At 62.9% G+C, this 57,377-nt stretch carries 50 protein-coding genes, 1 tRNA gene and 2 pseudogenes (1 of these 53 running past the window's edge); 30 read left to right on the top strand and 23 right to left on the bottom strand.

From position 1 onward, the window contains the following. A protein-coding gene (locus BRAS3843_RS30200) for an ABC transporter substrate-binding protein (RefSeq protein WP_035983304.1) crosses the window boundary here: on the top strand, nucleotides 1-647 show its 3' portion. 535 nt of this gene lie to the left of the window's left edge; 647 of the gene's 1,182 nt are visible here — the last part of the coding sequence; the start codon falls outside the window, past its left edge; the stop codon is at nucleotides 645-647. A 173-nt stretch (nucleotides 648-820) separates the two neighbouring features. Here the strand turns inward: BRAS3843_RS30200 and BRAS3843_RS30195 are convergent, their stop codons facing one another. Next, the gene (locus BRAS3843_RS30195) at nucleotides 821-1,813 is read right to left on the bottom strand and encodes a TAXI family TRAP transporter solute-binding subunit (protein ID WP_008972957.1); all 993 of its coding nucleotides are present in this window, start codon (nucleotides 1,811-1,813) and stop codon (nucleotides 821-823) included. Nucleotides 1,814-1,917: 104 nt separating this feature from the next. Between BRAS3843_RS30195 and BRAS3843_RS30190 the strand changes: the two genes are divergently transcribed. Continuing rightward, a complete protein-coding gene (locus BRAS3843_RS30190) occupies nucleotides 1,918-2,889 on the top strand; it encodes a tripartite tricarboxylate transporter substrate binding protein (RefSeq protein ID WP_008972956.1) in 972 nt (323 codons plus the stop codon). 166 nt (nucleotides 2,890-3,055) lie between these two features. After that, nucleotides 3,056-3,131: transfer RNA gene (locus tag BRAS3843_RS30185), tRNA-Ile, on the top strand. A gap of 411 nt (nucleotides 3,132-3,542) precedes the next feature. Here BRAS3843_RS30185 and BRAS3843_RS30180 read toward each other — a convergent pair. Then, a complete protein-coding gene (locus BRAS3843_RS30180; protein ID WP_008972955.1) occupies nucleotides 3,543-4,226 on the bottom strand; it encodes a TetR/AcrR family transcriptional regulator in 684 nt (227 codons plus the stop codon). A gap of 114 nt (nucleotides 4,227-4,340) precedes the next feature. Between BRAS3843_RS30180 and BRAS3843_RS30175 the strand changes: the two genes are divergently transcribed. The 6 genes and pseudogenes from BRAS3843_RS30175 to BRAS3843_RS30155 all read left to right on the top strand — a co-directional run bounded on the left by BRAS3843_RS30175 (nucleotide 4,341) and on the right by BRAS3843_RS30155 (nucleotide 8,318). Continuing rightward, a complete protein-coding gene (locus BRAS3843_RS30175) occupies nucleotides 4,341-5,234 on the top strand; it encodes an NAD(P)/FAD-dependent oxidoreductase (protein WP_008972954.1) in 894 nt (297 codons plus the stop codon). A gap of 56 nt (nucleotides 5,235-5,290) precedes the next feature. After that, nucleotides 5,291-5,668: an antibiotic biosynthesis monooxygenase family protein gene (locus BRAS3843_RS30170; protein ID WP_008972953.1), complete on the top strand. Its 378-nt coding sequence runs from the start codon at nucleotides 5,291-5,293 to the stop codon at nucleotides 5,666-5,668. Nucleotides 5,669-5,687: 19 nt separating this feature from the next. Further along, nucleotides 5,688-5,944: pseudogene (locus BRAS3843_RS42360) on the top strand (NAD(P)/FAD-dependent oxidoreductase); the annotation flags it as partial. A 24-nt stretch (nucleotides 5,945-5,968) separates the two neighbouring features. Then, nucleotides 5,969-6,442 carry an isoprenylcysteine carboxylmethyltransferase family protein gene (locus BRAS3843_RS30165; protein ID WP_008972952.1) on the top strand — a complete coding sequence of 158 codons (474 nt, stop codon included), beginning with the start codon at nucleotides 5,969-5,971 and terminating at the stop codon, nucleotides 6,440-6,442. A 32-nt stretch (nucleotides 6,443-6,474) separates the two neighbouring features. Next, on the top strand, nucleotides 6,475-7,275 hold the full coding sequence (locus BRAS3843_RS30160; RefSeq protein WP_008972951.1) for an SDR family oxidoreductase: 801 nt from the start codon (nucleotides 6,475-6,477) through the stop codon (nucleotides 7,273-7,275). A 179-nt stretch (nucleotides 7,276-7,454) separates the two neighbouring features. Then, nucleotides 7,455-8,318: a methyltransferase domain-containing protein gene (locus BRAS3843_RS30155; RefSeq protein WP_008972950.1), complete on the top strand. Its 864-nt coding sequence runs from the start codon at nucleotides 7,455-7,457 to the stop codon at nucleotides 8,316-8,318. A gap of 626 nt (nucleotides 8,319-8,944) precedes the next feature. Here the strand turns inward: BRAS3843_RS30155 and BRAS3843_RS30150 are convergent. From BRAS3843_RS30150 to BRAS3843_RS30135, 5 genes and pseudogenes are all read right to left on the bottom strand, one after another. Further along, nucleotides 8,945-9,739 (bottom strand): adenylate/guanylate cyclase domain-containing protein, encoded by a 795-nt coding sequence (locus tag BRAS3843_RS30150; RefSeq protein WP_035983299.1) that lies wholly within the window; start codon nucleotides 9,737-9,739, stop codon nucleotides 8,945-8,947. Nucleotides 9,740-9,905: 166 nt separating this feature from the next. After that, the gene (locus tag BRAS3843_RS30145) at nucleotides 9,906-10,583 is read right to left on the bottom strand and encodes a cupin domain-containing protein (protein ID WP_008972948.1); all 678 of its coding nucleotides are present in this window, start codon (nucleotides 10,581-10,583) and stop codon (nucleotides 9,906-9,908) included. Between the two features lie 60 nt (nucleotides 10,584-10,643). After that, nucleotides 10,644-11,444: an FAD-dependent oxidoreductase gene (locus BRAS3843_RS30140; RefSeq protein ID WP_347379593.1), complete on the bottom strand. Its 801-nt coding sequence runs from the start codon at nucleotides 11,442-11,444 to the stop codon at nucleotides 10,644-10,646. Between the two features lie 144 nt (nucleotides 11,445-11,588). Then, nucleotides 11,589-11,732, bottom strand: a pseudogene (locus BRAS3843_RS42605) (FAD-dependent oxidoreductase); the annotation flags it as partial. An 85-nt stretch (nucleotides 11,733-11,817) separates the two neighbouring features. Then, complete coding sequence (locus tag BRAS3843_RS30135; RefSeq protein WP_008972946.1) at nucleotides 11,818-12,588, bottom strand: SDR family NAD(P)-dependent oxidoreductase; 771 nt, start codon at nucleotides 12,586-12,588, stop codon at nucleotides 11,818-11,820. A 240-nt stretch (nucleotides 12,589-12,828) separates the two neighbouring features. On the opposite strand from BRAS3843_RS30135, the gene gcvA reads away from it, so the two are divergent. Together gcvA and mgtA are read left to right on the top strand one after the other, a co-directional pair. Next, nucleotides 12,829-13,743, top strand: a complete 915-nt coding sequence (gcvA, locus tag BRAS3843_RS30130) for a transcriptional regulator GcvA (RefSeq protein WP_008972945.1) — start codon at nucleotides 12,829-12,831, stop codon at nucleotides 13,741-13,743. A gap of 251 nt (nucleotides 13,744-13,994) precedes the next feature. After that, a complete protein-coding gene (gene mgtA, locus BRAS3843_RS30125) occupies nucleotides 13,995-16,568 on the top strand; it encodes a magnesium-translocating P-type ATPase (RefSeq protein WP_244425508.1) in 2,574 nt (857 codons plus the stop codon). A 53-nt stretch (nucleotides 16,569-16,621) separates the two neighbouring features. Here the strand turns inward: mgtA and BRAS3843_RS30120 are convergent, their stop codons facing one another. Beyond that, nucleotides 16,622-17,461: a DUF1194 domain-containing protein gene (locus BRAS3843_RS30120; RefSeq protein WP_008972943.1), complete on the bottom strand. Its 840-nt coding sequence runs from the start codon at nucleotides 17,459-17,461 to the stop codon at nucleotides 16,622-16,624. Nucleotides 17,462-18,016: 555 nt separating this feature from the next. Between BRAS3843_RS30120 and BRAS3843_RS30115 the strand changes: the two genes are divergently transcribed. Both BRAS3843_RS30115 and BRAS3843_RS30110 read left to right on the top strand, forming a co-directional pair. Further along, the gene (locus BRAS3843_RS30115; RefSeq protein ID WP_008972942.1) at nucleotides 18,017-19,021 is read left to right on the top strand and encodes an MBL fold metallo-hydrolase; all 1,005 of its coding nucleotides are present in this window, start codon (nucleotides 18,017-18,019) and stop codon (nucleotides 19,019-19,021) included. Between the two features lie 84 nt (nucleotides 19,022-19,105). Continuing rightward, complete coding sequence (locus tag BRAS3843_RS30110; RefSeq protein WP_008972941.1) at nucleotides 19,106-20,140, top strand: hypothetical protein; 1,035 nt, start codon at nucleotides 19,106-19,108, stop codon at nucleotides 20,138-20,140. Nucleotides 20,141-20,160: 20 nt separating this feature from the next. Here the strand turns inward: BRAS3843_RS30110 and BRAS3843_RS30105 are convergent, their stop codons facing one another. From BRAS3843_RS30105 to BRAS3843_RS30095, 3 genes are all read right to left on the bottom strand, one after another. Further along, nucleotides 20,161-21,501, bottom strand: coding sequence for a hypothetical protein (locus tag BRAS3843_RS30105; protein ID WP_175361166.1), 1,341 nt, complete (start codon nucleotides 21,499-21,501; stop codon nucleotides 20,161-20,163). Between the two features lie 137 nt (nucleotides 21,502-21,638). Then, nucleotides 21,639-22,913 carry a hypothetical protein gene (locus BRAS3843_RS30100; RefSeq protein ID WP_175361165.1) on the bottom strand — a complete coding sequence of 425 codons (1,275 nt, stop codon included), beginning with the start codon at nucleotides 22,911-22,913 and terminating at the stop codon, nucleotides 21,639-21,641. 31 nt (nucleotides 22,914-22,944) lie between these two features. Beyond that, nucleotides 22,945-24,381, bottom strand: a complete 1,437-nt coding sequence (locus BRAS3843_RS30095) for a hypothetical protein (RefSeq protein WP_244425507.1) — start codon at nucleotides 24,379-24,381, stop codon at nucleotides 22,945-22,947. Here BRAS3843_RS30095 and BRAS3843_RS30090 point away from each other — a divergent pair. Then, on the top strand, nucleotides 24,353-25,537 hold the full coding sequence (locus tag BRAS3843_RS30090; protein ID WP_244425506.1) for a glycosyl hydrolase: 1,185 nt from the start codon (nucleotides 24,353-24,355) through the stop codon (nucleotides 25,535-25,537). The genes BRAS3843_RS30095 and BRAS3843_RS30090 overlap by 29 nt on opposite strands. A 21-nt stretch (nucleotides 25,538-25,558) precedes the next feature. Here the strand turns inward: BRAS3843_RS30090 and BRAS3843_RS30085 are convergent, their stop codons facing one another. Continuing rightward, entirely contained in the window at nucleotides 25,559-26,578 is a 1,020-nt protein-coding gene (locus tag BRAS3843_RS30085; protein WP_008972936.1) for a glycosyltransferase family 2 protein, read from the bottom strand. Nucleotides 26,579-26,687: 109 nt separating this feature from the next. On the opposite strand from BRAS3843_RS30085, the gene BRAS3843_RS30080 reads away from it, so the two are divergent. The 5 genes from BRAS3843_RS30080 to BRAS3843_RS30060 all read left to right on the top strand — a co-directional run bounded on the left by BRAS3843_RS30080 (nucleotide 26,688) and on the right by BRAS3843_RS30060 (nucleotide 32,339). Then, the gene (locus BRAS3843_RS30080) at nucleotides 26,688-27,551 is read left to right on the top strand and encodes an aldo/keto reductase (RefSeq protein WP_008972935.1); all 864 of its coding nucleotides are present in this window, start codon (nucleotides 26,688-26,690) and stop codon (nucleotides 27,549-27,551) included. Next, a complete protein-coding gene (locus BRAS3843_RS30075) occupies nucleotides 27,542-29,197 on the top strand; it encodes a GMC family oxidoreductase (RefSeq protein WP_008972934.1) in 1,656 nt (551 codons plus the stop codon). The genes BRAS3843_RS30080 and BRAS3843_RS30075 overlap by 10 nt, the downstream gene beginning before the upstream one ends. Before the next feature lie 29 nt (nucleotides 29,198-29,226). After that, nucleotides 29,227-30,453: a glycosyltransferase gene (locus BRAS3843_RS30070; protein ID WP_008972933.1), complete on the top strand. Its 1,227-nt coding sequence runs from the start codon at nucleotides 29,227-29,229 to the stop codon at nucleotides 30,451-30,453. A gap of 381 nt (nucleotides 30,454-30,834) precedes the next feature. Further along, on the top strand, nucleotides 30,835-31,518 hold the full coding sequence (locus tag BRAS3843_RS30065; protein WP_244425505.1) for a sugar transferase: 684 nt from the start codon (nucleotides 30,835-30,837) through the stop codon (nucleotides 31,516-31,518). A gap of 476 nt (nucleotides 31,519-31,994) precedes the next feature. Further along, nucleotides 31,995-32,339, top strand: a complete 345-nt coding sequence (locus BRAS3843_RS30060; RefSeq protein WP_008972931.1) for a hypothetical protein — start codon at nucleotides 31,995-31,997, stop codon at nucleotides 32,337-32,339. Between the two features lie 44 nt (nucleotides 32,340-32,383). Here the strand turns inward: BRAS3843_RS30060 and BRAS3843_RS30055 are convergent, their stop codons facing one another. Next, complete coding sequence (locus BRAS3843_RS30055; RefSeq protein ID WP_008972930.1) at nucleotides 32,384-33,178, bottom strand: methyltransferase domain-containing protein; 795 nt, start codon at nucleotides 33,176-33,178, stop codon at nucleotides 32,384-32,386. Between the two features lie 74 nt (nucleotides 33,179-33,252). On the opposite strand from BRAS3843_RS30055, the gene BRAS3843_RS41010 reads away from it, so the two are divergent. Next, a complete protein-coding gene (locus BRAS3843_RS41010; protein ID WP_008972929.1) occupies nucleotides 33,253-33,591 on the top strand; it encodes a hypothetical protein in 339 nt (112 codons plus the stop codon). Nucleotides 33,592-33,660: 69 nt separating this feature from the next. Further along, on the top strand, nucleotides 33,661-35,838 hold the full coding sequence (katG, locus tag BRAS3843_RS30050; protein WP_008972928.1) for a catalase/peroxidase HPI: 2,178 nt from the start codon (nucleotides 33,661-33,663) through the stop codon (nucleotides 35,836-35,838). Nucleotides 35,839-36,080: 242 nt separating this feature from the next. Here the strand turns inward: katG and BRAS3843_RS30045 are convergent, their stop codons facing one another. The 3 genes from BRAS3843_RS30045 to BRAS3843_RS30035 form a co-directional block, all read right to left on the bottom strand. Continuing rightward, entirely contained in the window at nucleotides 36,081-36,896 is an 816-nt protein-coding gene (locus BRAS3843_RS30045; protein WP_008972927.1) for a lytic murein transglycosylase, read from the bottom strand. A gap of 102 nt (nucleotides 36,897-36,998) precedes the next feature. Further along, nucleotides 36,999-40,154, bottom strand: a complete 3,156-nt coding sequence (locus BRAS3843_RS30040) for a multidrug efflux RND transporter permease subunit (protein WP_008972926.1) — start codon at nucleotides 40,152-40,154, stop codon at nucleotides 36,999-37,001. Nucleotides 40,155-40,180: 26 nt separating this feature from the next. After that, complete coding sequence (locus BRAS3843_RS30035; RefSeq protein WP_035983295.1) at nucleotides 40,181-41,275, bottom strand: efflux RND transporter periplasmic adaptor subunit; 1,095 nt, start codon at nucleotides 41,273-41,275, stop codon at nucleotides 40,181-40,183. Between the two features lie 416 nt (nucleotides 41,276-41,691). On the opposite strand from BRAS3843_RS30035, the gene BRAS3843_RS30025 reads away from it, so the two are divergent. Then, entirely contained in the window at nucleotides 41,692-42,120 is a 429-nt protein-coding gene (locus BRAS3843_RS30025; protein WP_008972924.1) for a GFA family protein, read from the top strand. 19 nt (nucleotides 42,121-42,139) lie between these two features. On the opposite strand, the gene hutU is transcribed toward BRAS3843_RS30025, so the two are convergent. From hutU to hutI, 3 genes are read right to left on the bottom strand one after another with little or no spacing between them, the layout of a single operon-like run. After that, entirely contained in the window at nucleotides 42,140-43,810 is a 1,671-nt protein-coding gene (hutU, locus tag BRAS3843_RS30020; RefSeq protein ID WP_008972923.1) for a urocanate hydratase, read from the bottom strand. A 17-nt stretch (nucleotides 43,811-43,827) separates the two neighbouring features. Next, on the bottom strand, nucleotides 43,828-45,375 hold the full coding sequence (gene hutH / locus BRAS3843_RS30015) for a histidine ammonia-lyase (protein ID WP_008972922.1): 1,548 nt from the start codon (nucleotides 45,373-45,375) through the stop codon (nucleotides 43,828-43,830). Then, a complete protein-coding gene (gene hutI, locus BRAS3843_RS30010) occupies nucleotides 45,372-46,586 on the bottom strand; it encodes an imidazolonepropionase (protein ID WP_008972921.1) in 1,215 nt (404 codons plus the stop codon). Before hutI ends, hutH begins: the two co-directional genes overlap by 4 nt. An 87-nt stretch (nucleotides 46,587-46,673) precedes the next feature. Here hutI and BRAS3843_RS30005 point away from each other — a divergent pair, with 87 nt between their 5' ends. From BRAS3843_RS30005 to BRAS3843_RS29985, 5 genes are all read left to right on the top strand, one after another. Beyond that, entirely contained in the window at nucleotides 46,674-48,032 is a 1,359-nt protein-coding gene (locus BRAS3843_RS30005) for a formimidoylglutamate deiminase (protein WP_008972920.1), read from the top strand. Then, nucleotides 48,029-48,772: a histidine utilization repressor gene (hutC, locus tag BRAS3843_RS30000; RefSeq protein ID WP_008972919.1), complete on the top strand. Its 744-nt coding sequence runs from the start codon at nucleotides 48,029-48,031 to the stop codon at nucleotides 48,770-48,772. The genes BRAS3843_RS30005 and hutC overlap by 4 nt, the downstream gene beginning before the upstream one ends. A gap of 116 nt (nucleotides 48,773-48,888) precedes the next feature. After that, on the top strand, nucleotides 48,889-49,845 hold the full coding sequence (locus BRAS3843_RS29995) for an ABC transporter substrate-binding protein (RefSeq protein WP_008972918.1): 957 nt from the start codon (nucleotides 48,889-48,891) through the stop codon (nucleotides 49,843-49,845). A 145-nt stretch (nucleotides 49,846-49,990) separates the two neighbouring features. Then, nucleotides 49,991-50,764: an ABC transporter permease gene (locus BRAS3843_RS29990; RefSeq protein ID WP_085967049.1), complete on the top strand. Its 774-nt coding sequence runs from the start codon at nucleotides 49,991-49,993 to the stop codon at nucleotides 50,762-50,764. Then, on the top strand, nucleotides 50,761-51,546 hold the full coding sequence (locus BRAS3843_RS29985; RefSeq protein WP_008972916.1) for an ABC transporter ATP-binding protein: 786 nt from the start codon (nucleotides 50,761-50,763) through the stop codon (nucleotides 51,544-51,546). The genes BRAS3843_RS29990 and BRAS3843_RS29985 overlap by 4 nt, the downstream gene beginning before the upstream one ends. A 37-nt stretch (nucleotides 51,547-51,583) precedes the next feature. On the opposite strand, the gene BRAS3843_RS29980 is transcribed toward BRAS3843_RS29985, so the two are convergent. Both BRAS3843_RS29980 and BRAS3843_RS29975 read right to left on the bottom strand, forming a co-directional pair. Then, nucleotides 51,584-51,829 carry a hypothetical protein gene (locus BRAS3843_RS29980; protein WP_008972915.1) on the bottom strand — a complete coding sequence of 82 codons (246 nt, stop codon included), beginning with the start codon at nucleotides 51,827-51,829 and terminating at the stop codon, nucleotides 51,584-51,586. Between the two features lie 64 nt (nucleotides 51,830-51,893). After that, nucleotides 51,894-52,655 (bottom strand): DUF899 domain-containing protein, encoded by a 762-nt coding sequence (locus BRAS3843_RS29975; RefSeq protein ID WP_035983285.1) that lies wholly within the window; start codon nucleotides 52,653-52,655, stop codon nucleotides 51,894-51,896. An 84-nt stretch (nucleotides 52,656-52,739) separates the two neighbouring features. Between BRAS3843_RS29975 and BRAS3843_RS29970 the strand changes: the two genes are divergently transcribed. Together BRAS3843_RS29970 and BRAS3843_RS29965 are read left to right on the top strand one after the other, a co-directional pair. After that, a complete protein-coding gene (locus BRAS3843_RS29970; protein ID WP_008972913.1) occupies nucleotides 52,740-53,960 on the top strand; it encodes a hypothetical protein in 1,221 nt (406 codons plus the stop codon). A gap of 33 nt (nucleotides 53,961-53,993) precedes the next feature. Further along, entirely contained in the window at nucleotides 53,994-54,632 is a 639-nt protein-coding gene (locus tag BRAS3843_RS29965; RefSeq protein ID WP_008972912.1) for a PQQ-binding-like beta-propeller repeat protein, read from the top strand. A 197-nt stretch (nucleotides 54,633-54,829) separates the two neighbouring features. Here BRAS3843_RS29965 and BRAS3843_RS29960 read toward each other — a convergent pair whose 3' ends face one another. Then, nucleotides 54,830-55,921, bottom strand: coding sequence for a hypothetical protein (locus BRAS3843_RS29960; protein ID WP_085967048.1), 1,092 nt, complete (start codon nucleotides 55,919-55,921; stop codon nucleotides 54,830-54,832). A gap of 233 nt (nucleotides 55,922-56,154) precedes the next feature. Here BRAS3843_RS29960 and BRAS3843_RS29955 point away from each other — a divergent pair, with 233 nt between their 5' ends. Continuing rightward, nucleotides 56,155-56,970, top strand: a complete 816-nt coding sequence (locus BRAS3843_RS29955; RefSeq protein WP_008972910.1) for a sugar phosphate isomerase/epimerase family protein — start codon at nucleotides 56,155-56,157, stop codon at nucleotides 56,968-56,970. Nucleotides 56,971-57,012: 42 nt separating this feature from the next. Here the strand turns inward: BRAS3843_RS29955 and BRAS3843_RS29950 are convergent. Beyond that, nucleotides 57,013-57,377: DUF3459 domain-containing protein (locus BRAS3843_RS29950; protein WP_035983281.1), on the bottom strand; the 365-nt coding region annotated here is incomplete at its 5' end.

Genomic DNA, 57,377 nt, shown 5'->3' with positions numbered 1-57,377 from the left:
TCGTGACCTCCAATGGCGGCAAGGTGGTGGGCTCGGTGCGGCCGCCCTTCGCCACGCCAGATCTATCGTCCTTCATCCTGCAGGCGCAGGCCTCCAAGGCCAGGATCATCGGCATCGCCGCTGGGCCCCCGAACAACATCAACGAGATCAAGACCGCGGCCGAATTCGGCGTGATGAAGGGCGGCCAGCAGATGGCGGCGCTGCTGGCGCTGATCACCGACATCCATTCGCTCGGCCTGCCCGCGGCGCAGGGCCTGCTGCTGACCACCTCGTTCTACTGGGACATGGACGACAAGACCCGCGAATGGTCGAAGCGCTATTTCGCCAAGATGAACCGGATGCCGACGATGTGGCAGGCCGGCGTCTATTCCGCCGTCACGCATTATCTGAACGCGATCAAGGCCACAGGCAGCGACGACCCGCTCGCGGTGGCGGCGAAGATGCGCGAGACGCCGGTCGAGGATTTCTTCGCCCGCCGTGGCAAGCTCCGTGCCGACAATCTGATGGTGCACGATCTGGTGCTGGTGCAGGTCAAGTCGCCGGAGGAGAGCAAATATCCGTGGGACTATTACAAGATCCTGGCGACGATCTCCGGCGAGGACGCATTCGGCCCGCCCGATCCGGCGTGTCCGCTGGTGAAGAAGTGACGCTGGCGCAGCGGTGAAGGTACCGTCCCCGCCTAAGCGCGCAATTGCGCGCGAGACGCGGGGACTGATAACGACCGGCGGCGACGATGGAGAGAAGGCAGCGCGATCAGCGTCACGCGCCAGAACCGGCATCACGCGGTCTGGGTCCCGGCGTTCGCCGGGACGACGGCGTGCTATTTGGCGGCGCCAATCTCCTTGAAGTACTTCAGCACACCCGGGTGAATGAGATCGACACTCGGCGCGGCCGCAACCGTATTCGCGGCCGTGGTCTCGCAGGCCTGTGCCAGCGTCTGGCATAGCGTCGTTTCCGCACCGTGCAGCGTGCGGGCGAGACGATAGGCGACGTCATCCGGCAGGGTCTCGCGCACCAGGACGAAGCTCCAGGAGCCGAGCGACGCGATCGGTTCGCGCTGCCCCGGATAGCTGTTCGCCGGCACCGTCAGCGGCTTCAAGAAGCTGTGCTTGGCGCGCACCATTGCGATCTCGTCCGCCGAAGGCGCGATGAAGCGCGCGCCGCCGGCACTGTTCGCCATCGCGACAAAGCCCGGCCAGCCGATGCCCGCGCCCCACAGCGCCGCCGCGCGACCATCCTGCACCATGGCCGGCCCATCGCCGGCGCGGTCGAGATAGATCGCCTTGAAATCCGTATCCTGCTTCAGGCCGAGGCCGTCGAGGATGTAGCGCGACATGATCGGCAGGCCGGAGCCCTTGGCTCCGAACACGACGGTCTGCCCGACCAGATCGCGAATGGTCTTGTAGGGGCCGTCGGCGCGCACCACGAACAAGCCCGGACTGGAAAAAATCGCGGTCAGGATCTTCAGCCGCGTCGGCGGCCGGTCGATGCCCATGAAGGCCTGATAGGCCGGCTCGCCCGCGACCAGCCCGAGGTCGAGCTCGCCCTGCTCGAGCAGCGGGATGTTCTCATTGCTGCCCTTGGTGTTACGCGGAACGATCTCCAGCGACGGATCGCCCGCATTCATGGCTTTAGCAAAGGCATCGCCGTAAAGCGGGAAGCCGCCGCCCGGTGTGGCGGTTCCCAGGCTGATCGTGGCCTTGCTGGTTGTGGCGCTGGTGATGGCGGTCTCTCCCTGTTGCGCTGCAGCGCTGCCGCCGAGCAGCGCAAGGATCATGTAGAGGGTTATGCAAACGACACCGACACGCCTCATGATCCACCATCCGCTTTCCGCGACAGCGAGCTTGTAGGCAACGGCGCCGCTTTATGGAAGCATGAGCCCGATCACAACGACAAGAGTTTCGAGGAGGAAGACCGATGAGGAGATCGCGTGCGATTCTGTTCGGCCTCGTTGTCCTGATCGGCATCACCTTGCGGCCGCTGCCGGCCGCCGCCGGCTATCCGGATCATCCGGTGCGCTGGCTGATCGGCTTCGCGCCGGGCGGTCCGGTCGACGTGGTCGCGCGCATCATGGCGCAGTGGCTGTCCGACCATTTCGGCCAGCAATTCGTGGTGGAGAACCGCACCGGTTCGGGCGGCAACATCGCCGCGGCGGCCGCGATCAATTCGCCGCCCGACGGCTATACGCTGCTGTTCGTCGCGCCCAACAATGCGATCAGCACCTCGCTCTACAAGAAGCTGTCCTACGATTTCCTCCGCGACACCGTTCCGGTCGCCAGCATCATGCAGCTCACCAACATGCTGGTGGTCAGCAATGCGGTGCCGGCAAGAACGGTGCAGGAGTTCATCGACTATTGCCGCGCCAATCCCGGCAAGATCTCCTATGCCTCCTCCGGCAACGGCACCTCGGTGCACATGTCGGCCGAGCTGTTCAAGGCAATGACCAAATGCGACATGCTGCACGTGCCCTATCGCGGCTCGGCGCTCGCCTTTCCCGATATCATCTCCGACAAGGTGCAGCTGATCTTCGACAACCTGCCGAGCGCGCTGGAGCAGGCCCGCGGCGGCAGCGTGCGCGCGCTCGGCGTCACCTCGCCCCAGCGCTGGCCGACGGTGCCGGACGTGCCCGCGATTGCCGAGACCATTCCGGGCTACGAATCGGTCGGGTTCTACGGCATTTCGGCACCCAGGGGCACGCCGGCCGAGATCGTTAGCATCCTCAACAAGGCCGTCGAGGAGGCGCTGAAGGACCCTAAACTGGTGGCGCGGCTGGCCGAGACCGGCGGCATCCCGCGCGCCATGGCGCCGGAGGAGTTCGGCAAGCTGGTGGCTGACGAGACCGAGAAATGGCGCAAGGTGGTCGAATTCGCCGGCGTGTCGGTGGATTGACGTGCCGGGCCGTTGCGGCCGTGGTTCGGCCCGGCGGCGGCATTGCGGGATCGCCGCCCACACTGTAAACGAGGCCGGCACCGTCGCCCGGTTTCCCCCGCCGGCAGCTGCCGATCGGCCCGTGCTGGTCCGCGGAGAGGCTTGATGCGGGGCGCCCAGCGTCGCGGGGCCTGTAGCTCAATGGTTAGAGCCGGCCGCTCATAACGGTCTGGTTGCAGGTTCGAGTCCTGCCGGGCCCACCAAATCAGTGGCTTACTTGTGCGGACACTTTGAAAACGACTCGATTTCCGCTTTAAGAACGACTCGATTTCGTTTTGAGAACGACTCGATCTCGGATCTCCCTGAAACGCCTGTCAAATTTCTCCTCGATTTTTTCGCCGAATTTGCGACCCGAAAAAAGTGAGGGGGTCTTTTCTCGTCGAGGGCTGTCCGCTGCATCTCCAAGGAAGATGGGTGCCGCCGATTGACCGGACGCCCCTTTTCTTCCCAACTGACAAGAGCAGGTGGGCGCGCGGGAATGATCGTGCGGACTGGTATCGCAACCGATAGTTCAACAAGCGTATTTTTCCGCGATCTTGTCACCAATCGAAGGCTCTTCAGCCTCCATGATTTCAACCGGTCCGGTTATTTTGACAACATCGGTCTCGCACGATTCAAATTTTGTCTTTTGACCTTGGGGCAGGCAAATATCCGCCCGCGTGGTCGTTGCCACCGTGCGCGGCGATGAACATGGCGACGGCCGACCGGCAATAGGATTCGATTTCGTTGTCGTCCTCTGCTCTCGCCTGATCGAAGCGTGCGATCATCAGGAGATCGGATCCTTTGAAAAGCGCGGCAAACAAGCGGGCGGACCGGAGAGGATCGGGCACGTTCAGAACCGCCTTCGCGTGCAACTGACGCAACAGGGCCTCGATTTCGGCGATGACATGGGCCGCGCCGGCTTCGTAATGGAGCTTGCTCAACGACTCCTGGTTCGTCTTGTCGGCCATGACCATGGCTTCGATACCGCGGACGTCTGATCTCAACAGCGTGCGAAGCAGTAATGATCCCACCGCCGTGAGCTGATCTTCGACCGAACTATCGACGCCTTCAAGAAGAGCCTGTGGTGCAAACAACTGATGGCAGCCGGCCGCCATGGCCGCGCTGAACAGCGCCTCCTTGTTCTCGAAGTGCCTGTAGATGCTGAGCTTGGATATCTTCGCCCGCTGCGCGACCTTGTCCAACGTCGTCGCTTGAAAACCCAACTCCACAAAGAGTTCGCGCGCGGCGTCGACGATCGTTTGGCCAAGCGCCTCGTTGACGGGCCGGCCCCGCCGACCCTGGCTGTTTTCGGTCACGACAATTCCAGTACTTGACAGTATTCCAATTCTTGCATTACGATACCATACAGTATCGGAATGTGCAAGCCAATGGGCAGGTTTCAGCCTGCCCTCCAAACGGAGCCCATCACCATGGATGACGTCATCATCATCGGCGGCAGCTTTGCCGGTCTCGCCGGCGCCCTGCAGCTCGGCCGTGCGCGCCGCAAGGTCACCGTTCTCGATACCGGCCTGCCACGCAATCGCTTCGCCGGCCACTCGCATGGCCTGCTCGGCCACGATCACAAGCCGCCGCTGGATATCCTGGCCGAGGCGCGGCAGCAGCTGGCGCGTTATCCCGCGATCAAGCTGGTTAGTGCCCGGGCCGAAAGCGTCTCCGGCGCGATCGACGATTTCTCCGTCCTCACGTCCGATGGCGAAAGCCTTCGGGCGCGTCGTCTGATCCTGAGCTATGGCGTCGCCGACCAGATGCCTGATGTTCCGGGCTACGCCGAAAGCTGGGGCACGTCCATCGTGCCCTGCCCCTATTGCGACGGCTTCGAAGTCGCCGGCCAGCATTGGGGCCTCGTCTGGTCCAGCCCGCAGTCGCACAATCAGGTCAGGCTGTTCCACGACTGGACCGACAAGCTGACGCTCTTCGCCGATGGCCACGACATTCCGCCCGATATCCGGGCCGATCTGGCGGACCGCAACGTACCTCTCGTCGATGGCCGGATCGTCGAGATCGCCCATCACAAGGGCCATATCGCCACCGTCAATCTTGATACCGGCCGCAATGTCGCGGTCGACATCCTGTTCGCCAATCCGCGCACCAAGCCGTCCGCAAGCCTGCATCAATCACTCGGCCTCGCTACCGTGGATACGCCCGTCGGCATCGTCCTCAAGGTCGACGAGCGCCGCCAAACCAGCATTCCCGGCATCTACGCCGCCGGCGACCTCGCCACGCCCTTCTTGCCCTCGGTCACCCAAGCATCATCGCAGGGCGCGATGGCGGGCATCTTCGCCCAGCAGTCGATGGTGATTTGAGAGCAAGCAGCATCGATCACGCCAGTTTCAATTTCACAATAGGCGGGAGCGCCACCATGGCCGACCAAAACCCATTCACGCCCTTAGACGATAAATTCCCGCTTCAGCGCCAACTCGGCATCGCGGCATCGCCAGTTGTCCTCATCAACCTCTTCACGGTCGATCTCGCCGACGAAGCAGGCTTCCTGGACGCCTTTACGGCGGCTGCCGGTATATTGACGAAGCAACCGGGCTTCATTTCTACCCAACTGCACCGAGCGATCGGAGATAGCCCCACCTACCTGAACTATGTGGTGTGGGAATCTACCGAGACGGTCCGTGCTGCCCTCACCGGTCCCGAGTTCGTCGCGAAGCTTTCGGCCTATCCGTCATCCGTCGTAGCCCGCCCGCACCTGTTCCAGAAGGTCGCCGTCCCCGGCTTTTGCACGGCCTGACTCCGGAAATGACGACTTTTGGGCCGACATGCTGACGTTCTTCGCCGATGCTCAGGACATTCCGCCCGATATCGGGGCCGATCTGGCGCGCCACTGGGCCTCGCCACGTCGATACGCCCCTCGGCATCGCCCCCAAGCTCGAACGGGCGCCGCGAAACCAGGATGCCCGGCATTTGCGCCGCGGGCGACCTCGCCAACCCCCTCATGCCCTCGGTCACCACGGCCTCATGTCAGGGCGCGACGGCGGGTATCTCCGCCCAGCAGTCGATGCTGGTTTGGGAGCACAGATTGGAGATGAGCATGGCCGTCGAACCGGACAGCGCGGGTGTGCGCTTCCCTCCGCCCTTCGTCTATCTGGGAGCGCTGCTGTTGGGGCTGGCGACGGAGCGGTTCGTCACCCCGCGCTCTTTCGGTATCGACTGGCGGTTGCTGGTCGCGACGGGCGCGCTGCTGTCCGTTGCCGGCGCGGCGATGATGCTTGCGGCGGCGGGTCTGTTCCGGCGGCTGGGCACCAACGTTTCACCGTCGCAGCCAACGACCCTCATCGCAACGACCGGTCCTTATCGGTGGACCCGCAATCCCATGTATCTCGGCATGGCGCTCATCTATGCCGGCCTTGCGATCGGCTTCGACGGGCCGATCGCCTTCGCCTTGCTCCCGTTGGTGCTGATCGCGATCCAGACGCAGGTGATCGCCCGCGAGGAGCGCTATCTCGAAGCCAAGTTCGGCGACGACTACCGCAACTACAAGGCCGAGGTTCGCCGCTGGCTCTGACTATTCCGCCGCTGCCGCTGAGGATTAGAACGATGTCGAAAGAACCAAGGAACAGCTTCGCCGGAAAATGGGCTCTGATCACCGGGGCGTCGAGTGGCCTCGGCCTTGAATTCGCAGATCTGCTGGCTGCGCAGAAAGTCAATCTCGTATTGGCGGCCCGACGGCAGGAGTCGATGGAAAAGCTTGCCGCCGATCTCCGCCGCAAATACGGGGTGGATGTGCTGGTCGAGGCGATCGATCTTGCCGCTCCCGGCGCGGCCAGCCACTTGAAAGGCAGTCTCGACGCGAGGTCGGTGACCGTCGACATCTTGCTGAACAATGCTGGATACGGCTTGCACGGCGACTTATTGGAAACGCCGATCGAGCGCACCGCGAACATGATCCATCTCAACATCACGACGCTCACAGAGCTGACCTATCTCTTCGGCTGCGATATGGCCAAGCGGCGATCTGGACATATCCTTCTCGTCGCCAGCCTCATGGCCTTCCAAGCCGTTCCCAGCTACGCGGCCTATGCGGCGACCAAGGCCTATGTACTCGCCCTTGGCGAGGCTCTGCACGACGAACTCCGCCCGCATGGTGTGGTTGTTACCACTCTCTGCCCGGGGCACACCGAGACGGGCTTCGACGCGGCAGCCGGCGCAACCACATCGGCCTTGCTGCGCCTCCTCACCATGCAGCCTCGTCCGGTCGCCGTGAGCGGCATTCGGGCGTTGTTGCAAGGAAAGGCGATGGTGATCGCGGGCCTGTCGAACAAGATGGCAGCCTTTTCAAATCGTCTGACGCCGCGATCAATGCAAAGGGCCACGTTGAAAAGAATAGTGGACGCTTAACTCCTTCCTGCGAAGGCCGACGATGCAGACGGGGCTTCGATTCCGGATCTGGTCGTTCCTCCCAAGGATCAGCGGAGAATGGATCGCTTCATCCCGTTCGCCCTGGCCGCTCGCTGGAGACGATGCGCGCTTTGGCATCGGACAGCTTAGTTAAGAACGAATGAGAACAAGGATGTGTCATGGCACAGCACAATGCCGATCGGGTCGCCGGCTGGAATGACCAAAGCGGGGAGCGCTGGGTTGCCCACCAGGCCAGGCTCGACGCCAGGCTGGCGGTGTTCGGCCAGGCCGCGATCGAAGCCGCAGCGCCCGCGGCGGGCGAGCGCGTGCTGGACATCGGTTGTGGCGCGGGCGCGTCGAGTCTGGCTCTGGCCGCCCGCGTCGGCGCGGGGGGCCAGGTGCTGGGCGTCGACATATCCGAACCGCTGATCGCCCGAGCGCGCGTGCTTGCGCCACAGGATACGCCGGTCCTGTTCCGCTTGGCCGACGCCAGCAGCGCCGAGCTGCCCGAACAGGCGTTCGACATCCTGTTCTCGCGTTTCGGGGTGATGTTCTTCGCCGATCCGACGGGGGCGTTCGCCCATATGCGCCGCGCGCTCAAGCCGGGCGGGCGGGTCGCTTTCGTCTGCTGGCGTGGCGCGGCCGAGAACGATTGGATGCGCCTGCCGATGGGCGCGATCAACGGTATCGTCCCGCCGACGGCGCTGCCCGATCCCGAAGCGCCCGGTCCATTCTCGTTCGGCGACCCGGGGCGGGTGGCTCGCATCCTGACGGCGGCCGGCTTCACCGATATCGCTATCGCGCCCTTCGATGCCTGCGTCCCGTTTGGCGAGGGCGCGACGCGGGACGCGGCGATCGATGACGCGGTGAAGATGTCGTTGGAGGTCGGGCCGCTGTCGCGCGCGCTTGCTGATCAGCCCGACGACATCCGCGCCCGCGCCTCGGCCGCGGTTCGTGCCGCCTTCGCGGGCCGCGCCGGCGAGCGGTCGGTGATGATCGACGGCGCGACGTGGATCGTCACGGCGCGCAATCCGGCAAGCTGATAGCGATTAGCAGGGGAGACGCCCCGCTCGGTGGAGGGGGGCGTCTTTGGCCGGTCAGCGGGACCAGATGAGGGCGTATTCGCCGGCGGTCTCGGAGAGTAGAGAGTTAGTTAGTTGGCCAATCGGTCAGGGTACGCAGACCTGGCGAGCCGGAGCGAATTCGATCGAGCGATCGCCGGCAACATCGTGCGAATACGGCTTTCAACTTCGTCCTGAGCCAGGGCTATCAGCGACTGAGCCGAAGCTGCCGGACCGGGCGCCCGCCGACATAAAAAACGGGGCAAATTCCGCAGCGCCTCGAACGACTTGCAGGATCGAGTCGTTTTCAAAACGAAAGCACCGCCGATCGAGTCGTTCTTAAGGTCAAGATCGAGTCGTTTTCAAGATGCAGGAATCAGCAAACTCAAGCACTTAGCCGAGTCGTTTTCAAAGTGTCCCCACATTACCCGGTACAGCCCGGTTGTTCCGCTGAGTTGTCCCACTGGAAACGCCCCGTGCGATCGCTCGGCGCTGCTTCGGTCGAGGGACTGCATTCTCACCTATGGTCTTCGCTCTCGATCATGAATGCGGTGGGGGCTCTCGCACGAACTGGCCGAGCAAACCAGTTGCCCACTCTGCAGAACACCTCAAGGTTCGACCCGATACAGGCGCCATCGCTTCGGCACGCCTTTGAGTTGATGAACGCCGCGATCCTTGAAGCGGATTCCAGACTGCGACATCAGATCCTTCACTGCGCTCGAGACGAGCACTTCGCCGGCACGCGCTTTCGCGGCGACGCGCGCGCCGATGTGAAACGCGAGACCCACGACCTCGGCTCCGCTCACTTTGTATTCGCCCGCATGAAGCCCCACCCTGATCTCCAGGCCCAGCGTGCGCACCGCCTCCTGGATCGCGGTCGCGCAACGGACCGCGGCAACCGGCGCCTTGAACGTCGCGAGCATTCCGTCTCCCGTCGTCACGACCTCCTTTCCGCGTAAGGTCTTCAGCTCTCTGCGGACCGCGGCGTAATAGTGACTCATCACCAGCGTCCAGCGGGAATCGCCGAGTCGCGCGGCTTTTTCTGTGGAGCGAACGATATCGACAAAGAGAATCGTCGCGAGCGCTTGTTCGAGTTCGGCGCCACGGCCGGCGGATTTGCGGCGGATCGCAATAGGTCCTGCCAGCGGCTCATAGCGATGGTTGCGTCGCCGCGCGATCGCGGCTTTTGCATAGTCTTTGGCACGCTCCGCCGTGCCGCACTTGATTGCTTTCACCCTCGGTGCAAGCGTCCAGTAGACCTTTCGCCCATCGCCGGCGCCATGGACCTCCACGGCGCCCCACTTCAGGAAAACCGTCGAGCCAACCCGTCGAACACACCATGCCTTTGACGTGTATCCGGAAACGTTCGACTGATGGACTCCGATGCGAAGAAACTTGGACATGAACGTGCGGCCGATCGAAAGACCGTTTGGGCATACCGACGGTCAAGCGTAGTCGGACATTTCCGTGTTGGCAACAGCCCTGCTTTGAGCGGCTGCCAAGCGTAGAGCCCGCGCTGAGCTATCGCCCCAGACTGAGATGCCTCCGCTCCCGATCACCCGACAGACTTCAAGGCAGTCGGCAGACGTCGGGATGAAGCAAGGGCGCGTCCTTCAACCAGAATTTGGCGCCGTCCGAGCCGGCGACGGCGCGCAGCGCGTTGCCAGCCGGCAAGCGGATCCAGCTTTGCGATGTCAGCATCTGATCGCCAATCGACAAGCTCCCCGCGAGAACGAGCGCTTCAAGCCCGCGTACATTGTTGATCATGATCGTCTCGTCGGGTGCCCAGCTCTCGAAACGTACGTTTTCGAATCCGTCGTCGAACAATTCAATCGCGCTCGCCGTGCCCGGTCTCGGCTTCATCAGACGATCCTCCGCGGGCCGCCACACGATCTGCTCACGATCGCCGTCCCGGAATTGCCAAAGCCGGACGAAGATCGTGCAGCCGTCCTTCGACGCGGGAACGTGCGAGGTCCCCGGAGGATTGCGGAAGTAGCTGCCGGCCGGGTAATCGCCGTGCTCATCCTGGAACACGCCGTCGAGAACGACGATCTCCTCGCCGCCGCCGTGCGTATGGCGGGGAAACGCGCTGTGCGGTGCGTATCGCACGATGGAGGTGGCGCGCGCCACCTCGTCACCGATGCGGAACAGCATCCGCCGATCGACGCCCGCCGCCGGGCTTGCTTTCCACGGGAGCTCCGCGGCGTGAACGATCACAGGAACCGTCAGATCATCATTGATACGCATGGCACCCCTCCTTTCGTGGTCAACGTGATTCTCAACTTGGTATGGCCGGATCTCATCTCGTCAGAGGTTTCCTTCGAATGAGGCTCGACCGCCGACGCGCGTCGTTCGCAGACGTGCGACTAGCGAAGCGGCGGCGCCTTCCGCTGCATGGACGGCACCGGCGAGATATCCCGGATCGCGAGCGCTCGTCTCGCTACCGGCTAGAACGATGCGGTCGCGCCATCCTTCACCGACCCATGGGCCACGATCCGCGACGGGATGAACGGCCGCGATTCGGTCCCGGTCCGTAGCCGTGAGGAGATCGGCCGCCCAATCCTTGAAGAGAGTAGCGCGAACGTCGGCGGTCTTCGAGTCGAACAGGAGAGCCAATTGCTGGATGCAGGACGCGATGATCGCGGCCTCTCCCAGCGAAGCGCGGTCTTCCGCGGATAGGCCGAGAAAGCCGAACAATGCGGCTTTGCCGGAGGCAGTCGTGGCATCGTGCACTTCGGCGAGCGGTCCCACCATGCTTTGCGCCGTGCCCGACAGACCCTTCTCAAGCCAGAATGGCCGGTCGTATAGCGCGAAGAACTTCGCATGCGGTGCCATCCACGTCGGCGTATCGCGCCAGCGTCGCGCTGACGTTTCATCAATTCGAGGGGTAAACGAGACGGTCGCTTCGAGCAGACGCGGCGGGAGCGCGAAGACGACTTGCGATGACCGGCAACTCTGTTCAGCGCCGCCAGCGTCGATGAAGGATAGCTCGACATCATCGCCGTCCAGCATCGCGCCAGTCACTCGAGCGTTGAGCTCGATATTCCCGCCCGGAAGGCCAGCGGCGAGCGCCGATACGATCGAGGCCGTGCCGCCGACGAGCCGCATGGAAGGGGACGCTCGGCCTACTCCCCCGAACCGCCGGGGAGCTTCAAGAGGCAGTCGATGGAAGACGATGTCACCGCCACTCTGCTGAGCGAAGCTGGCCAGTCCAAGGCCGTCGACGAGCCGACTGAAAGACGGCTGCACGTCGGGCCAGAACCAGGACGGACCGAGATCGAACCCATCGCACGAGGCTTGGCCCGACTCGTCGACCGACAGGATACGTCCGCCGAGCCTTCCTCGCGCTTCCAACAGTCGAAAATCGATCCCCGCACGGTGGATCAGATGGGCCACGGTCAGACCGGCAAGGCCCCCTCCGACGATCAGAACAGCAGCATACGATGACGACACACTGAATTCTCCCTAACTGCTGGTCCAATTATTGGCGGCCGGCGGTGACGCCACCGTCAACGGGAAGTATGGTGCCGGTGATCCAGGACGCCTGGTCAGAAGCAAGAAACAGAATGGCCTCGGCCACGTCCCGCGGTTGGCCATTGCGGCCGAGCGGATGGAAGGCGTCGAAGCTCGGAAGCACTTGCTTCACCTGCTCGTCGGACATGAAAGTATTGTAGACCGGAGTTTCCACGACGGCAGGCGCGACGGCATTGATGCGGATCTTATAGCGAGCCAGTTCGATCGCGAGATTGCGCACCATCGCATGAACGCCGGCATTGGCGGCGGAGTAAGCCGCCGAAGGCGTAGCGCCGATTGCCTGGATCGCCCACATCGAGCCCGTCTGGACGATGGCGCCACCCCTGTCCTTCATGGCTCTTGCTGCGGCCTGGGCCGCGAAGAACTTCCCCTTCAGGATCGTGTCGAGACACCAGTCGTAGTCCGCCTCGGTGAGTTCGAGGAAAGGCTTCGGGTTGAAAACCCCGGCGTTATTGACCAGGACGTCCAGCTTTCCGAAGCGGGAAACCGCAGCCCCCACCAACGCCGCGCCAGTTTCGGGATTGGCGATATCGCCGGCCGATATGATGACGTTCTCACCACTCGGATCGATCTCACGAGCGGCCGCCAGCAATTTCGCGGCATCGCGCCCGTTGATCGCGACCTTCGCGCCTTCGGCGAGGAAGCGCGCGGCGGCTTCCTTGCCGATACCTGAGCCACCGCCGGTGACGGCGACCACTTTTCCTTCGAAACGCATCATATTCCCGCATCTCCTCCGCGCATCTCTCGGCTTGCCGACCCCGGCCAGCGTCGGATGACGCCTCATCTAGAAGAAAAACTATTTGGTGCACTGGCCGCCGCCGAAGCAGGACACAATCCACATCTCGGCACCTCTGCCCTTTAAATAAGCTTCAAGCGGCTGCCGTTGACTGTTATTGACAGACGCGCAGCGCGTCGCAAATCTGAAGTTCTTTCCGCCCGCTAAAGAAAATCTTTTTGGATGAGATCACCGATCTATTTGAACGCGCTCCGTGCTTTCGAGGCCAGTGCCAGGCACGAGAGCTTTTCCGCCGCGGCATCGGAACTCAACGTGACGCCCGCGGCCGTTGGACAACTCGTGCGCAGTCTCGAGGAGTGGCTCGGGACATTGCTATTTCACCGAAGTCCCAGCGGGCGGGCCAGGCTGGTCATGACCGAGATCGCTCAGCGCGCGCTGCCGGACATACGCGCCGGGTTCGACCGCTTGAGTCTGGGCCTTGAACGCCTCAAGGAGGGCTCGGCAAACGGCGTGCTGACGGTTACGGTCAGCCCCGCCTTTGCGGCCAAGTGGCTGCTGCCGCGCATCGATCGCTTCCAGGCGTTATGGCCCGATACTGACGTGCGGCTCGATACCAGCCTCAAGCTGCTGGATTTCGTCGCGCAAGGGATCGATATCGGGGTGCGGTATGGCGCCGGGATTTGGCCCGGCTTGACTGCCGAAAAACTCATGGACGAGGAGATATTTCCGGTCTGCTCGCCGACGCTGTTGCGCCGGAACCGACGGCTACGGACGCCAGCCGATCTGGCCACTCAGACGCTCATTCATGATTTATCAGTGGATGCCCGAGCCGGTTTCGCGACATGGAGTACCTGGCTGGAGAAAGCCGATGCGCCGGATGTCGCAACGAAACGGGGATTGCGGATCAATAATTCGGCCGCGGTGCTGCAGGCAGCGATCGACGGACACGGCGTCGCGTTGGCTCGCAGTATCATGGCGCGTGACGACCTGGCGGCGGGCCGCTTGGTGCGGCTCTTTCCCAAGGTCGAGTTGGCCTCGGCGCTTGCATACTACGTGGTCTATCGTCCGGAGTGTGCCGCGTTGGCGAGACTGGTTGCCTTCCGCGACTGGCTCGTCGCGGAGGCGTCGACGGCATAGAGGCAGGCCGCTTTTGACCGGCGATCCGACCTCTATTCCTGCTCTCGCTCATTCGAGAGCGCGCGGACGAGCTGTAATATTTCCGTCATGCCGTGGCGACGCACTGGAGCGTCCAGCCTTTTGATCTCCCGCAAGATGGTGCGGCGCAATGATGATTGTATGGCTCTTGTCAATCTCTCAGCGGATACAACACCATGCACTTGCTGTCGAAGCCGATGAAGAAGATTGACCACCATGGCGCCGATGCAGCGGTGAACGGCGGCTGGCTTGCCGCAATGAGCCGCCTCGAGCCCGGCGAAGCCTGCACGGAGATGGGCTCGACACCGGAAGGGATGCTCGCTGCCGAAGCAGCAGCGCGGCTGAAGAAGGTTGGACCTAACCTCGTTGCGCGGGAACGCAAGCCAACCATCCCCGAGGAGATCTGGAATCGCGCGCGCAATCCATTGAACGCGTTGCTCCTGACGCTGGCCGTGGTCTCTTATTTCCTGGGCGACGTACGCGCTGCAATCGTGATTGCTGCGATGGTCGTGCTGGCGATTACAACAGCCTTCATCCAGGAGCACCGTTCCAACGAGGCTGCAGCCCGGCTGCGGGCCATGGTTCACACCACCGCCAGCGTCAGACGCAGACCCAGCCAATCGGATGATCCGTTCACCGAGATTCCTATCGATCATCTCGTGCCGGGGGATGTGGTGCGGCTCTCCGCCGGAGACATGATTCCGGCTGATCTGCGCCTGCTCGATGCCAGGGATCTGTTCGTCAATCAGGCCGTCCTGACGGGTGAATCCATGCCCGCCGAGAAGCACGGCAAATGCTGCACGTCAGAGCACGAGGACCCCCTCGACCTGCCGAATGTCTGCTTCATGGGAGCCAATGTTGTTTCGGGCTACGGCACCGGGGTGATCTTGCGAACCGGCCGAAGCACCTTCTTCGGCCAGCTTGCCCACGAGATTGCAGGCCGCCGCGTTCCGACCGCCTTCGACCAGGGCGTCAACAGGTTCACCTGGCTGATGATCCGCTTCATCCTGGTGATGGTCCCTGCCGTTTTCCTGATCAACGGCCTGACCAAGCACGATTGGCTGGAGGCGCTGCTTTTCGCGGTCGCGGTGGCCGTCGGCCTCACGCCCGAAATGCTGCCAATGATCGTGACGGTGAATCTCGCCAAGGGCGCGATCGCAATGTCGCGCAAGAAGGTGATCGTCAAGCGGCTGAATGCCATTCAGAATTTCGGGGCGATGGATGTGTTGTGCACCGACAAGACGGGCACCCTCACGCAGGATCGAATTATTCTCAAACGGCACATCGATATCGAGGGAAATGACTCGAATGAAGTGCTCCAATACGCGTTCTTGAACAGCCATTTCCAATCCGGATTGAAGAACCTCCTCGACAAGGCCGTGCTTGCGCACGCCGAACTCGATCAACGATTGCGGGCTGACGGAGGTTATTCGAAAGTCGACGAAATCCCCTTTGACTTCACTCGTCGGCGCCTTTCCGTGGTGGTCAGGCGCGATGGCACGAAGCATCTGCTGATCTGCAAGGGCGCGGTCGAGGAGATTTTCGCCGTCTGCTCGAACTACTCGCTGAATGGTGAGGTGGGCCGGCTCGACGAAACCCACTTTGAGACAGCCAAACAGCAGACCAGCGTCTTGAATTCCGACGGATTTCGTGTCGTTGCGGTGGCCTACAAGGAGATGGCCCCCTCGAAGACGGTGTATTCGGTCGAGGATGAGGCAGACCTGACGCTTCTCGGATACATCGCCTTTCTGGACCCCCCAAAGGAAAGCGCGAGGGAGGCCATCGCGGCGCTCGCGCGAAAAGGCGTTCAGATCAAGGTCCTCACCGGCGACAACGAGGTCATTACACGCAAGATCTGCCATGAGGTTCAACTGGAGCCAGGCGAAATTGTGCTGGGCAACCGTATCGGCCAGATGAGCGACGCTGAACTGGCCGAGGTCGCCGACTGCACGACGGTTTTCGCCAAACTGAACCCGGAGCAGAAGGAAAGAGTGGTGCAGGCCCTTCACGCCAAGGGACACGTCGTCGGATTCCTCGGCGACGGCATCAACGATAGTCCAGCCCTGAAAGTCGCTGATGTCGGCATCTCGGTGGACACCGCCGTCGATATTGCAAAAGAATCGGCGGACATCATCCTGCTCGAAAAGAGTCTCCTCGTGCTTCAGGAGGGCGTAACGGAAGGTCGCAAGATCTTCGCGAACATCACCAAGTACATCAAGATGGGCGCAAGCTCGAATTTCGGCAACATGTTCAGCGTGCTCGGGGCAAGCATCTTCCTGCCGTTCCTGCCGATGGCGCCGATCCAGGTCCTGACCAACAATCTGCTTTATGACTTCTCGCAGACGACGATTCCGACCGACAATGTCGACGATGAGTATGTGGCTCTTCCGCGAAAGTGGGACATCGGCAACATCTTCAAGTTCATGATCTTCATCGGACCGATCAGCTCGATCTTTGACTACGCGACCTACGGCATGATGCTCTTTATCTTCGATGCCTGGAATAATCCGCATCTGTTTCAAACCGGCTGGTTTGTCGAATCGCTTCTGACTCAGACGCTGATCATTCACATCATCAGAACCGCAAGGATTCCGTTCGTCGAGAGCCACGCAAGTCCTGCGCTCATTGCGACGACAGTGATCATCTGCACGATCGGCATGACGTTGCCCTTTACCTGGGCGGGCGCCGCCCTGGGCTTCGTGCCACTGCCGTGGGCCTATTGGCCGCTGGTGGGAGCCCTGCTGCTAACGTACGCAGTACTTACGCACTTTGTGAAAGTCTGGTTCACGCGAAGATGGGGCCTTTGACGGGTGTGCGTCGTGCGATCCAAGTTAGTCCAGCCGGCCGAGCGCTGGGCCCCCTAGCGTCCCCAACGATCCTGCCAGATCTTCTCGCCGATCGCGCAGCTGATGCGCGGCGCCTTTTCGGCGATCGGAACCATCCGGTGTCCGGGCGTCCTGTCCGCGACCTCCCGGATCAACTTGGCGCGGATCGCCTCCTTGAAATTATCGCGATCCTTGATCGGCACCACAAAAGAGCCCGGTCCGCCGACGACGCAATCCTCATAATACCAATCGAGATTGTCGATATCCATGGTCGAGTAGGATGGCTCCTTCACCATGACCGGCAAGCCATTGATGACGATGCCCTTCGCCAGCGCCTCATCGCGAACGGACGTGACCGGCGGACCGTTGTTGTTCGGGCCGTCGCCTGAAATGTCGATGACGCGGCGCAGTCCTCGGTACGGGTCCTGCTCGAACAGCGGCATCGCGAACAGGATGGCGCCCGAGATCGAGGTACGCGACCCGCGCCGGACCGGCGTCTGCAGGATTTCGTTTGCGATGGCGTCAGCCGTCTCCGGCCCCTCGATCACGCGCCAGGGAATGATGATCTTCTGGTCGCTGGACGCGGACCATTCGAAATAGGTCAGAGAAATCCTGGCGTTCGGCCCCGTCCGCAGGGCCTGCAAGAATTCCGTGGAGGTGATGGCCTGAGCATATCCCTCGCGCTGAACGGCGAGTTCGTCCAGATCCATTGAATAGGAGACGTCGACAGCAATGACAAGCTCAACATCCACCGGGGTCGCGGTTTGCTTGTCTGCTACTTCGGATCTTTGGCCCGGCGCCGCAACGCTCGTGATATCGGCGCCAGCAAGCATGCCAGCGACCAGCACCGTTCCGATCGAGATACACCGTCGCATAGTGGACCTCCGCATCTTGAAACGATGGTGACACGCGAGCTGCGCCGCTGCAAAGCGGAAGTTATGCTGCTCACGTTGAAGTTAATGGCAGTGCAGCCACAATCGTGGCGGTATTTCCAAACGCCCCGCACGCCCGCCGATAAAGCGCCCGAAGCGCCGTTCACCTGGGGTTGCGGTCCATCCATCACGAAAGGTGATGCCTGCCTCTGGTCAATGCACGAAGCAAGACGTAGCCATCTTCGTGTCCAATCTGGCTCCATCCAACCTGGCTCAACCCATGACGCAAAGGGCCAGCTGCTCGCGAAGCCAGATATGACCGGGCTCCTTGTTAAATCGCCGATGCCAGCTCGCGCTCAAGACGAAGCGTTCCATACTCTCGTCGATGAAACCGCGAAATCCGCCGCCATCGCCACGACGATGTGTTCGAGAGCGTCATATTCCTCAAATGTCTATACCTCGTATACGCGATATTGATTTCAAATTGATCCCGAGGTTCTGCATGAGGCGTGTGTGTCGCCATCACGCGGCAAGCGGATTTGAGGAGGACCCGGCGTCATGTTGGAGACTGTGTATCGGCATCACGCATGGCGGATCTCATGGCGGGCGGCGGCGTTGGCCTGCGGGCTTCTGATATGCGGAGGCCGCGGTCCTCTCCCGGTCAATTCGGCCTCAGCTGCGGCCCCCTTTGCGAAGGTTGCGGCGCCGGGCTTCTTTCGCGCGATGTTGGGTCGCTTCGAAATCACCGCTCTTTATGACGGAGCGCAAGCTGTCGACCTGGTCAAGCTCCTCGATGAGCCCCCGACCAATACCGAAGTCGCCCTCAAGAGTGAGTTTCTGGAAAATCCCGTTCCGACATCCGTCAACGCGTTTCTCATCAACACCGGATCAAGGCTAGTTCTGGTGGACACCGGTGGAGCGGGATTCTTCGGCGGGCGGCTCGGCAAGCTCCAATCGAACCTTCGCGCCGCGGGTTACGAACCGGACCAGATCGACGACGTCCTGCTGACTCACATGCACCGGGACCATATCGGAGGCCTGGTATTGAACGGTGCGCGCGCATTTCCGAATGCGATGATACACGCCGACAGACGTGAGTCGGACTATTGGCTGTCAAAGGACAATCTCGACAAGGCTCCGGACGGAGCGAAGGCCAGATTCCAAGGTGTGGTGGCCAGCCTCACGCCCTACATCGACGCCGGACGGTACCAACCGTTCGAAACCGACTCCGAAATCATCCCTGGAATCCGCTCGATCAGAAGCTACGGGCACACGGCGGGGCATACGGCCTACGCCGTCGAAAGTGAAGGGCAGCTTCTGTGGCTGACCGGCGATGAGATCGTAGCCGCTGCGGTACAGCTGGCAAATCCCGAGGTAGCGACCGCCTTCGATACGGACGGCGCTGCCGCCGCGGCGACTCGCGAACACATGCTTGAGAACGCCGCAAAGCAAAGGGCATTGATCGGAGCCGCGCATCTGCCCTTTCCCGGGCTCGGGCACATCGGTACGAGGGGTGCCGAATGGCAATGGGTGCCGCTGGACTATTCAGCCGCCGCTCCATGACCCGGCGCCGACATTGGCTGTCTATCGCGGCAGGAACGAAGATCGCTGCACCGCGTTCATCCGCATCTCGGAGGACCGCCCCAGATGAAACTTGTGTGGCATGCCGACAACCTTCTGGAAGTTGACTGGCTGCGTGATGTCTTAGGGGATCTGGTCGAGGAGGAATGCACGGACCTCGCGCTGACCTGCTTCGATGACGACTGCATTCATGTCGTCAGCAGCAATTGGCAGCCACTACCTGCATACGAAGACTATTTCCAAGAGTGCCGAGCGAGGTGCCGTCGCCTGGTGCTACTTCATACCAGTGACGAATGGTTTTCGGGAGGCTACGCGCTCTACCGCCATTTCGACGCGGTGATCCGGAACTTCGCAACCGGACTGGCACGGCACGAGGGGATATGGACGATCCCGGAGGGGTATGCCAACGGCACGAGAACATCCGGCGCGGTGCGTCCCATCACGGAGCGACCTTACGTCTGGTCCTTTACCGGGGAGATCAAGGCCTCTCGAACCGACATGGCTGCCGCCTTCGCAGGGTTGGAGCCGAGCTTCCTGACCGGCACCGCGTCCATTTACGGAAGCGGTGGCAGAAAACTGAGCAAGCCCGAGTTCGATGACGTTCTCGACAATACAATGTTTTCGCCTTGTCCGATGGGGAACGCCATTCTCGAGACGTGGCGGCTCTATGAGAGCCTCGAGCTCGGATGCATCCCGATCATCGAGACCAGAGCCTCGATCGACTATTTTACCCGGCTGTTCGGACCGCACCCGATCCCGTCATTCAAAAGCTGGGAGGCTGCTCGCAACTACGCGCAACATGCGCTTGTAGACAAATCTTCCCTGCTCCGAAAGCAGTCGGAGATTTCGAGCTGGTGGACGGCAAAAAAGCAGGACGTTCGAAAGCAGGTGCGTCGCGCGGCGACCGGCCCATCGCATCGGGCCGCCCTGCAAAGATTTGGCGCTCTCACCCGCAACCGCTACCCTCCGGTGCATGAACCTCTGCGTCTCCTGGAGCTCCTGCGCCATCAAAGCGGCGGCAGCTTGATGCGGCGGATCAAGCGTCCGGGCGGTCCGCTCAGACGCATCGCGCGCGAGAGCTTGCGCAACCTTCGGGCCTGACAACCTTCCTGCCCGAGATGTCAGATTTCGCCGGTCCCGACCTGTAACTTTTCCGGAGATTTTTCGCGCGCGCTCTTGTTCCGCAGCGAAGAACTCAACGAATATAGACACTCCGCGTAGAGCACCGAGCCCGCTCCATAGACAATCACATAGGCGACGATGAAGGTGTCGATCGTCCAGTGAAGCAGCACCATCAGCGTGCTGATCAGAACCATGCCGGCGAGCGTGAGACATGATCGGCGGGCGAGCTCCCCGAACCGCCCCACGCCGATCAGCACGATCTGGCAAGTTGTCTGTACCAGCATGAAGGCGAACATCGCGCAGATCGCGATGCGCATGACCGGCGAGACGATCGCGTTGTGGTTCAGAATGAGGCCGAAGAGCCGTTCGCCGAACAGCGCGATCGCGACGATGCCCGCCGTCATCGGCATCAGTCCAATCATTACCCCTTTGGCTGTTGCGCGGGCCAATCCGGCGGCATCCTCATTGTGGACCGCGCGGGTCTGCTGCGGCAGGACGGTCTCGGCACCAATCAGATAGCTCATGACGGCGAAGCGGGTCACCTTGTAGAACATATCGAATGCGACAATCGCCGTGGCATCGCCTGCCGCGGCGAGCAGATAGTATGGGAAAACGCTGATGATGAAATCGGTCAGCGACAGCAGGACAGTCGCCCCTACCCCGCGGATTTCATTCCGAAGCAAGCGCACTCCGTTGAGAAACGCGCCGGGCCTCGGCGTGAAGCCATAGAGCCTTGCCAGCCAGAGCAGCCCGGCAATCGACAACACCCATATCGCCAGGCTGATCGCGCTATAGGACACAAACGAAAGACCGAGGAGCATTGCCAAGGTCACGGCCAGGAGCGCAATGCGCCTGCCCAGATCGACGGCTTCCGTCCACACGAAGCCATCCCTGGCATTGACGGCCACCCGAAGGGCCATGCGCGGCAAGGCGCAGACTGCGCCGGCAAAGATCAGGAGATAGGCGAGGCCGTGAGGGGCGACCTTGAGGAGACCCGCGGCGAGCGTGGCCGCCAAGATCATGACCGAAACAACGCCGATCGCGATGTACAGCGTCACGATGGTCGCAACCAGGTCCTGGTCGTCCTGGCTCGCGTCGTCTCTGTCGGCTTCCGAGAGATAGTGAGAGCGAAGTTTGAAGAATGTCAGTCCTGTGATCCCGAGGTCGCTCTGCACGACAAGCGCCGCCGCCGCAAGCAGGCTCGCGATCACGGCATAGGAATTGAGGCCGATCGTCCGGACCAGCACATACGCCAGGACGAAATTGGATATCGCGGTGAGCGCCGAATTGACTCCCTTGAGCGTGAAAAGTGCGAGTGAGCTGTGAGAGATCCGATTCAACCGGGAGCGGATCGTGCTGCTCAGATATGTCTCGGGGCCGGCAAATGGCCGGCTCAGTCCGGATTGAGACACCGTTCGCTCACCTTCGCCCGATGGGAGACGTTCGTAGTCGTTCGCGGTCCGTGTCGGCCGGCCGGTCATCTCGTCCCCAGCGCCGGCATGAACATGTGGCCGGTCTCCTCGGGTGCTCCTTCGCGCGCCCGATCTGTTGCGGGGGCCGTCTTGCCAAGCCAAACCACCAGAGCTGCGAGCTGCATCAGAATCGACGGATTCAGCAGGTAGCCACCGAGGAACAGGTAGGTATAGCCAAGCGCAAAACGCAGGCCTCGCGGTCCCCTGCAGAAGGCAACATAAAAGAACCTGAAGTAAGCCAGCGCGCCCAGCAGGCCATATTCATAGATGACCTTCCCCCAGGTCGGATCGAAGGCGTAGAACGACAGCAGCCTGAATTGCTCCTGCACCGTGCCCGGACCCCGTCCAAGGAAAAACGTCAGGTCGTTGGCGAACACCACCTCCTGCAGCACCCTGAACATCGACAGGAAGCGCGCCCAGCCGCTCGACTGCACATCCGAAAATTCACTGATTCGCCGTGTGAATGCATCGAGGGACAAGGCGTCACCAAACATGATCAACACAAGGCCGAGCAGCGCCGCGAACACAAACAGCCGAGAGTGCCCGTGACGCAGGAAATAGAACGGAAGGAACAGCGCCAGCATCGTCAATCCTGTGCCTGAATAGCTGCACAGGAGGCCGGCGGTGAGAATAACCAGCCGGAGCGCCGTTGACCCGAGCACCAACTCGGCGACCAGTGCAACAGCGAGAAATTGACAGAAGAACGATGGCTCCAGGAAGAACACCCCGTTGCTCTTGTACACGGGCGACGACCAGTAGAGCGGAATCAGCGAATTATATCCGGCCACGGTCACGTTTTCCGGCAGGTGCTTGTCGAGAAAAAACGCGACGTCAGGTCCGACGACGAACTGTCCCACGAATTGCAGAACGCCGATCAGCGCGCAGACGCAGCCGACCGTTGAGAGAAAGCTCATCATGCGGCGCTGAAAATTCTCGGACGAGGCGTTCCGGAAGACCAGCGGAAACTGCGCAACTACGAAGAACCCCAGCGACAGCGCGGAAACATGCGGGCTGGGTGACAGCGCGGTGCTCAACGCTCCCAGCGAAACGAAAAGCGCGTACCAGACCAACGCAATCGTATTGATCTCGAGCACGCCCGCGAGAAAGGCGGCGATCGTCACAGCAGGAAAAACGAAGAGGTTCAGCGGATATAACCCGCCGGTCCCAGGCAGCGCGATCTTTTGCAGAAAGACCGCGGACACAAGTGTAAGCGCGCAGACCGCAAAGCCCGACCGTACGGCCAGACGCGCGGCCGCTCCTGCTGGCGCGACCTCCAGCATCAAGTTGCCTGCCTCGCAGCCTCGATGTGCCTCATGCGACAGGACCCTGGCGGCGGAAGCGATAATCGGCCATCTCATAGTCGGCCATCTCATGGGCGGGCGTCCACTCGTCCGGCTCGGACGCAAATCGATCGCTGAGGCGCTCGTCGACCTCTGGCTGCTGCCAGCACCTATACGCGCGTCGACGCCGCGCGCTGATCGCTTCGAACATCACGCAAACAGCCGCCCCACCCACCAGCCCGATCACGGCGCCCAAGGCGATGAAAAGCGGCTTGGGCGGAAACACCGGCTCGGTGGGCGCCGTGGCGGATTGCGCGACCTTCACGTTCGAGAGCTTTTCGCTGGCATCCCAATCGGCGTTCATCTGGGCATCTGCAGCGCGGCCGACATTTGCTTCCATCACCTTGGAGATCTGGTCGAGCTGATCCTTGAGGCGACTGAACTCCGCCGTGATCGACGACAGTTCGCTGAGCTTGTGCTCGACGTCAGCAACTGCGTCGGTCTGCGCCTTTTCCAGCGATCGCAGACCCACGATCTCCGAATTGAGGTTCACAAGCGATTGTGCGGTCTCCTGGAACACGCGCACCAACAGCAACGGCGATTCGTTTGCCGGCACCTTGTTGGTGTCGGTCAACGCATCGCTATTCCCTGCGGGAACGTTCTGTTTAGGGCCCGTGATCTCGCCAGGAAGCGAGATCCGGCGACGGAGCTGTGTCAACGTGTTCTGGAAGGTCGCGGCCTGCGCCTCCTTCTCCGCAATCGAGCCGCGCGTCTTTGCCAGCGCGACGAGCGCATTGTCGCGCCGCGTGAGCGCAAGCTCAGTCTCCTGGCTCACCGAGTAGGTCGAATGCTTCTGCGCAAAGTCGCTCAGTTCGGCGGAGGCCCGCCTGTACTCGTCGCGGTAGCGCGCAGCCTGCTGGCGAAAGAAGGCGGGCGCTTCGGCATTGCCGCTGAGATCGGCCTGGCGCTGGAGAAAGTCACGTACGACGAGGCCCAGGAACTGTTCGGCAATCTTCGGGTCTTCATGCCGGAACGTCAGAGACAATATCTGCGAGTCTTTCTCGAGCGTCACCGCGAGGCGCTTCTTGACCTTCAACAGCGCGCGATCAGCATCGGAACGCTCGTCGTCAGGATTCCTGGATCGAACCGAATCCAGCATGGGTCTGACCGGATCAAGAACTCTCGAAATCGTTGCCGACAGTTCAGGAGGCAAGATATCCAGAGCATGCCACGAGGTCGTCTGCTTCCGGTCAGGAAACAGGCGTTGCGCGCCAAATTCGCCGATCGCCTGCCGAAGCACGTCCTCGCTGTTAATGATGTAGATCTGCGAATTCAGCTGGTAGCGGAGCGTGTCGGGAAACTGAGCCTGTTGTCGCTGTGCCCGGTCAAGGGTGGTCATCAACAAGGCTTCTGACTGGAACATCGGCGTCACCGCGAACGTGAAGCCGATTGCGCCGGCGACGATCAAGGCGAAGACCGTCAGGAAGGTGAGCCGCCTGGCCCAAACAATCTTGCTGAGTACACTGAACGACATGCACGTCTCGCGGTTAGTAGGCCTTGGGCAGGTGCGAAAGAGGCATGTGGCAAGTGCGAAATGCCGCCTTGGTTCCAAAATTTTGTTGGCCGAGGCGATCAGATCGGCTGCGCCGGCGTGCCGAAAAACACGCTCACAGGAATGGGATTTTCTCATGTTTCTGCGCACCTCGATTGCCGCTTTATTGTTCGTCTGGTTCGGCGCCCCATGCTCTGCGGGCAGTCCGGCGCTCGGCGCCTACGTCGGGAACAGCACGTCCAACATGCAGCAATTCGAGAGTTGGCTCGGTCGACCGGTCGATCAGATCCCGGCGCACACGGGACGCGCGGACTGGAACGACTGGATCAACAGCATCAACTGGTCAGTGCAGCTCTGGACGCCGCTCAACAAGCCGATCTGCTGGACCATCCCGCTGTTCGCCGACGGCGGGTCTTTGTCGGAGGCCGCGGCCGGCGCGTATCAAGCCTCCTACGTTCAAGCGGCACAAATGCTGGCGGTCACTCGACCGTCAGATAATGTGATCTACGTGCGAACAGGAGAGGAATTCAACGGGAACTGGATGCCGTGGTCGGCGGCGGGACACGAGCAGGATTTCATCAAAGCGTACCGAAACTTCGTCGCGGCTTTTCGCTCAGTGTCTGACCGCTTTCGCTTTGAATGGAACGTCAATGTCCGCGAAACGCGCATGAACCCGGCCGATGCCTATCCCGGCGATGATGACGTCGACGTCATCGGAATGGACTTCTACTACAACATCCAATGGAACCCGACGGATCCCATCAAGGCGTGGGATGAAATGGTCAACAACCAATATGGCCTGCAATGGCTCGAGGATTTCGCCTCGGCCCACAAGAAGCCATCGGCCTATCCGGAATGGGGCGTGAACTCTGACGGAGCCGGCCCCTACATTGCAAAAGCTGCGCAATGGTTCTCGGATCACAATGTGCTCTATCAAAACATCTGGAATTCGAACGACGCTTTCCCGGGCAAGCTCAGCGACGGGCAATATCCCAATGCGGCGGCGGCCTATATCGCCGCATTCGGCGTAACGACGTCGGGTGCCAACATGCGCGCGAGTCCTAAGAGGTGACCGACGTTTGACGCTTGAACATTAGCGCAGAACTTCGTCAGACACAGGGATCCGGGGTCTTTTGGAGACTGAGACGCGCAATGCGCGGTAAACGAAGCCAGCTGCCCAACTTTGATGCATGATCATTGCGGCAGGACCGGCTGCGCATCCGGCCGGATCGCGCTGTGATACGGCCAAATATAGTCCCCCGGTCAGGCACGCCCCCGCGTAAGCCACACTGGGCAAGAAGAACAGCCATCCAAAGGCCACACCAGAAGCCAGGCTGAGCATGTTCATTCCAAGCGCCCCCAAGGGCAACAATTGCCTGGCTTTCGGTCGATGGCGATGCTTGAGCATTGTCCTTGCGCGGCCGGAGCCATGGTTGAAATATTGGCGAGCGAGCGCGCCGAGAGAGCTGCGCGGAAAATAGCTGATGGCGAGTTCCGCGCACAGCCAGATCTGCGCACCTGACTTCCTCAGCCGGACATCAAGCTCAGCATCTTCATTGTGAGTGAAACTCTCATCGTAACCACCGATAGCCAGGAACGTCCTGCGCGCGAAAGCGGCATGGTGACCATGGTCCACATAGCACGAGCGATTTCCGACCCGGTGCGAGGCCCCGCCATTTCCCAAACGACTGTTCTGCGCGGCGGCGATCCCACGCTGCAGAAAGTTGTTTCCGCGCGTGCGCATGGGCACCACGACAGATGCCGCGTCCCGCGCTTTCAGCTCTCGCACCAGCCCGGCAACAAAGCCGGGCGGATATTCGGCATGAGAATCGGCGCGAATGATGAATTCGGAGTCCGGCCTTGCCAATATTGCGCCACGATTGACCGCCGCCGATTGATAGCGCGCCGGGTTCATCTCCAGCCGAATTCTCGGATTAAGCCTTGCCAATTCTTCGACGATCAACGCTGTGTGATCGGTGCTGCCGCCATCGAGCACGATCAGCTCATAGTCCAGGCCTTCATCCTCCGGAATCAGTGAACTGATCGCCTGCCGAATGTAGTTCTCCTCGTTCAACGTTGGAACGATTATCGTGACGGACGGTTCAGGTGGCATGAGATGATCCCGAAGCGGAACTCAGGTCGACGCACGCGAGCACGCTAGTGTTTGTGATGGGGTCGGTGTCGCGGGGCACAATGCCAGTCAGAACTCCAGGTTCCAATCGATGAACGGCCCGGCTGCGCTTGATGTCGTTCAGCAACGGCTTGGACTGGGCTGTGCGCGTCTCGGCTCCGTTCTTGGCCGCGATCGAGCCGGCGCATTCACGCTGGTTCAGGCGGCATTTGATCGCGGCATTCGCCTCTTCGATACCGCGAACATCTATGGCCAAGGCGAAAGCGAACGCATTCTGGGCGCGGCGCTCGGCAGCCGACGCAAGCGAGTCACCCTCGTGACCAAGGCCGGACAATATTTCCCCGCATGGATGCGCGTCGCCAAGCCGTTGAAGAGCGCCGTCACGCCCCTGATCCGTCGAAGCGGCGCCGGTCGTCACCTGATTTCAAAGGCGCGTGAAGCGCCTTTGCCGCAGAATTTCTCGGATCACGGTCTCCGTGCATCCATCGACGCCAGTCTCCGGCGACTGAACACCGACTACGCGGACATTCTTCTCCTGCACAGTCCGCCCGCGGACGTGATCGCAAGAGGTGACGCGCTCGGCTTGCTGGACAAGATGCGTGAAGCCGGCAAGGCCATCAAGATCGGCATATCCTGTGAAGACATCCAGACAGGTTTGCTTGCGTTGAACGATCCGCGCGTCGAGGCCGTCGAGCTCCCATTGTGGCCGCCCACGGAGGCGATGGATCGCTTCCTTGATCGCGCGCGACGTCAGGCCGTGTTTGTCATCGGCCGAGGACTTATAAATGCTGCACAGCCGGCCAGCAGCAACGATCGATGGCCAGCCGCGCGGACCGCGCTCACGGCCTCGCTGGCGCGAAGTGAGATCAGCCGCGTGCTCATCGGCACGACCCGCCTTGCGCATCTCGACCAGGTGCTGGATGCCGTTCGGAGAGCGGAAACGTCGTGTTCATAGACGGACGTCAGATTCCTTCGGGATCGGACCTCGACACAGAGGTCTGCATCATCGGCGGCGGCCCGGCGGGCATCGCAATCGCGCGGGAATTGCTGGGAGCGTCACGTTCGGTCATTCTGATCGAAAGCGGAGGATGGCGGCCCAACAGGCTGACCCAAAGCCTCAATGCAGCCGAACTTGCTCCCGACAGCCGGCATCCGCCGCCGGAGATGTATCGGGAGCGGCGCTTCGGCGGTTCTTCCACGATCTGGGGAGGCCGCTGTGTCCCGCTGACACGCAGCGATTTCGAACCGCGATCGCACGTCGCCAACAGCGGCTGGCCGATTTCTTACGGCGACGTGGTTCCGTACTATTTGAGGGCACTGACGTACTGCGAAGCCGGCGAGTTTGCATTTGACCCAATCTGCCTGGATGCGCCGGAGGCGCTCATCGACGGATTGGACAATGAAGCGATCATGGTCGGACTGGAGCGCTTCAGTCCACCGACCGACTTCGGCCGGCGTTTCAAATCGGATTTGATCGGATCGCCCACACACCGGATCTTGCTGGAATCGACCTGCGTCCGCTTATCGAGCGATGCCTCCGGTCGCGCGGTGGACGCCGTCGAATGCGCGACCATCGCGGGCAACCATTTCCGGATTCGCGCAAAATACGTGGTGGTGGCAGCCGGCGGATTGGAATCCGTGCGTCTGTTGGCGGCATCCAACCTTGCCAATTCGAGTGGAACGCTCGGCCGGTATTACATGTCGCACCTCGAAGGCACCTTGGGATTGCTGCAGGTCGCCCCCGGACGCCAGGTCGCCTGGAATTTCGCCCGAACACGCGATGGCATTTATGCCAAGCATCATCTTCGACTGTCCGACGAGATCCAGCAGCGCCATCGGCTGCGGAACATGATCTTCCGCCTCCACCATGCGAATCCGATGGATCCCCAGCATGGTGATCCGGTGTTATCGTTGATGTACATCGCCAAGCGATTCATCCTTCCCGAGTATCGCCGCAAGATTTCCACGGTCGAACTGGAGTCGTTGGATCGATTGCCAAAAGGCCGCGCGCTGACCGCCCGTCACGTCGCCAACGTCGCCAAGAACCCGTGGCCGTTGATCAAATTCCTGAGCTCCTGGGTCTACAAGCGTCACGCCTGCTATCGCCGCATCCCCTATGTGGCGCTGTACTCGAAGGCCGGCTCCTACCCGCTCGACTACAATGCCGAGCAGACGCCCTCATACGAAAGTCGGCTTTCTCTCACCCATGAGAAGGACCGCTTTGGCGTTCCCAGGCTTTACATCGATTGGCGAGTCTGTCCCGAGGACATCGCCTCGATCGCGGCAAGCTACCGGCAAATGCACAGCATCCTGGCGGATACGGGCGTCGCTGCGGTCGTCTATGACGAAAACCTCCTGGACGAAAGCGTGAAACAGACCATCCCAGTCGGTGGGCATCACATCGGCACCGCTCGGATGAGCGATGATCCGAAACACGGGGTCGTGAACCCGCAGTGCCGGACGCATGATCTCGAAAATCTCTACTTGGCTGGAAGCGCGGTATTCCCGACCAGCGGCTCTGCCAACCCCACGCTGACGATCGTCGCACTGGCGATCCGCATCGCCGATCACCTCAAAACCGTCTTGCGGAGTTCCACGTGACAATTTCGATCCTTTGGCTTGGGCGAACGATGCCGATTCCACTTAATGCGGGTGATCGGATCTATTCCGCTCAGCTCGCCGGAGCGGCCGCGCGCCAGGGGGCGAATGTCGTTTTCCTGGGTCTGCAGAATCCCGACGATCAAACCGGCAGCCTCGCTCATCTCGAGCCTCGGGTGCGCTGGAGCGTGGTGCCTGGCGCTCCCAACGCGAAGCTGCTCGCGTTAGCAAGCAACCTTCCGATGGTAGGAGCGCGATTTGCGACCAAGCATTACCGGGCCGCGATCACGCAGGAACTTGAGACGACCGACCATGACGTCGTGGTCTTGGATCAATATGGAATGAGCTGGGCGGTTGCTGAAATCAGACAAATCGCCCGGAATCGTCCGGTCCTGGTTCATGTGTCGCATGACTTCGAGACCAGCGTCACCGATCAAATCGCCAACAACTTTTCCGGCGACATGATTCGCAAATTCCTGCTCAAGCAGAATGCGCGGAAGACCCGCCACGCGGAACAGTGTCTCGCACGTTCCTGCGATTTGCTGGTGACCCTGACGGACGAGGACCGCGCTGCATTCAATGACATCAATCCCACGCTTGGCTGTGTCGTTCTGCCGCCGGGCTATGCCGGGACCAGGCAGCGCGCCCGCGCCCTGGACAAGACGGTGCCGCGACGTGCCATCATTGTCGGTTCCTTCAGCTGGATCGCCAAACAGATGAACCTCGAGCGAATGCTGGAAGCGGCGAGCGGCACCTTCACGCAGCATCGCATCGAGCTTCATGTCGTCGGCATCATACCGGAGCCGCTTCTGTCGCGTTTGCGGCTGCGGTTCCCCTGGGTCGTATTTCGCGGCTTCGTCGATGATCTCGGCGAAGAATTTCGAAATGCGCGGATTGCCTTGGTTCCAGAGGAGATCGGCGGCGGGTTCAAGCTCAAGATCTTGGATTACATCTTCTCGCGCGTGCCGGTCGCGGCTGTGGAAGCAGCGCTCGGTGGAATTCCCAAGCAGCTGAAAAGCTGCTTCATCGTCGAGAACAGCGTCAGCAAGCTGCTAGCAAGCGTTGCAGCCATGATGGACGACGTCGACGCTCTCGACAGGAGGCAGAGCCTTGCCTTCGAGGTGGCGGATGGTCTGTTCAACTGGGACGCCAACGGGCGTCGCCTGCTGGACAAGTTGGAGTGCGCTCTCAGCGAGAGGCCGATCAAAAGGTCATCTCAGATCTTGGCTGTGCCAAATCCGGCACATCGTTCTGCCTGAGCGGATTCCGGTCGCGCATGTTCCGATGCCGACATTCGCTTCGTCTGCCAACGACGGTCTGAAGTTCCTGACATGAACTTGTCGCGAGTGAGCTCGAGTGAGCCAAGGACTCTCGAGCGCCAGAACCTGATTGGTCGGTCGCGACGCTTACGATCAAAGTTCACGTGCTACTCACAATTCATCTACTTCTCACAATTCATCTACTTCACATGCACAACAACGGATCACGCTGATGCCTAATTGGGCGAGCGAATGGCTTTTTTCTGGTGACTTCCAGGACGCGAGGAACCGTCGCACAAATTTGGGAAAAATTGGAACGATGATTAGCAATACGATTTTGTTCGCATTGCAGCATTCACCTGTGCGTCGGAGTGCCCACTCATGAATGGAATGGCAAAAGCGAATAGGGTCGATGAAGACACACTATTTGTTTTGGTGCAGACCACACGTCCAATAGGGCTCGCTTCCAAGCGAGTCACAGATATCATTTTGGCGTTGTGCGGCATCGTTGTGCTCGCGCCTTTTCTCGTGATCTGTTGCCTGGCAACAGCCCTGTTCTCTCCCGGCCCCGTGCTGTTCCGACACAAGCGCGTCGGGTTCAATGGAAAGCAGTTCGATTGCCTGAAATTTCGCACCATGGCGACGAACGCATCCGAACGCTTGCGCCGGCATCTTGAATCGGATCCCGCCGCCGCGGCGGAATGGATCGCGACGAGAAAGTTGCGCAACGATCCTCGTGTGACCGCCGTGGGCGCCTTGTTACGGAAATCCAGCCTGGATGAGTTGCCGCAACTCTTCAACGTTCTCAAGGGCGATATGAGCATTGTGGGACCGCGACCGGTGACGGAGGAAGAGCTGGGCCGATACTCCGACGCCCTCAACGCATACTATGCGTGTCGTCCCGGGATCACCGGGCTTTGGCAGGTCAGCGGACGCAGCAGCACGACCTTCCAACGGCGCGTCGTCCTCGACAGCTATTATGCGCACAACTGGTCGATGATCCTCGACGCCAAGATCATCATGGCAACGATTCCGGCGGTCTGTTTCTCGAACACGGCCTATTGACGTGTAGCTGGCACCAAACGCACGTCCTCGCTTCATCTGCGCCGCTGACCGGCTGAGCCACAATCGATCGGTCCGGCGAAACGAGGCGTAAGCCGCCTGCAAAGCTCAGCCGCCAAGCACTCGCCCTCAATCGGCCGATCGCGAAGCGATCGACGATGACGCGAAATCGACCGCATCCGGCACTCGCATAGTTCTGCCGCGTGAGGCTCGTGTCCGGATGTATCCGGACCTGGGAGCTGTCCGTGGATACGGACGCACGGCCCTTTTCGGGTCAAGACCGGCGATCGAAACCGCCACTTTGCCTAGAGGGCCGTTTGCACGGCACTTCTGCAAGTTCCGAATCTCACGTAAGCTTGTCGCGCTTTCGCTGTCGCCGATGCCTGGAGCAGAGCCGAATTGGTCCCCGATCATTTCTCGACAATCGACCAAATGGAGATGCGCGCCGCCTCGTGGGCTCGATCTCGAGGGGCACTCATATGATATATTTTGCCGTTGGACTGGCATTGCTGGGAACTGCCATCGGGCTGGTGTTCCGATGGAAAGTGCTTTTGCCAATCATCATCCTCGTGCCTTTCGCGGCGGTCGTCTTCTCGGTCGCTCGAGGAGCAAGTCTTGAAACTACGGTGATAATTGTCCTCGCCGCGGAAGCCATTCTCCAGGGCGGCTATTTCTTGGGTTTGCTGATCCGCTTTCTTGCCACCGCCGGCAAACGATTGGTGCGTCCTTCAAGCTTGATCGAGAGGGGTCATGTTCCCGAGACCCGCGATAATGACCGCCACCCCGCTCCGCCCACGCAACCGGGATCATCGACGCTCAGCTAGAGGTGGTCGAACCAGTTTCGAAAAAGACGCTTGTCGCGCGACAGTCATTTCCAGGCGTAGAGCTTGAATTCCTGTAAATCGCCTTCTCCCGGCTTTCTCAACACCCAGAGATTATAAGCTGCGAGATCTCTCAGGCCTATGGCATGCAACGTGCTGTCGTACAGGTATGAGATCATGTAGAAAGGCAGAAAGAATTCAAGATAGGAGCTGCTGTTGTAGCCTGGCAGATGGTAGACGGCCTTAAAGCCGGAGGCGTGCACCATTTTACGGAAGGCGGAATAGTTCGTCCTGTCATAGTGCGCAACAAAGCCAAGGTGCTCGGCGGTCTCGCCCATCGCCGTCGCCAGCAGTCTTTTCGAGGCCGATTTGGGCAGCAGCCTGTTGGCCACGGCGAACGGCGCATACCTTCCCGGAAACTGGGCGATCAAATATCCACCGGGCCGCAACACGTCGAACGCATTGTTGAGAAACCGTTGATTGTCGCTGAAGTGCTCAATGCCAGAGCTGATCATGACAAGATCGACACTGCCTGCAGGAATCGGGATCTGCGCGACTGCATCGCATTCGATCTTCTCATCGAGCAGCGGGTTGTCCGCCATTTCGGCGCCATCGATGTCAAGCCCAATGAGCTTGATGCTGTACCAGGTCTTGTAATGCTTCGGAAAATGCCACTGTTGTCCCGCCCCGACATCGAGCACGATTTTGGTATCTGGATGGGATAACAGGATGGCTCCTATCTTATGATAGGCGGCAAAGACATTCGCCTCATGAAAATGGTCGGGGGTGATCGCCCGTGAAACCTTTCGGTTGAGCGCCAAGAACGACCGCAACGGTTCCATTGAAATTCTCCCCGGCAAATGGTCCGGCTTAAGGAGTTGCGCGCCAACGGATTGCTGGCGGAGCCCCGACGGTCATGCAATCCGATCGCGTTTGCGCAGCCGAGCGAATGGCGGACGCATCTACGAACGAAGGGGATGACTCGGTGCTGATGAAGGCATCATCAATCGACCAGAAACGCCCCGCATCTCAATCATTTCAGGATCATTTTGTGCCTCTGCAGCATCGCTTTTGGCGCGGTCCGGCCCGAACCCAGGTTCCGAACCCAGACGCTCAGGCGGTGGCGAGAATTGGGGGACGACGTCAGGACAAAGCCAACAGCCAGAAGGCTCAAGGGAACAAGCGTCCTAAAACCATCACAGAATCATCATCAGAAATTCTTATCCTTCCGATCATCAATCTCGATTTCCCCTGATGGCGCAAGCTCCTTAGAGTGCGCCCACCCAAGCCAGGGAAACCATCTACAGCACGGCAGGAGGCAACGATGGACGACGTCAGCAAGTGCCCGTTTTCGGGCGGCTCGAAGGGATTCACCAACAAGGAATGGTGGCCGAACCAGCTCGACCTCTCGGTCCTGCATCAGCATTCGAACCTCTCCAACCCGCTGGGCGAGGCGTTCGACTATGCCAAGGAGTTCAAGAGCCTCGACCTCGATGCCGTGATCAAGGACCTCAAGGCCCTGATGACGGATTCGCAAGCGTGGTGGCCGGCCGACTTCGGTCATTACGGGCCGCTGTTCATCCGCATGGCGTGGCACGCAGCCGGCACCTATCGCATCGGCGATGGCCGCGGCGGCGGCGGACGCGGGCAGCAGCGCTTTGCCCCGCTCAACAGTTGGCCTGACAACGCCAACCTTGACAAGGCGCGCCGGCTGCTCTGGCCGATCAAGCAGAAATACGGCCAGAAGATCTCCTGGGCCGACCTCTTCATCCTCACCGGCAACGTCGCGCTGGAGTCGATGGGCTTCAAGACGTTCGGCTTCGGCGGCGGTCGTCCCGACACCTGGGAGCCCGACGAGGACATCTATTGGGGGCCGGAAGGCAAATGGCTCGCGGACGAGCGCTACAGCGGCGACCGTGAGCTCGCCGGCAATCTCGGCGCGGTCCAGATGGGCCTGATCTACGTCAACCCGGAGGGGCCGAACGGCAACCCCGATCCGCTCGCGGCCGCGCGCGACATCCGCGAGACGTTCGCCCGCATGGCCATGAACGACGAGGAGACGGTGGCTCTGATCGCGGGCGGCCATACCTTCGGCAAGACCCACGGCGCCGGCGATGCCACGCTGGTCGGTGCTGAGCCGGAAGGTGCAGACATGGCCGAACAGGGCCTCGGCTGGGCCAGCAAATATGCTTCGGGCAAGGCCGGTGACACCATCACGTCAGGTCTCGAAGTGATCTGGACCACGACGCCCACGAAGTGGAGCAACAACTTCTTCTGGAACCTGTTCGGCTATGAATGGGAGCTGACCAAGAGCCCGGCCGGCGCGCACCAGTGGAAGCCCAAGCACGGCGCTGGCGCTGGCACCGTGCCGGACGCGCACGATCCGTCGAAGCGTCACACGCCGTCGATGCTGACCACCGATCTCGCGCTGCGCTTCGATCCGGCCTACGAGAAGATCTCGCGCCGCTTCTACGAGAACCCGGATCAGTTCGCCGATGCCTTCGCCCGCGCCTGGTTCAAGCTGACCCATCGCGACATGGGCCCGAAGGTGCGCTACCTCGGCTCGCTGGTGCCGAAGGAAGACCTGATCTGGCAGGATCCGCTGCCGGCCGTCGATCACGCGCTGATCGACGAGAACGATGCCGCGGCGCTCAAGGCCAAGATCCTGGCCTCGGGTCTTTCGATCTCGCAGCTGGTCTCGGCGGCCTGGGCGTCGGCGTCGACCTTCCGCGGCTCCGACAAGCGTGGCGGCGCCAATGGCGCGCGCGTTCGCCTCGCGCCGCAAAAGGACTGGGCCGTCAACCAGCCGGCGGAGCTTGCAAAGGTGCTGAAGAGCCTTGAAGGCATCGCCGCGGACTTCAACGCGACGGCAGCCGGCGGCAAGAAGGTCTCGATCGCGGACCTGATCGTGCTCGGCGGCAATGCCGCGGTGGAAGCGGCGGCCAAGAAGGCCGGTGTGGACGTGAAGGTGCCGTTCGCACCGGGTCGCGCCGATGCCTCCGAGGCGCAGACTGACGTCGAGTCGTTTGCGGTGCTGGAGCCGAAGGCAGACGGCTTCCGCAACTATCTGGCCGGCACGCAGTGGCTGTCGGGCGAAGAGCTGCTGGTCGACAAGGCCCAGCTCCTCACGCTCACGGCGCCGGAGATGACGGCCCTGGTCGGCGGCATGCGCATGCTCGGCACCAATGCCGATGGCTCCAAGCACGGCGTGTTCACCAAGCAGACGGAGACGCTCAGTAACGACTTCTTCGTCAATCTGCTCGACATGAGCACCGCCTGGCAGCCGGTCGATCAGGGCGAGCACACCTCAGGCCGCGATCGCGCCACCGGCGCAGTCAAGTGGACTGCGACCCGCGCCGACCTGATCTTCGGCTCCCACTCGCAACTGCGCGCGCTCGCCGAGGTCTATGCGAGCTCGGATGCCAAGGCGAAGTTCGTGAAGGACTTCGTCGCGGCCTGGACCAAGGTGATGAACCTCGACCGCTTCGACCTGAAGGCGTGAGCGCAGCAGCTACTAGCTGATCAATCGTACTAACAAGAGCGGCGCTTCGGAAACGAGGCGCCGCTTTTTTCAATGGCCATTGCGAGCGAAGCGACTTTGTCCGCCATAGCCCGAAGGGCAACGGCGGAAGTAATCCAGAGCCAAGAAGGAAGACTGGATTGCTTCGGAGCTATCGCTCCTCACAATGACGTTGCTGATGACCACTCGTGGCTTAACGCGACCGTAACCTAACGCCGCCCCTGTTACCGCTCCGCGGCGGAGCCGCCGCCGTCGATCTGCCGGCCCATCAGCGCGATCGCCTTCTGATAGACGCCCGCGGCGTTCCAGGCTTCGATCGCGGCAAAGTTCGGCTCGCCCGGCTGATAGCCGGCGCCGGAGCGCCAGCCATTGGCATGCAGGAAGTTCGCCGTGGACATCAACGCATTGGCGGCGTTGTCGAGATTGCCAGTGCCGTAGTTCAAGATCGTCTTCGGCATGAACTGGGTCTGCCCAACCTCGCCATGCATCGAGCCGCGCTGCGACGGCGACAGCTGGCCGCGATCGATCAGCTTGAGCGCGGCATAGAGCTGATCGGTGAAGAATTCCGGACGCCGGCAGTCATAGGCCAACGTCGCGATCGAGGACAGCATGTGCTGATTGCCGCGCTGGCTGCCGAACGCCGTCTCCATGCCCCAGATCGCGATCAAGGGGCCAGGCGGCACGCCATAGCGCTGCTCGATCGAGGCGAACAAGGCCGCATGCGATTGCTTCATCGCGCGGCCGCGCGCGACGATGCCGGCGGCACCGCGCTTGGCCAGGAACTGATCGAGCGACAGGCCGAAGCTGCGCTGGCTGCGATCGGCGGCGATGGTGGCGGATGCGTAGTTGGTCTGCATCAGCGCGCCGATCGCGCTCGCCCCGATGCCCTTGGCGCGGGCCTCCTCGCCGAACTGTTGCTTCCAGGTTTCGAAGCCGCCCGGCCCATTGCCGCACTGCGCGGCATCGGCCCGCACCACCGTGCCTGCCACAAGCACCAAAGCCAGCACGGCCGCCTTCGCAACATTTCCGCCCTTGGTCATCCGGCTATCTCCCTCGGCCAACCTGCGGTCTTCCCGCGGAAGGAAGCTCTTAGCACCGGGCGGCGCGCGATCCTACCCTCCAGAGCCGCACCACGGCCGAGTTCAAACCGCTACCGGCTTCTTGCGTTCCCGGCCCTCGGCGAGATTGCGCACCACCACGTAGAAGATCGGCGTGAACATGAGACCGAACAGCGTGACGCCGAGCATGCCGAAGAACACGGCGACGCCGACCGCCTGGCGCATCTCCGAGCCGGAGCCCGTCGAGATCACCAGCGGCAGCACGCCGAGAATGAACGCGAAGGAGGTCATCAGGATTGGCCGCAGTCGCAGCCGGCAGGCCTCGATCACGGCATCGAGCCGCTCGCGGCCTTCGTTCTCGATGTCGCGGGCGAACTCGACGATCAGGATGGCATTCTTGGCGGCAAGCCCGACCAGCACCACGAAGCCGATCTGGGTCAGGATATTGATATCCTGGCCCATGATGCGGACGCCGATCGTTGCGGCCAACAGGCACATCGGCACGATCAGGATCACGGCAAACGGCAGGGTCCAGCTGCCATATTGCGCGGCGAGCACCAGATAGACGAACAGCACGCAGATCGGAAACACGTAGAGACCGGCGCTGGCGCCGTTCACCTGCTGAAACGACAGGTCGGTCCACTCGTAGCCGAAGCCGCTCGGCAGCGTCTCATCGGCCAACCGCTTCATGATGTTGATCGCCGTCGCCGAGCTCACGCCGGGCAAGGTATCACCCTGCACCTCCGACGACGGATAGAGATTGTAGCGGGCGACGCGGTCGGGGCCTGCGACATCCTTGAAATCGACCACGCTGCCGAGCATGACCATGTCGCCGGCCGCGTTGCGCGTGCGCAGCCGTGCCAGATCCGCGGTCTCCTTGCGGAACGGCAGGTCGGCTTGCGCGGTGACGTGATAGGTGCGGCCGAACAGGTTGAAGTCGTTGACATAGGTCGAGCCGAAATAGGTCTCGATGGTATCGGTGATGTTCGCGATCGGCACGCCGAGCTTCTCGGCCTTGACCCGATCGATGTCGACAAAAACCTGCGGGGTGTTGGCGCTGTAGGGCGAGAACACCGCGGTCAATCCCGGCGCCTTCCGCGCCGCCCCCACCAGCTCGTCCGTCGCTGCGGCAAGCAGCTCGCTACCGCGTCCCTGCCGGTCCTGGATACGCATGGTGAAGCCGCCGCCGGTGCCGATGCCCGGCACCGCGGGCGGCGGGATCACGATGATGAACGCGCCTTCGATTCCCGCAAGGCGCTTGCGCAGCTCGGCCGTGATCGCCGTGGCGGTCAGCCCCTTCTTGGCACGAACCTCTGGCTCGTCGAACACGGGAAACAGTGCCGCAGAGTTGCTCGCCTGCGTGCGTGTGGCGCCCGACAGACCCGCCAGCGCCGGAACCCGCACGACGCCCGGGGTGGCCAAAGCAATGTTCTCGATCTTGCGCACAATCTCGGTGGTGCGCGCCAGCGAGGCCGCACCGGGCAATTGCACGGACACGATGACGTAGCCGCGATCCTGCGCCGGAATGAAGCCTTGCGGCGTCGTCGCCAGCAGCCATCCGGCGCTGCCGATCAGCAGCGCATAGACCAGCAGCATCACCACCGAATGCCGGATGACGAAGCCAGCGACGCGCGCATAGCCGTGCGACAGACGATCGAAGATCCGGTTGAACAGACCGGTGAAGGCGTCCCAACCGCGCGCGATCAGATTCCAGCGCGCCGGCGGGCGTCGCTCGCCATGCGGCTGCAGGATCTGCGACGCGAGCGCCGGCGACAGCGTCAGCGAGCAGAAGCAGGAGATCGCGGTCGCGACCGCGATGGTGACGGCGAATTGCTGGAAGAACTGCCCCGAAATGCCGCCGAGGAACGCAGTCGGCACGAACACGGCGCAGAGCACGAGCGCGATCGAGACCAGCGCGCCGCCGACCTCCTCCATCGTCTTGAGCGCCGCATCCCGCCTGCTCAGGCCATGCTCGAGATGGCGTTCGACATTTTCGACCACCACGATCGCATCGTCCACCACGATGCCGACCGCCAGCACCAGGCCGAACAGAGTGAGATTGTTGATCGAGAAGCCGAGGGCGGCCATCACGGCGAAAGTGCCGACCAGCGACACCGGGATCGCAACGATCGGAATGATCGCCGGCCGCCAGCCCTGCAGGAACACCAGAACCACGATGACGACCAGCGCCATCGCCTCGTAGATGGTCTTCACCAGTTCGCTGACGGACTGGGCGATGAATTCGGTCGGGTTGTACCCGATATTGTAGTCGAGGCCCTTCGGGAAATTGGCCTTCAGGCCCACCATCGTATCTGAGATGCGCTTGGCGGTGGCGAGCGCATTCGAGCCCGGACGCTGAAACACCAGCAGCGCCACCGCAGACTTCCTGAGCAGGAAGCCATTGGTGGAGAAGTCCAGCGCCCCGAGCTCGATCCTGGCCACATCGCGCAGCCGCACGGTGCGTCCGTCGGCGCCGGCCTTGACGACGATATCCTCGAACTGCTGTGGCTCCTTGAGCCGGCCGGTGAACGTCAGGTTCGGCTGGAAGGCGCGGTCGGCGATCGGCGGTGAGGCGATCTGCCCACCCGTGATCTGCAGGTTCTGGGCGCGGACCGCCGCGACCACCTCCCCTGCCGTCATGCCGAGATTGGCGATCTTGTCGGGATCGAGCCACAGCCGCATCGAATAGTCGCGCGCGCCGAAGATCGTGATGTCGCCGACGCCGTCGAGGCGGAGCAACTGATCGCGCACCTGCAGCAGCGCGTAGTTCGAAATATAGGTCTGGTCGAAGGTGTCGTCCGGCGACAGCATGAACACGACCATCATCAGGTCGGGGCTGTTCTTGCGCGTGACGACGCCGTTGCGCTGCACCTCCTCCGGCAGCCGCGGCTGCGCGATGGCGACGCGGTTCTGCACCAGCACCTGGGCCTTGTCGAGATCGGTGCCAAGCTTGAAGGTGACGGTGATGTTCAATTGGCCGTTCGAGGTCGCCTGGCTGTAGAGATACAGCATGTCGTCGACGCCGTTGATCTCCTGCTCGATCGGCGCAGCCACCGTGTCGGAGACGGTCTGCGCGGAGGCGCCGGGATATTGCGTGGTGACCACCACGGTCGGCGGCACAACTTGCGGATATTCCGAGACCGGCAAGGTCGGATAGGCGATCGCACCTACGATCAGGAGCACGATCGACAGCACCATCGCCAGGATGGGCTGGTTGATGGAGAGCCGCCCGAGATTCATGAGTTTGCGCCTATGACTTGTCGCCGTTACGTGCCGCTCGCAGCCGGATGCGGCGCCACCTTGGCACCCACCCGCGCGCGCTGGATGCCATCGATGATGACGCGATCCTCCGCCTTCAGCCCTTCGCGGATCACGCGCAGGCCATCATCCAGCGGCCCGAGCACGACCGCGCGAGCCTCGACGGTGTCATCGGCCTTGACCACAAAGACGATCTTGCGCGACTGGTCGGTAGCGACAGCGGTGTCCGGAATCAGCAGCGCCTCATAAGGCAGGGAGCCGATCAGGCGAACGCGGCCGAACTGCCCGGGCAGAATCGAGAGGTCCTTGTTCTGGATCACGGCGCGGCTGCGCAGCGTGCCGGTCGAGACGTCCAGCCGGTTGTCGAGAAAGTTGACGGTGCCGTCATGTGACGGCTTGGTCTCGCCGGTCAGCGTGACCTGCACCGGGTTCGGCGTGTCGCGCGAGCTCGGCCGCTTGCCCTCGAACCACAGCCGCGAGTTCTTCTGGTAGGTCGCCTCGTCCATGTCGAAATAGATGTAGATCGGGTCGAGCGTGACGATCGAGGTCAGCAGCGTCGAGGTGCCGGTGTCGCTGCCCTGCACGAGATTGCCGGCACTGACCAGGTGCCGGCTGATCCGGCCGGTGATCGGCGCCAGCACGTGGGTGAATTCGACGTTCAGCTTGGCTGCCTTCATCACGCCTTCGACCTGGGTCTCGGCGGCCTGCGCCGATTGCAGCGCCTGACGGCGCTGGTCAACGACGGAGTCGGAGACCGCCTGGGTTTGGTTGAGGGTCGTTGCACGGTCGAATTCGCGCCGCGCCAGCTCGGTCTTGGCCCTGGCGTCCGCGAGTTGCCCCTCCGCCTGCTCGGCCACCGCCTCGAACGGCCTGGAATCGATCACATAGAGCAGATCGCCGGCGTGGACGATCGCACCGTCCTGGAACTCGATCGAGGTGACGTAACCGCCGACGCGGGCGCGCACCTGCACCTCCTCCATCGCGTCGAAGCGGCCCGTGAACTCGTCCCAGTCGGTGACGGTGCGCTTGACCGGCTGGGCCACGGTGACCGGCGGGGCAGCAGCTGCCTGCGGCTGCGGCTTCTGTTCCCCGCAGCCCACCAAAGCGGCTGCAAGGCTGAGCGTTAAGATGTTGAGCGTCCTCTTAAATCCAGCAGAACTGTCGGTTCGCTGTGGCGTGGCAGACAACGAGCAGCTGGTACACATCGACACACATTCCCCCGGAATCTTACGGGAAGCATAACACGCCATCACGCATTCGGCGCTCGAAATCGACCGCACCCTGCCCGATCGGGCGGGTTGGAGGATGCGCATCATCTCTCCGGCCGGGTTCCATCCGCCGCGGCGGCCCCGATGTCATCAGGTCATCATCATTCCAGGCTCGGCAGGTCGAGACAGTTTCACGCGCGTTCGCGCGGTTCGCCCCGCCGAGCAGCTGTTCCTGCGCCTTGATCAGCTCGATCCTCGTCCGCCGCACCGTGCTAGGATCGGTGCAGCGCGGACCTTCGTAGGGCATCATGATGACTGACGCGGCACGGCCTCCATCACGCCGCCTGACGGGTCGGTGCCTCTGCGGCACCGTTTGCTATCAGGTCGCGGACGCCTTCGAATATGCCATGAACTGTCATTGCAGCGACTGTCGGCGGGCGACTGGATCAGCGTTCAAGCCCTTTGCCGGCATCCGGCGCGAACATCTCGCGATCGCGGCAGGGGCCGACGCCACCTTGATCTACGGCGATGCTTCCGCCGCGCATGACGTGCACTGCCGGCGCTGCGGATCCCTGCTCTTCTCCGTCGTCCGCGACGGTGCCTATGCCCATGTCACCATGGGCACGCTGGTCGATGCCCCGAGCATCCGTCCGTCGATGCACATGTTCGTCGTTTCAAAGGCGCCGTGGCACGACATCACAGACGACCTGCCCCAGCACGCACGCTTTCCGGGCGAATGACCACCCGCAGGCCATTGCATCACGCGCCCAGACTCGGCAGATCGAGCTCCTTCTCGCGCGCACATGCGATCGCCTCGTCGTAGCCTGCGTCGGCATGACGCATGACGCCGCTGGCCGGATCGTTCCAGAGCACGCGCTCCAGCCGTTGCTTGGCATCTGGCGTGCCATCGGCCACGATCACCATGCCGGCATGCTGGGAATAGCCGATGCCCACGCCGCCGCCATGATGCAGCGACACCCAGGTCGCGCCGCTTGCGCAATTCAGGAGCGCGTTGAGCAGCGGCCAGTCGGATACCGCATCCGAGCCGTCGCGCATCGCCTCGGTCTCGCGGTTCGGGCTCGCGACCGAGCCACTATCGAGATGATCGCGGCCGATCACGATCGGCGCCTTCAGTTCGCCTCGTGCCACCATCTCGTTGAAGGCGACACCCAGACGATGGCGATCGCCGAGCCCGACCCAGCAGATCCGCGCCGGCACGCCCTGGAACTTGATGCGTGACTTCGCCATGTCGAGCCAATTGTGCAGGTGCTTGTTCTCGGGCAACAGCTCCTTCACCTTGGCGTCGGTCTTGAAGATGTCCTCGGGATCGCCCGAGAGTGCGGCCCAGCGGAACGGGCCGATGCCGCGGCAGAACAGCGGCCTGATATAGGCCGGGACAAAGCCGGGAAAATCGAAAGCGTTGGCAAGGCCCATGTCCTTGGCCATCTGGCGGATGTTGTTGCCATAGTCGAGCGTCGGCACGCCGCGGCTGTGAAAGTCCAGCATCGCCTGGACGTGCCCGACCATCGACGTCTTTGCCGCCAGTTCGACCGCCTTGGGATCGCTGGCGCGTTTGGCCTCCCACTGCGCGAGAGTCCAGCCTTTCGGCAGATACCCGTTGATCGGATCATGTGCGCTGGTCTGGTCGGTCACGACGTCCGGCCGCACGCCGCGACGGACGAGTTCGGGGAAGATCTCCGCGGCGTTGCCGAGCAGGCCGACCGAGACCGGCTTCTTGGTCTTTGCAGCCTCGGCCATCAGCGCCAGAGCCTCGTCGAGCGTGGCCGCCTGACGGTCGAGATAGCCGGTGCGCAGCCGCATCTCGATGCGGCTCGGCTGGCACTCGACCGCCAGCATCGAGGCGCCCGCCATGGTCGCGGCGAGCGGCTGCGCGCCGCCCATGCCGCCGAGGCCGGCGGTGAGAATCCACTTGCCGGCGAGATCGCCGCCATAATGTCGGCGGCCGACCTCGACGAAGGTCTCGTAGGTGCCCTGCACGATGCCCTGGCTGCCGATATAGATCCAGGAGCCCGCGGTCATCTGGCCGTACATCATCAGGCCGAGTTTATCGAGCGCGTTGAAATGATCGAGCGTCGCCCAATGCGGCACGATGTTCGAATTCGCGATCAGCACGCGCGGTGCGTCCGGATGGGTGCGGAAGATGCCGACCGGCTTGCCTGACTGCACCACCAGGGTCTGGTCGGCCTCGAGCCTCCGCAAGGAAGCAACGATGCGATCAAAACTCTCCCAGTCGCGCGCGGCGCGGCCGATGCCGCCATAGACGATCAGCTCGCTCGGCTTCTCGGCGACATCGGGATCGAGATTGTTCATGAGCATGCGCAGCGGCGCTTCGGTCAGCCAGCTCTTGGCGCTGATCTCGCTGCCAACAGGTGCGCGGATCACCCGCTCATTGTCGAGGCGTCGGTTCATGACAAAAATCCCTCTCATCAAAGCTTGGGGAACGGGTCGCGGCCGAGCGCGCGGGCCGCAGCAGCCAGTAAGGCACAGCTTGCGACCAGTGCGCCGGCCTTGGCGATATCGTCGGCCATGTAGCGATCGCTGCCGAGCGGCGGCACCTTGGCGCGCAAGGCAGCGATGACGGCGGCGAGCGCAGCGCTCGTTGCATGCGGCGCGCGCAGCTCGATTCCTTGGGCCGCGACCAGAAGCTCGATGCCGAGGATCTGCGCGAGATTGTCGCACATGTCGAGCAATCGTCGCGCGGCATGCGCGGCGATCGAGACATGATCTTCCTGGTTGGCGCTGGTCGGCGTGGAATCGATCGAGCACGGCAGCGCGCGCTGCTTGTTCTCGGCGAACAGCGCCGCCGCCGTGACCTCGGCGATCATGAAGCCGGAATTGAGCCCGGGTTCCGAAGTGAGGAACGGCGGCAGGCCGAAATTGAGCGCAGGGTCCACCAGCGTCGCGATCCGGCGCTCGCTGATGGCGCCGATCTCGGACAATGCCAGCGCGATCTGATCCGCTGCGAAGGCCACCGGCTCGGCGTGAAAATTGCCGCCGGAAACGATCTCGCCGGTGTCGACCAGCACCAGTGGATTGTCGGTGACGGCGTTGGCTTCGCCGACAAGCGTGCGCGCGGCCTGCGCAAAGACGTCGAGTGCGGCGCCGGTCACCTGCGGCTGACAGCGCAGGCAATACGGATCCTGCACGCGCTCGTCGCCCTCGAGATGCGACATGCGGATGGCGCTGCCGTTCAACAGCTCTGTCAGGATCGCGCCCGCGGCGATCTGCCCGGCATGCCCGCGCAGCGCCTGGATCTCGGGCCGGAATGGCGCGGTCGAGGCCATCGCCGCATCGACCGACAGCGCGCCCGTAACCAGTGCCGCACACCCGAGATCATGCGCGCGGATAAGGCCTGCGATCGCATAGGCGGTCGAGAACTGGGTGCCGTTGATCAGCGCCAGCCCCTCCTTCGGCCCGAGCGTGAGCGGCGACAACCCCGCGGCGGCCAACGCCTCGCGCCCCGAAACGATCCGGCCATCGACGATGGCTTGGCCCTCGCCGATCATCACCGCCGCCATATGCGCAAGCGGCGCAAGATCGCCGGAGGCGCCGACCGACCCCTGCTGCGGCACCAGCGGATAGACGCCCCGCGCCAGCATCGCCTGCAATTGTTCGATGATGGCACGACGCACGCCGGAGGCGCCGCGGCCGAGCGAGACGATCTTCAGCGCCATCATCAGCCGCACGATCGGCTCGGGTGTCGGTGCGCCGACGCCACAGCAATGCGACAGGATCAGGTTGCGCTGGAGAGCCGTGGTCTGATCGGACGGAATCCGCTTGGACGCCAGCTTGCCGAAACCCGTATTGATTCCGTAGATGGGCTCACGGCCCTGCGCGGCCTCGGTCACGATCGCGGCCGCTGCGTCGACAGCCGGCCAAGATGACGGGTCGAGCTCGATGCTCGCACCAGCGACGAGCACCGGCACGAGCTCACTGAAGCTGACGCGGCCCGGCGTCACAATGATGGCTGTCATTGCCCTCTCCACACCCGGCGCTGCAGCGGATTGAAGCCGATGCGATAGACCAGCTCGGCGGGACGGCCGATGTCCCAGATCGCGAGATCGCACCACTTGCCGGCTTCGAGCGTCCCGGTCTCACCGAGCAGGCCGAGCGCGCGCGCTCCCTCCCGCGTCACGCCGGCCAGGCATTCGTCGACCGTCATCCGGAACAAGGTCGCCGCCATGTTCACGACGAGCAGCAGCGAGGTGAGCGGCGAGGTGCCGGGATTGCAGTCGGTCGCGAGCGCCAGTCGCACGCCGTGCGCACGGAACAGATCGATGGACGGCCTGTGCGTCTCGCGAATGAAATAGTAGGCACCGGGCAACAGCACGGCCACGGTTCCGGCCCGGGCCATTGCCGCCGCGCTGTCGGCATCGGTATGTTCGAGATGGTCGGCCGAGAGCGCGCCGAAATCCGCCGCCAGCTTGGCGCCGCCGAGATTGGACAATTGGTCCGCATGCAGTTTGACCGGCAGGCCCAGCGCCTTCGCCGCGCGGAAGACGCGCGCGGTCTGTGTGCCGGAAAAGGCGATACCTTCCATGAACGCATCGACGGCATCGGCAAGCCCCGCGCTGGCGACAGCGGGCAGCATCTCCTGGCAGACGAGATCGATGTAGCGGTCCTTGTCGCCGCCGGCCTCTGCAGGCAAGGCGTGCGCGCCGAGGAAGGTGGTGCGGATCGCAACTGCCCGCTCGTTCGCGAGCGCACGAGCAGCCGCGAGCTGGCGCAGCTCCGTCTCCGTGTTCAGCCCATAACCGGACTTGATCTCGATCGTGGTGACGCCTTCACCGAGCAGCGCATCAAGCCGCGGCAGCGCGGCGGCAATTAGTTCGGCCTCGCTCGCCGCGCGCGTCGCCGCAACGGTGGAGACGATGCCGCCGCCGGCGCGGGCGATCTCCTCATAGCTCGCGCCCTTCAGCCGCAGCTCGAACTCATGCGCGCGGTCGCCGCCATAGACGAGGTGCGTGTGGCAATCGATGAGACCGGGCGTGATCCAGCGTCCCTCACAATCGATCCGCTCCGGCGCATCGGCATCGACCGGGAAATCTGCACGCGCGCCGGCAAAGGCGATGCGCCCCTCACGCGCCGCGATCACCCCGTTCTCGACCAGTCCGAGCCCGGGCAGATCTTCCCGCAAGGTCGCGAGCCGCGCATTGTGCCAGATCCGATCGAAACGCTCGGCCATGCTGCCTCCCGGGATCACGAAAGCTTGACGGGGCCATATGTCTATACATAATCTCGCCTCGACCGATCTGTCCAGCGGGCTTCGACAATGGCGTCCTTGCACTTCGCATCCGCACTGCTCCCTTCGGGCTGGGCCGATGACGTGCAGCTCACGGTGACCGATGGTCTCATCATGGGCGTGACGGTTGGCGCGGCGCCGGGCGGCAATGATGAACGGCACGCGCTGGCGATCCCTGGTATCGCCAGCCTGCACAGCCATGCATTCCAGCGCGGCATGGCGGGATTGGCCGAACTGCGCGGCGAGTCCACCGATACGTTCTGGACCTGGCGTGAGACGATGTATTGCTTCGCGCTCGCGATGACCCCAGACGATGTCGCCGACGTCGCGACGCTGCTCTATGTCGAGATGCTGGAGCGCGGCTTCACCCGCGTCGGCGAATTCCATTATCTGCATCACGACCGCGACGGCAGTCCCTACGCCGACATTGCGGAGATGGCGACCCGGATCGCGAGCGCGGCGCAGACATCCGGGATCGGCCTGACCCTGTTGCCGAGCTTCTACGCGCATGGCGGATTCGGCGGCGCTGCGCCGCATGAGGGTCAACGCCGCTTCATCTGCAACGTCGATCAGTTCGCAAAGCTGCTCGCGGCATCGCGCCAGGCCATCAGTGCGATGCCGGGCACCAATATCGGCATTGCGCCGCATAGCCTGCGCGCCGTTGCCCCCGATGAGCTGAAGACGCTTCTCCCGCTCGCCGAAGGGGGCCCGATCCACATCCATACTGCGGAGCAGGTGAAGGAGGTCGAAGACTCTCTGGCCTGGTCGGGCCAGCGGCCTGTCGCATGGCTGCTCGATAATGCCGACATCGACGGGCGCTGGTGCCTGATCCATGCCACCCATATGACGCCTGATGAGACGACTACTCTGGCCGCGCGCGGCGCGGTCGCCGGTCTGTGCCCGGTCACCGAAGCCAGCCTCGGCGACGGCATCTTCCCGGCGCGGGACTTTCTCGCGGCCGGCGGGCGTTTCGGCATCGGCAGCGACTCCAACGTGCTTATCGGCATCACCGACGAATTGCGCCAGCTCGAATATGCCCAGCGGCTGACGCATCGCGAACGCAACGTGCTCGCCGGCGGCTCCGCGCGTTCGACAGGGCGCGCGCTGTTCGATCAGGCGCTCGCCGGCGGCGCGCAAGCGCTGGCGCAAACCTGTGTCGGACTGCAGGTCGGCGCGCGCGCCGACATTGTCACGCTGGACATGACGCACCCCTCGCTCGCCGCCCGCAAGGGCGACGCGATCCTCGACGGCTGGATTTTCGCGACATCGAACGACGCCATTGATTGCGTCTGGGCCGGTGGCACCAAGCTGGTCGAACGCGGCCGCCACCGGCTGCGCGACACGGCGCGCGCGGCTTTCAATGAGACCATCCGGAGGCTGGTCGCATGAGCCTTGCGGCAAGCCGCGGCAGGCCGGAATCGTCGGGCCGGCCGACGCTGTACAAGCAGATCCGGCTCGACATTGAGCGGCGGATCCTGACCGGCGAATGGCCGCCCGGGCACCGCATTCCGTTCGAGCACGAGATCATGGCGCGCTACCGCTGCTCGCGCATGACCGTCAACAAGGCGCTGTCCGAGCTTGCCCAGGCCGACCTGATCGAACGCCGCCGGCGCGCCGGCACCTTCGTACGCCGGCCGCAATATCTGTCGGCGGTGTTGAAGACCCCCGACATCCGCGCCGAGATCACCACGCTCGGCCGCGCTTACGGCTATGAGCTGATCAGCCGCGCACGGCGTAGCGCGAATGCAGGCGACCGCGAGCGATTGGGCGTCAAGGGAGCGCGCAAGGTAATTGCGATCACCTGCCGTCATAACGCTGACGGCGTGCCGTTCGCGCTCGAGGACCGCTTGATCGATCTTGAAGCGGTGCCCGGCGCGGCGAGTGCGGATTTCGCGGCGGATCCGCCGGGCTCGTGGCTGCTGCATCATGTGCCCTGGACCGAGGCCGAGCACGCGATCAGCGCCATCGTCGCCGACAAGCCGACGGCAGGGGCGCTCGATATCGCAACCGGCGCGGCCTGCCTCGTCATCGAGCGCCACACCTGGCGCAAGGCGCGGCCGATCACCGCGGTGCGGCTGATCTATCCCGGCGAGTCGCACCGGCTCGTCGCGCGCTTCAAAGGGAGCTGAGAGGAGACGATGCGGACCACCCTCCAGCACGAGACTTGCAAGCACGTTTTGCAGATTGTGCGAACGCCGCACATGGACCAACGGACGACACACTCAACCAGCAAAGGACGACGATGATGCGCAGCTTCGGGGCCCTCGCGATATCGGCCGCTCTGGCCACCACCCTCCTGGCCTCTGCACCCGCTTATGCCGACGACGTGAAAGTCGGCGTCGGCATTTCCGGATGGACCGGCTTTGCGCCGCTGACGCTGGCGAAGGAAGCCGGCATCTTCAAGAAGAACGGCCTCGACGTCACCTTGAAGAAGATCCCGCAGAAGGATCGCCATCTGGCGATCGCCTCGGGCGACATCCAGTGCGCAGCGACGACCGTCGAGACCTGGATTTCCTGGAACGCCAACGGAGTCGCCACCAAGCAGATCTTCCAGCTCGACAAGAGCTACGGCGCCGACGGCATGGCCGTGCGCAACGACATCGCCGCGATCAAGGACCTTAAAGGCAAGCAGGTCGCGGCCTCCGCGCCCGGCACCGCGCCCTATTTCACGCTGGCCTGGATGCTCAAGAAGAACGGCCTCTCGGTCAAGGACGTGACGGTGGTGAACCTGGAGCCCGCAGCAGCGGCGCAGGCCTTCGTCTCCGGCCAGAACGACGCGGCGATGACCTACGAGCCGTATCTGTCGACGGTGCGCGCCGCCCCCGACAAGGGCAAGATCATCGCCACCACGCTCGACTATCCCATGGTCATGGACACGTTCGGCTGCACGCCGAAATTCCTCGCCGAGAATCCGAAGGCGGCCAAGGCGCTGGCCGACAGCTATTTCGAGGCGCTCGACGTGATCGCCAAGGACCAGGCCAAGGCCTACGAGATCATGGGCGCCGACGTCAAACAATCGGCCGAGCAGTTCGGGAATTCGGCGAAATATCTGCGCTGGCAGGACAAGGCCGCCAACCAGAAGTTCTTCGAGACCGAGTTCAAGAGCTTCAACAAGGACGCGGCCGAGCTCCTGCTCGAGATCGGCATCATCAAGCAGGCGCCTGATCTCAACGACATCTACGACGCGAGCTTCATCAAGTAGGACGCGTCGTGACGAATCCGTAGGATGGGTAGAGCGAAGCGAAACCCATCAATTCAGCCTTGCAGCGATGGTTTCGCGAACGGGTCGGACGATCCGACCTGTTCGCTCTACCCATCCTACACATTGAGAAAGCCCTTCTCTCGTGATCCGTCCTCTCGATCCCGTCAGCACGACCTCCCGCACGGTGCTCGGCCTTGCCTTCTTCGTGCTGTTCGTCCTCGTATGGGCGCTGGCGACGTTCGGCGGCTATGTGCCGAAGACCTTCCTCGCCGATCCCCTGACGATGCTGCACGAGGGCTGGGACCTGCTCGCGAAATATGGCTTCGTGTTCGATATCGGCATGACGATCTGGCGCGTGGTCGGCGGCTTCGTGCTGGCCGCGGCCATCGCAGTGCCGATCGGGGTCCTGATGGGCGCCTACAAGCCGATCGAGGCGTTCCTGGAGCCGTTCGTCTCCTTCGCGCGCTATCTGCCGGCGTCCGCCTTCATTCCACTCTTGATCCTGTGGGCTGGGATCGGCGAATTGCAGAAGCTCCTGATCATCTTCATCGGCTCGGTGTTCCAGATCATCCTGATGATCACGGTCGCGGTCGGCAACACCCGGCGCGATCTGGTCGAAGCCGCCTATACGCTCGGCGCCAGCGACCGCGGCATCATCGGCCGCGTGCTGCTGCCGTCAGCCGCGCCGGAGATCGCCGAAATCCTTCGGCTGGTGCTGGGCTGGGCCTGGACCTATGTGATCGTCGCCGAACTGATCGGATCGTCGTCCGGCATCGGCCACATGATCACCGACAGCCAGGCGCTGCTCAACACCGGCCAGATCATCTTCGGCATCATCGTGATCGGCCTGATCGGGCTGATCTCGGACTTCCTGTTCAAGGCGTTCAACGCCTGGCTGTTCCCGTGGAAGCTCGCATGACCATGCTTCGCATCGCGCAGGTCTCGCGCACCTTCCCGGCCCGCGCCGGTCATGCACCAACCCGCGCGCTGGAGCCGATCGATCTTGCGATCGGCGACAATGATTTCGTCACCATCCTAGGTCCCTCCGGCTGCGGCAAGTCGACGCTGCTGCGCATCGTGGCCGGGCTCGACCGACCGACGTCCGGCCGCGTGCTGCTCGACGGCCGCGAGGTAACCGGCCCCGGCGCCGATCGCGGCATGGTGTTCCAGTCCTACACGTTGTTCCCCTGGCTCACCGTGCGCGACAACATCGCTTTCGGCCTCCGCGAACGCGGGGTGCCAGACACCGAGCGTGGCAAGATCGCCGATCGCTTCATCCAGCAGATCGGATTGAGCGGATTTGCCAACCACTGGCCGAAACAGCTCTCCGGCGGCATGCAGCAGCGCACCGCGATCGCGCGCGCGCTCGCCAACGATCCGAAAATCCTGCTGCTCGACGAGCCGTTCGGCGCGCTCGACAACCAGACCCGCGTCCTGATGCAGGAAATGCTGCTCGGCATCTGGGAACGCGACCGCAAGACGGTGCTGTTCGTGACCCACGACATCGAGGAAGCGATCTTCCTCGGCAGTCGTGTGCTGGTGATGAGCGCGCGGCCCGGGCGGATCAAGGCCGACATCAAGATCGAGCTGCCGCATCCGCGCTCCTACAAGGTCAAGACCTCGGCCGAATTCGTCGCCCTCAAGGAACGGTTGGTGGAAGAGATCCGGGCCGAGGCGTTGAAGGTCGTGGCCGAGGCCTGAGCTTCGGCGCACGACGGAACGGCCCGGTGCCGCTGCTTCATGGCAGGTAGCGCTCCGCAGCCGTCATCAAGCGCCGGCCGATCCGCCATCGGTCCAACAGCCTGAGCCAGGGCCCGAGATGGAAGACGCTCATCAGCACGTACATCAGCAACATCGGATTCATCGTCATTCCTTGTCCTGCGGTTGTGCAGAGCGGGTCCGGCATGCCGGTGCTGAGCACGCCGCTCGCCAGCGCCATGAACGCGAAGGTCGGAGCGGCCGCGAGGCTCAGCCAATCGGCCACGCCGGGAGTTGCTCTGTCTCTTAATGGCGATTGCTTCATCGATCGGCCGCCTCTGTCTGCGTTATCAGTGCGCGCCATACTCGTCGTGACGGCGCCACCACATGCCGCTCTCGTTGCGTCCCTTGGGCGCCCGATCGAGCCATTGATAGCTGCCCCACAGCCCGTCGAGGCCGCGCGCATAGGCTGAATAGGTGTGGTAGATGACGCCATCTTCGCACACGAACGCGCTCATGCCGGGACGGTCGCGCATGAAGGTCGCGCCATCGGTTCCGCAAGTGGACGCAACCTGCGCCGCCTTAGGCGGCACATCGGCCGCGCTGCGGGCGGGGCTCGGCTGATAATTATATTCGGTGCCGCCCTTGCGCTGCTGGTCCTCGGTGATCGAGACGTTGAAGTCGAAATTGAAATCGCTGCCGGCCGAGGAGGCCCAGGGAAAGGTCCAGCCCATCCGCTTCTTATAGGTTTTGAGCTTGGCCAGCGGCGCACGCGAGACCGCCCACAGCATCACGTCGTGATGGGCGAGATGCACCGCGAAGCCGTTGAAGCCGTCGGCGATCATCGAGCAAGAGGGGCAGCCGGCAGCAAAGTCCGGGCCGAACATGAAATGGTAGACCAGGAGCTGCGAGCATCCGTTGAAGAGGTCCGGCAGCGAGGCCGGCCCCTCGTCGGTGTCGAAGCGATAGTCCTTGTCGACGCGCACCCAGGGCAGCGCCTGCCGCCGCTGCGCCAGCGCATCGCTCTGCCGCGTCAGTTCCTTCTCGGCCTGCAGCAGCTCCAATCGAGCGGCCAGCCAGTCTTCGCGTGTTCCGGTCGGATGAGAGGTCATGGTGTGATCCTTTGCGTGTTGACCGCGAGCTAGACTAGGATCGGTCCCTACAGGGGTGAGAGTTACAAGTGTGGCGGGATTTGCATGGACTCGCTGATTACGGCTGCGGCGCTGGCGCTGGCTTCGGGTGATGCGCTCGGCGCGCTGAACCGGGTGGCCCTGCGCGAGGATGCGCCCGCGCTGGCGCTGCGCGGCATTGCCATGGCGCGGCTCGGTGATTTCGTGCGCGCCAAGGCGTTGCTGCGGCGTGCAGCGGGCGCATTCGGCCCGAGCGAGGCGGTGGCGCGCGCCCGCTGCATCGTCGCCGAAGCCGAAATCGCGCTGGCCTCGCGCGACCTGCGCTGGCCGACCAAGGCGCTGGAGGCGGCGCGGGCGACGCTCGACAGGCATGGCGACCGGCTGAACGCCGCGCATGCACGCAGCCTCGAGATCCGCCGGCTGCTCCTGATCGGCCAGCTCGACGAGGCCGAGCAGCGCCTCGCCGCGCTCGATCCGGGACCGCTGCCGCCGGCATCGCGGGCGGTCTACGAATTGATCGTCGCAGGGCTGGCGATGCGGCGCCTGCAGACCAAGGCCGCACGCGCCGCGCTCGAACGTGCCGAGCACGCGGCACGGCGTGCCGGCATCCAAGAACTGATCGCCGAGATCGAACAGGCGTCGCGCGCCTTGACCGCGCCCGCGGCACGGTTGATCTCGCGCGACGGGGAACAGCTGTTGCAGCTTGCCGACGTCGAAGCGCTGCTCCGCTCCGATGCATTCGTCGTCGATGCCTGCCGTCTGACCATGCGTCACGGCCGCCTGGTGGTCCCGCTTGCCCGGCGGCCGGTGCTGTTTTCGCTTGCCCGCGCGCTGGCCGAGGCATGGCCGGGCGACGTGCCGCGCGGCACGCTGATCGCGCAGGCGTTCCGCGGCAAGGAAGCGGATGAATCGCATCGCGCGCGGCTGCGCGTCGAAATCGGACGGCTGCGACAGGCCATGCAGCCGCTGGCCGAGGTGACCGCGACCAAGGCAGGCTTTGCGCTTTTGCCGATCCGCGCGCAGGAGGTGGTGGTGCTGACGCAGCCGATCGAAGATGAGCATGCGGCCGTCCTGGCCTGTCTTGCCGATGGCGAGGCCTGGTCGAGCTCCGGCCTGTCGCTTGCGCTCGGTGCCAGCCAGCGCACCGTGCAGCGGGCGCTTGACGAGCTGCTGCTCGCCGGAAAGGTGCAGGCGTTCGGGCGCGGACCCGCCCGGCGCTGGACCTGCCCGCTGCTGCCGGGATTCGCGACTACCTTGTTACTCCCGGCGTCGCTGCCGAGCGAATAGGCTTTCTGCATTGCAGACGACAGGAGCGGACAGATGAAGCGAAGCGCAGCGGAGATCGTCAGAGAATATGGTCCGTTCGCGGATACCAGGCAGGTCGGCGGCGTCACCTATGACGGGCAGAAGGTCTGGTTCGCAGCCGGCGAGACATTGAGGGCGTTCGATCCGGCCGATGGCACGGTGCAGCGTTCGCTCGACGTCCCCGCGCATGCCGGGACCGCGTTCGACGGCCGGCATCTGTTTCAGCTCGCCGAAAACCGCATCCAGAAGATCGATCCCGCGAGCGGCAAGGTGCTGGCGACGATTCCGGCGCCGGGTGGTGGCGGCGACTCCGGCATGGCCTGGGCGGAAGGAACGCTCTGGGTCGGCGTCTATCGCGAGCGCAAGATCCACCAGATCGATCCCGATACGGGCAAGATCCTGCGCACCATTCCCTGCACCCGCTTCGTCACCGGCGTGACCTGGGTCGACGGCGAACTCTGGCACGGCAGCTGGGAAGATGAGGCCGGCGCGTTGCGCCGCATCGATCCGCAGAGCGGCGAAGTGCTCGAACAGCTCGACATGCCCGAGGGCATCACGGTGTCCGGGCTGGAGTCCGACGGCGGCGACCAGTTCTATTGCGGCGGCGGCAGCAGCGGCAAGGTGCGCGCGGTGCGGCGGCCGAGGCGCAAATAGGGTGCAAGGTCAGCAGCTCGAGAATCTTTTTCTCGGTTCATCCTTCGAAACGCATCGCGCCGCGATGCTCCTCGGGATGAGGCCCGCTTCGCAGCGAGCTCATATATGGACCCTCACGGTGACGAGGCGTGAAGCGCCGTCTCGAACCATGAGGCCTCCGCGACACGACAACAATGCAGCAGGCCTCGCCCACTCCTCTACTGCGCGATCGAGGTGTATGCCGCCTTGCGGAAGGCGGCATTGGCCTCATCACGCTGCGGCCCCTGCGCCTGTTGGCCCAACGCCTTGGTCGGCGTGATCACGGAGAAGAGAACGAAGCCGCCGGCCTTGCGCGGGAAGATGAAGTACTCGGTGATGTCAGACTTCTCGCTGTCCTCGCATGACGACATGCCGCGGAACACGACCTGGCTGTCGACCAGCTCGCTGTTGCGTGCGGAGATGAACTTGCCTTTGCAGTCCCGCGCATCGTTGCCGACGATGATGGCGGCGACCTCCAGTCCGTCGACATTGGGCTCGGGCGGCACGATCCGAACGAAACCGGTGGCGTTGTCGGCCTTCCAGGCCACCCCGCCCGGCATCAACCACACCGGCTTTTCGCCGCCACCCAGGATCGACGGATGTGACAGCGCTGCCTTGAGGATGAAATTCGAGGCGATCTGCATCGCCTCCAACTGCAATTCAGCTGAAGCGCCCTGCGGCCTGGACGGCTTCGCATTCGCCGTCGCGGTGACCGGCGGCGGAGCCGGCTGATGCGGCACGGCGGCGGCGCGCGTGACGCCCGCCATGAAATTGGTCGCAGCCGCAAGGCCGCCTTGATTGACCGTCTTGGCACAATAGACCAGCGCAGGCAGCATCACCGCGGTGCCGTCAAGGGTGAACTGAAACAGATTGCCTTGCGCAAAGGCCGACATGGTTTTGGCCGCTCGAAAGCTCTTGACCAGCGCGGAGTCGACCGGCATCGGCACTGCGACCATATTGGTCGAGAACACGGTGCCGTCCACATTGAAGGTGTTGCGGCCGTCGAAGCTCAGCACGATCGGGAATTTCTGTCCTGGTGTCAGTGTCCAGCTCGGATGGATGAAGGCCAGCGCCCATTCATAGGTCTTGGACACCACGACGCTGAAGGTGATGCCGCTCTTGTAGCTAGCGCTCGCGATGCAGCTGGTGAACGCGCCGGTCTTGTCGTCGGTATAGGCGCCGCCCGACCAGCCCGCGGCCGAAATCGAGCCGTAAGGACCGCGCGCTTGAGCGGGCGACACCAGCGCCACCACCAGCACGAACAACAACATCGCAAGTCCAGCCCGCACGGCAGCCCCCATTTCCAACACGAAATTACCGCATTCTTGCAAAAACCTCGCCTACGTCAAGTAGCGGGACCGACAATCTCACTACTCCAAGGATGCTTGCTTCAAACGTGCTGGCTTGATAGGTCGCGGCCATCTCCGCCCCCTCTTCACCGGACCGTCATCAAACCGGGCTAGCGCTCACGCCTGTCGCAGACGATGGCCAAGGAATCCACGACATGTCCGAATCGCTGCTCGTGCTCGGCGCTGCGCTCTCCATCAAATCCATCCCCGCGCATCGCGACTGGCTGCTGGAACGCCAGCGCGATCTCGAGATCCAGGATTTTTCCCGCGCCGAAGTGCTCGATAGCGACTGGCGCGCGATCGCTTGCGACATCAAGGCCATGCTGGACGGCCACACCGGGCGGCGCGGCATCCACGGCCCGTTCTGGGGATTCAAGATCGACAGCCATGATCCCTTGATCCGCCGCGCCGTGACCAAGCGCCTGCTGCAGGGGCTCGAAGTCGCCGAGTTCCTCGGCGCGACGCATATGGTGATCCACTCGCCCTACACGACCTGGGACTACAACAATCTCGATAGCGAGAACCGCGAAGGCCTGATCGAGCGCGTTCGTGCGACGCTTGGCGACGTGATCGCGCGCGCCGAGCAGGCTGGCTGCGAGATCGTGATCGAGAACATCGAGGACAAGGATCCCAAGGATCGCGTCCATCTGGCCAAGGCGCTCGGCAGCGCCAAGGTGCGGGTCTCGCTTGACACCGGTCATGCCAACTATGCGCATCATTCAACCGGGGCACCGCCGGTCGACCATTATGTCGATGCAGCTGGCGACATGCTGGCGCATGTGCATCTGCAGGACACCGATGGCTATGGCGACCGCCATTGGGCGCCGGGCGAGGGCAATATCCCCTGGGCCGCGGTGTTTCGTGCGCTCGGCCAGCTGACCTCTAAGCCCCGTCTGATCCTTGAGCTGCGCAACCACGACCATGTCCGCGCCGGTGCTGCGCATCTGAAGGCCCTCGGCCTCGCCGAATAGAGCCGCAACGACGATCCTGGCTGCGGCGCGCTGGCTGCGCCTTCAGCCTGACGTGTGGCGCCGGGCGACAATCAAACCTTCATTCGCCTGCAACTGAACCGGGCCATTCAGCGCATGCCGCTGTTGGTGGCGATCGGTCGAGAGCAGACAGGTCGCTGGGCCTTCGCACTCCCAGCGCCGCGGTTCGTTGACCAGATTGAGAACGATAACGAGTTCATCCCGGCCCAGCACGCGGAGATAAGTCAGGAGATCGTTGCGCGCCCGCAGCGGAATATAGTCGCCTGAGGTCAGGCATGGTGTCCGCCGTCGCAGCGCGATCAGCTCGCGATAGAGGTTCAGCAACGAATTGGGATCGTCCTGCTGCTCCGCGACATTGCAGCGGGCCTCACCAAGCGGCAGCCACGGCT

Origin of the sequence: Bradyrhizobium sp. STM 3843 (assembly GCF_000239815.1) — a bacterium.
In the GTDB taxonomy this organism is placed as follows: domain Bacteria; phylum Pseudomonadota; class Alphaproteobacteria; order Rhizobiales; family Xanthobacteraceae; genus Bradyrhizobium.
The sequence above is the reverse complement of the archived record's forward strand: the minus strand, read 5'-3'. Positions and strand labels throughout refer to the sequence as shown.

Coding starts and splice junctions, on each gene's coding strand:
- BRAS3843_RS30120 (WP_008972943.1), bottom strand. CDS start 17,461: ATGCGACGGTGTATCTCGATCGGAACGGTGCTGGTCGCTGGCATGCTT.
- BRAS3843_RS30135 (WP_008972946.1), bottom strand. CDS start 12,588: ATGATGCGTTTCGAAGGAAAAGTGGTCGCCGTCACCGGCGGTGGCTCA.
- BRAS3843_RS30060 (WP_008972931.1), top strand. CDS start 31,995: ATGATATATTTTGCCGTTGGACTGGCATTGCTGGGAACTGCCATCGGG.
- BRAS3843_RS30145 (WP_008972948.1), bottom strand. CDS start 10,583: ATGCGTATCAATGATGATCTGACGGTTCCTGTGATCGTTCACGCCGCG.
- hutC (WP_008972919.1), top strand. CDS start 48,029: ATGAGCCTTGCGGCAAGCCGCGGCAGGCCGGAATCGTCGGGCCGGCCG.
- BRAS3843_RS30155 (WP_008972950.1), top strand. CDS start 7,455: ATGGCACAGCACAATGCCGATCGGGTCGCCGGCTGGAATGACCAAAGC.
- hutI (WP_008972921.1), bottom strand. CDS start 46,586: ATGGCCGAGCGTTTCGATCGGATCTGGCACAATGCGCGGCTCGCGACC.
- BRAS3843_RS30100 (WP_175361165.1), bottom strand. CDS start 22,913: ATGCTGGAGGTCGCGCCAGCAGGAGCGGCCGCGCGTCTGGCCGTACGG.
- BRAS3843_RS30045 (WP_008972927.1), bottom strand. CDS start 36,896: ATGACCAAGGGCGGAAATGTTGCGAAGGCGGCCGTGCTGGCTTTGGTG.
- BRAS3843_RS30170 (WP_008972953.1), top strand. CDS start 5,291: ATGGCCGACCAAAACCCATTCACGCCCTTAGACGATAAATTCCCGCTT.
- BRAS3843_RS29985 (WP_008972916.1), top strand. CDS start 50,761: ATGACCATGCTTCGCATCGCGCAGGTCTCGCGCACCTTCCCGGCCCGC.
- BRAS3843_RS30190 (WP_008972956.1), top strand. CDS start 1,918: ATGAGGAGATCGCGTGCGATTCTGTTCGGCCTCGTTGTCCTGATCGGC.
- BRAS3843_RS29970 (WP_008972913.1), top strand. CDS start 52,740: ATGGACTCGCTGATTACGGCTGCGGCGCTGGCGCTGGCTTCGGGTGAT.
- gcvA (WP_008972945.1), top strand. CDS start 12,829: ATGAGATCACCGATCTATTTGAACGCGCTCCGTGCTTTCGAGGCCAGT.
- BRAS3843_RS30150 (WP_035983299.1), bottom strand. CDS start 9,739: ATGTCCAAGTTTCTTCGCATCGGAGTCCATCAGTCGAACGTTTCCGGA.
- BRAS3843_RS30115 (WP_008972942.1), top strand. CDS start 18,017: ATGTTGGAGACTGTGTATCGGCATCACGCATGGCGGATCTCATGGCGG.
- BRAS3843_RS29965 (WP_008972912.1), top strand. CDS start 53,994: ATGAAGCGAAGCGCAGCGGAGATCGTCAGAGAATATGGTCCGTTCGCG.
- BRAS3843_RS30140 (WP_347379593.1), bottom strand. CDS start 11,444: ATGCGGCTCGTCGGCGGCACGGCCTCGATCGTATCGGCGCTCGCCGCT.
- BRAS3843_RS30110 (WP_008972941.1), top strand. CDS start 19,106: ATGAAACTTGTGTGGCATGCCGACAACCTTCTGGAAGTTGACTGGCTG.
- BRAS3843_RS30175 (WP_008972954.1), top strand. CDS start 4,341: ATGGATGACGTCATCATCATCGGCGGCAGCTTTGCCGGTCTCGCCGGC.
- BRAS3843_RS30065 (WP_244425505.1), top strand. CDS start 30,835: ATGAATGGAATGGCAAAAGCGAATAGGGTCGATGAAGACACACTATTT.
- BRAS3843_RS30040 (WP_008972926.1), bottom strand. CDS start 40,154: ATGAATCTCGGGCGGCTCTCCATCAACCAGCCCATCCTGGCGATGGTG.
- BRAS3843_RS29955 (WP_008972910.1), top strand. CDS start 56,155: ATGTCCGAATCGCTGCTCGTGCTCGGCGCTGCGCTCTCCATCAAATCC.
- BRAS3843_RS29995 (WP_008972918.1), top strand. CDS start 48,889: ATGCGCAGCTTCGGGGCCCTCGCGATATCGGCCGCTCTGGCCACCACC.
- BRAS3843_RS30160 (WP_008972951.1), top strand. CDS start 6,475: ATGTCGAAAGAACCAAGGAACAGCTTCGCCGGAAAATGGGCTCTGATC.
- BRAS3843_RS30025 (WP_008972924.1), top strand. CDS start 41,692: ATGACTGACGCGGCACGGCCTCCATCACGCCGCCTGACGGGTCGGTGC.
- hutU (WP_008972923.1), bottom strand. CDS start 43,810: ATGAACCGACGCCTCGACAATGAGCGGGTGATCCGCGCACCTGTTGGC.
- BRAS3843_RS30195 (WP_008972957.1), bottom strand. CDS start 1,813: ATGAGGCGTGTCGGTGTCGTTTGCATAACCCTCTACATGATCCTTGCG.
- BRAS3843_RS30055 (WP_008972930.1), bottom strand. CDS start 33,178: ATGGAACCGTTGCGGTCGTTCTTGGCGCTCAACCGAAAGGTTTCACGG.
- BRAS3843_RS30080 (WP_008972935.1), top strand. CDS start 26,688: ATGAACGGCCCGGCTGCGCTTGATGTCGTTCAGCAACGGCTTGGACTG.
- BRAS3843_RS30070 (WP_008972933.1), top strand. CDS start 29,227: ATGCCGATTCCACTTAATGCGGGTGATCGGATCTATTCCGCTCAGCTC.
- BRAS3843_RS29960 (WP_085967048.1), bottom strand. CDS start 55,921: ATGTTGTTGTTCGTGCTGGTGGTGGCGCTGGTGTCGCCCGCTCAAGCG.
- BRAS3843_RS30085 (WP_008972936.1), bottom strand. CDS start 26,578: ATGCCACCTGAACCGTCCGTCACGATAATCGTTCCAACGTTGAACGAG.
- katG (WP_008972928.1), top strand. CDS start 33,661: ATGGACGACGTCAGCAAGTGCCCGTTTTCGGGCGGCTCGAAGGGATTC.
- BRAS3843_RS30165 (WP_008972952.1), top strand. CDS start 5,969: ATGGCCGTCGAACCGGACAGCGCGGGTGTGCGCTTCCCTCCGCCCTTC.
- BRAS3843_RS41010 (WP_008972929.1), top strand. CDS start 33,253: ATGCAATCCGATCGCGTTTGCGCAGCCGAGCGAATGGCGGACGCATCT.
- hutH (WP_008972922.1), bottom strand. CDS start 45,375: ATGACAGCCATCATTGTGACGCCGGGCCGCGTCAGCTTCAGTGAGCTC.
- BRAS3843_RS30005 (WP_008972920.1), top strand. CDS start 46,674: ATGGCGTCCTTGCACTTCGCATCCGCACTGCTCCCTTCGGGCTGGGCC.
- BRAS3843_RS29975 (WP_035983285.1), bottom strand. CDS start 52,655: ATGACCTCTCATCCGACCGGAACACGCGAAGACTGGCTGGCCGCTCGA.